Below are 57671 nucleotides of genomic sequence, written 5' to 3' on the forward strand. Positions count from 1 at the left end.
AGCATAGCTGCCGGAGCGAAACCATCTCCGAGCATGTTGCTCATGTAAGCAGCGGTGTATTCGTGGCCGGATATCCCAGGATCGCTGCCAATCTTGGCGATCCCAGCAAATTGTTGTCCCAGCCCGGCCAAATTGGTCAGGACCATACACGCATCTTCGAGCCCAAAAAGTGACACTTATTTCCTCACAAATTATTGATCGACGTGAAATTAGGGGTGCCCGCACCCGCAGTCCCGCGTGATTCTGGGATCAGTATCCCGCGGCAGCAGGTAGGTGAACCCCACCACTTCAGACCACGCGGGACTATTCTTCGCGCACACCCTACTAGATCAGAGCGGTCAGATCGAATCGGTCGACGAATCGCTACGACCTTGCTTCGGCCCCGATCGATCGCTGGGGGTCTCGATTGGCGAGTACGGGCAACCTAGAGTCGGCAGCTGCAAGGCGGCCCTACCTGGCAAGGCAGACTTGGGCACGTTGCCTGGATCAACGCCGGCCGTAGAGAGCAGATGGCCAAGTCCTGTTGACGGTGATTTGGCCTGCGCGACCCCGTCGCGCCTGCGGCACATTCGCGCCTTGACAACGCTGGTCCGAAGGCGCGAGAACCAGCACCACTTCATGCAAATTTTGCCGCAGTTGCTGCCCCTGAACGTCTATTACGCTGATAGACATGATGTCCCGCAATGGTTTGGCTTGCCGACGTGCCTCGGGTCGTCGGCGTTGGGGCGGTAGCAGTGAGGACCAGAACAAGAGCGATCGAGCCCGGCGCCAAGACATTACGAATCGCGGACCTGGTGTCGGCACCTGCAACGAGCGGAGCTTGCGATCAGAGCGCAGCAGCATGTTCGGTGCTGCGGCGCACCCGGAGACTGCGACCCAGGCGCAGGCTGAAATCTTGAGGTGGAGATGGTGATGGGTGTGACGAAGCCGGCGGGCCAGTATGTTGTGCAGATGCTCGACCCAGGCGGATGGCCGCAGGTCGACGAGGACACCTTCTATGACAGGGCGCAGGACTTCGCCCAGGTTTTGCGGCAGGTCACCGAGATTTTGGAAAGCTGTCAGCGGCAGCAAGCGCAGGTGTTCGACGATGGAGTCTGGTCGGGCGGGGCGGCGGATGCCGCTCATGGCGAACTCGGCGGCAACATCAGCCAGTTGGTGGCGCTGCAACAGAACCTTGCCGGTGTGATCACTTGGCACAAGTATGTCGCAGGCACAATTGTGCAAGCTAAGTCGGCCATCGGTGACAACGTGGAAAGCGCTCACCGAGGGATCAGTGCCCTCGAGAATGACCACAACCTGGACGCTGCGGAGCGAAGCGCTGAGATCACGACGTTGCTCGGCGCCACCTATGCAGCGAATGTCGCCGTGGTCGCCGAAACCGCTGAACAGATTCTGGCAAGTAAGGCATGGAAGCCGCCGACAAATGCGCTGAACGATCTGCTCGACCAGAGAATGCCTCCCCCCCTTGCACTTCCGGAGGACCAAGATCAACCGGCCACCGGTCCGAGGCACGCGGTGCCGGTTGCTCCTGCGCCAGTACCGGAGGGCCGGTCTCCGTCACCGCACCCAGCGCCTGCGCCAGGCGTAACACCCGTCCCGGCTTCAGGGATGCCTTCATTTCCTGGGCAGTCACCTGCAACACTTAGGCAGCCTTCTAACTTGCCCAGTCCGTCGGTGCCGGCCGCCGCGGTGAGCAGCCCATCGGCGCCCGTCCCCGGCGGTGGGCTCGCGGCTCCGATAATCCCGGCGGCGTCGACGCAGCCACCCGGTTCGGGTGGGCGTGGTAGGGGTGTCGCTCCTGCAGCGGTGCTGTCGCCCTCGCGGCCCTCGGGGTCTGTGCGGCCGGAGGATCCATCACCCGTGGTTGCGGCGGCCCAGACTGGGTTGCCACCACAGCCGGCGGGTGCGATGGCCGGTGCCGCCGCGGGTTCGGGCGGCAAGTCGGGCCTCGCGGGCGGGCAGCGGCCATCGGGTCTGGCGCCAGTTCGCCCGGCGTCAGCGACCTCCCAACCATCAGTGCGGAACAGGCGCGTCGTGGACGCGGAAGTTAAGGATCGCGGGGATGCCGCGGTCGCCCCGCTGCTGGCTCCGATCCCGGTTTCAGCGACCAGGGCCGAACGGGACGCGATCGCCGAGGCTTCCACTGCTGATGCAGCACGCCGCCGCGGCACCGATGTGCTGCGGTTGGCGCGGCGTATCGCTGCTGCGTTGAATGCCCCTGGTAGCGGCGGTGAGGGCGACTTCGGGTTCTACTGGGTGACAGCGGTGACCACCGACGGCCACATCGTCGTGGCAAATAGCTATGGGCTGGCTTACATCCCGGATGGAGTGCGGTTGCCGGAGCCGGTGCACATGGCCAGCGCCGACGAGGCGGTCCCGGCCGCTGAGCGGGCGCGGTGGGCCACTTATCCGATGTTGGCGGTGCAAGGCTGGGCGGCGCATCACAACACCAAGCTACGGGCGGTAATCGCGACGGAGGAGCAGTTCGCGAATTCCGATCCCGGTGCGGCCAAAATCATTCTCACGCCAGACGACATTCCGTCAAACGGCGATATGGCCGGCCGATCCAGGTTGGAGATCGTCGACCCGCACGCGGCAACGCGGCTGGCGGGTACGAGTGATCAGCGTTTGGTCGAATTGCTGCCGCCGGCGCCGGCAAAGGCGGAGCGACAGGCTGACCACAATCCCGCGTCGGAGATGGTCGTTGCGGAGAATGCGCAGGATGCACCGCCGCCGTCTGATCCGCGACCAATGTTGTGGTTCGGAGTCCTGAAGCCGCTGACAAGCACCGCCACCGGCCGTGAGGCCGCACACCTGCGCGCGTTCCGCATCTACGCAGCGCACATGCAGGACGTCGTTCTCAACGAGGTTCATGTGGCAGTGGACACTGCCGATCAGCGCGCCGCAGTGGCTGATTGGCTTTACTGGAATCGTCTCTGCGGCCTACTCGACGAAGCACAGGTCGACGCCTCTTGATCTTGGGCAAGTCCTGCCAGGGTTGCAGCCCAGGAACGCACCATTGAGCTCGCTGCTCGCGCAGTGCCGCCCGGTGCCTGGCACTAGTCCGCCTTCGGGAACGCTTGCGAGACTTTGTCCCAACGCGGGAATTGTGCGGGCCAGAGGGTTCCAGCACTGAAATGCGTCCAACAGCACCTTCAGGAGCACATTCGCTCGACCAGCGACCACCGAGATCAATGCTCGAGCCCCAGGGCCTACCGGAGGGTCCGGGTCATTGCGTCCGTTTCTGTGCGGGACGGGCCGGCGTGTGGTGTGGTGGATTTTCGCTGTCAACGCCCGCAATCCCGGTCGGGGGTCGTCGGCCGTACTTAATCGGAGCGTCCGCTACGAGGGCCTCGATATCATCACCGACGGTGGTGTTCACAGGCGCGACGGCGGCTTTGTGTTCGTCCGCGGGGCTGGTCGGCCGGTCCGAGGAATCCGCCGGTTTTGCTGACTGCCCCGGCCGTTGGGGCGCCTGAGCAAACCTAGGTACCAGGAGCACCCGCCCGGTCAGCTCGGATTCCTCTTGCGTGTGCTCCGGGACGACGAGGCTGGATCCCACCCGTGGTGCGGCGCCCTCGTGAGCGTTTGCGCCAGGGTGGGGATGGTCGGCAGGCATGCCGCCCGGACTCGCCGTCAAGGCGGAAACCGCAGATTCCGATGCTACCGGCGCATCGATCAACGTTGATGGGCTCGGTGAACCCAGACCCGCGAGGGCCTCGCCGTACTTGCTCGCCAACCCATTAGCCTCGGACTTGTGCTTGAACGAATCGAACAGCAACTTACCAAGCATGCCCACAGCAACGGCAAGTCCAAGCCCGCAAACTGCACCTGCGAAGCGCCGCGCTGCCACCACCCCGCCTGGCTGGACCACGAGGGAAAGCTCAATAGCAATTGCCGCGACAAGTAAGCCTTTGAGGATCCCGAAACCCAAGCGGATGTGAGTGACTTGCTCTGCCTGAGCATTCACGACGGCGGCGAGCTTGATGTCTAAATCGGCGATAGTTTTGGCGCCACGATCACGCAACGCGGCGTTGCTCTCTGCGTACTTTTCCGACGCAGTACCCCGCCATCTGTCGTCCGGAAACGCGGACGCCAGAAATTCGTACATCGCGTCGAATTTCTCCGCACCAGCCTTGAGATCATCCCCCTCGGTCGGCGGAAAGAATCCAGTCGTCTGCTCTAGCAGTTCGACGAGCGTAAGAACATAAGGAATCATTGGCTGGAAATTGTTCACGTCGCTAACAGCTTGAAGATGACGAACCATCGCATCGACCTGCTCGCCCACATCCGACTTGGTCATGCCAATAGTTGGGACCGACCTCTTCGTCAATTCTGGATCAAGGAGGTCAGACCCTGCGCGCAAGAACCAGCGCTCAAGGGCGGGGCTTAAAACAGCCCCGCCGTCGCCAAAAACGCTGGTAGCGGTCGCTGAGGCGTACTCAGTGTCGAATTGCGAGCCGAAATCCGGGCCAATGACGGAGCCCGTAATCTGCTGCCCAAGACAGCCCAAGGCAAGTATCACCCTGGCTGCTTCCCCAAGTACTGACATTATCGCTTCACCGCCAAATAAACACCGTTACAACGGATTTCCGAAGATCCATCCTTAAGATTCGATTCTAGTCTGCTGAGGCCCGAGGACGCGCGCCAGTTGTATCAGGCGCAGCAATCTCAACGGGTACGGCGCTCTTCGCGCGGACTGCGCGGTCACTGCCCGCAGGAGCGGTCGCGGTCTTGACGTTTCCGGCCGACGACCGCACGCGAGGTCCGAACGGTGCAGTAGTTGGAGCGGGCCATTCCCGTCCCTTCTAGTGACTAGGAATTAGCCGGAGTTGCTCATGCTCGGTCGGCTCGGGTGCGTCTCGGAGTTGAGTGAGGCGGTGGGTGTCTGCTGGTGTGGGCGGCTGTCGAGCCGTTGGCGGGTGAGTGTGGATAGGAGGGGCTAGCGAGGTGGTGCGGGGGAATCGGGTCTTGCATCGGAGTGGCAGTGACGGTTGCGCTTAAGGCATCACACGAGACGAGGATGAATTAGTGGCAATAAAACGTGGATTGTGTTCTCTCGCAACAGCTTTACCGTCGTCTTCGGGCCCCGGCGCGACACTGTCGATGGCGTCGGCGAACGCCACCCCCTCGGCGTTTGTCCCGGCGGCGGCGGCGCCGGGACGATCGAGCTGTTCTGGCAATGGGTCCATTTCGTGTATCTGTTGGACTCGGCGAAACTTGGCCAGGTGGGAGTCGGTTAGTGACGGCTCTTTCCGTGCCGCGGGGTTAGCCGACCTCGGCATCGCCGGCGCTGCCGTCGACGAGGTTCCCAGCGCGCTTGCCCCTGCCCAGTCGTCCCAATCGGATTGTTCAACGGCCAATTTCGAGGTCTGGTCATGACCGAGACCGGTGTCCATAGTCGCCTGCACTATCTCCGGCACAGGCCTATCGCAACCAGACATCGTGGATGCTCCCGTAGCTCGAGTCTGGTTAGAGGACACCACCACCTCGTCGGACCCCGGGAATGCGTCAGCGTACGTGCCAGCCTGTTTGTTCCCCTCGGTCGCTGCGTCTACGGACGACGCCAGCAGCGTGCTGATCATGGCGATGGCAGCGAGGACTCCGAGTGAAGCGACCATTCTCGCGAACCAGTCCGCTACGGTGAGGTTCGTTGGGAAAGGCAACTCCCAGATTAGTGCTGCCTCCTCAATAAGCGCCGCACCTAACAATATCTTGTCTATACCGAATCCAAGGCGAATGGCTGTAATCGAATCCGCCTGGTTCTTTACGGCTGAGGCCATAGTGCGGTCCGCAGCTCCCAGGGTGCGCGCAAGCTCTAGCACTTCCTGGGTTTGATCGGCGTAAGATCGCGACGCCGTACCTGGCCACCGTTCATCTGGAAGGGCAGAGGAAAGCTGCTTTTCAAGTGCACTGAATCGATCGGAGCCAGTAATGAATTCGTCGCCTTCAGTGGGCGGCCCGAAGCCTGCCAGCTGTTCCAGCACTTCGGTGACAATAAGCGCCCAAAGGATTATGCTGGATCCTTGCTTCCATGCCTGCGTTCGAAAAGTCTTCTCCTCAAGTCGCGCAATCTCGCGTTCGATCCTACTTTTCGCCTCGCTGATTTTATCTGGCGAGTAGATCTGGCGCATATTGCTGGGCCCGCGTTCACGGCCCCACGCACGGATGCTCTTTTCTTTAGCAGCGGGAAAGCGGTCTCGGAGTAATTTCATGCGTGTCTGATAGTCAGCTTCGGGCGGAAATTCGATGTCCCTGGGCGAAACCAGGGCGAAGCTTTGCTTCCTCATCGATTCGACTCGCCTTTGGATCGTGTCGATCGCTTTATTCCCCGGTGCCGCAACCGCGAAGCCAGCCACCAAAGCAAAAGCGGAACCGGCCATATTGGTTTTCGCGGCTTCCGCGTAGTCACCACTGAATCGTGAGCTATCTAAACCCTTAAACTGTTCTCCCAAACCCACAAAAGCGGCAATGATCCGAATTGCTTCGGTGAGGTCCATGTGCGCGCTCCCTTGCAAAAATTAAAGACACCACTGGACAGCGCGCCTGTGAACGCTCCATGATGATACGCCGACACTGTGGGTCAACATGCAAAGCTTGGGCCGACGCAGTGGCATGCACTTGAACGCGGGACACAGTCCAACCCGTTGCCCCTCAGGATTGATCAGAGGGGCCCACCTAGAGTATCCCCTCGGTTGTGTTGAATTTTGTTGGCGCAGTGAGCCATACCTTACGCGGTACAATCCGCGGCACTCGACAGCCTGTGCGCCTGTACGGTGATCGCGGGCGTCGTGGCTGCATCGAAAGCTGTTGACTCTAATAGCCGTCCCGAGTTCGTCCAGATCAAAAGGCCTAAAGCTGCCTGCCGATGTAACTGACCCGCTGGCGATGCCACGTCTGAAACTTCCCTGAGATGTGCACGCCTCCATGTTAGGGCCGCGAAAGTGCTGCAGGAGCCAGCCTCATGAGCTGGTACCGTCAATTGGCGACGGAGAAGGGGGATACGATGTTGATCTTGGCTCAAGCTGCTGCCATTGTTAATGGTCTACTTGGACTGGGTGGAAACACCACCGGCCTGTATATGGATATCGATCGGGGAGTCCGACCCACTCGCGAGAATACCGCCTCTGCGGCAATGGGTTTGATCGGAAACGGGGCCAGTATTACCGCCGGGGCCGCCGCGGGCGGCGTGGGTGACTTGATGTCGATCCACTTAAAAAATACGCAATTCATGCACGGTCTTGCGTCACAGAATCTTCGAACCTACGGCGTGTTAGCTAATCGCGCCGACGAGAAATATCGTGAACTCCAACGGCAAATCGGTTCGACATTGCAACAGCCAGACTCGCTGTTGGAAGGAACGACTGGTAATCGTCTCCAGGAAGCGCATAAGGCGTGGCTCGCTAACCCCAACGAGGACAACGATCGGGCTCTTAAGTCAGCGACAGCAGAAAACAATGCTACCAAACTTCGGGCCCAAAAAGCTTCCGAGGATTGGTCGAAAGCGGTCGATTCGGAAATCGAGGCGCGAGCACGCGTCGCTCAGGTGGAAAATCAGATTGAAGCCCACAAGCAGGGCGAAGCGAGTTTGAGCTTGCTTTTATATGCACAATCGGTGGTCGAGTTATTGGAGTTGACGGTGGGGTTTGAGGCGCCTTTCGACGGGCAGTGCTTGGAGGTGGCAGCGGCGGGCTTCGCGGGCATTAGAGAGGTACTGGCAAACGGTGTGGCCGGTCAGCGTTGGGAGGGTGTGGCTGCCGGCGGCTATGGCGGGCAAGCCACCTCGCAGCGGAAGCAGGCAGCGGCGATGGTGCAGGCGGATCAGTCGTTGGTGGAGATCGTTCAGAATCAGGCTTTGTGGGTGGACCATGCCCGGCTGGTGCTAGGGGCTGATGCGACGCTGCTCGGGATTGCGGTCGCCGTGGAGGCGGCCCTATGTGCATCGCCGGACGGCGGGCCGGTGTGGGCAAAATGGTTTGCTCACACAGCGGCCGGACTCGGAGTGGCGGCTGCAGTCGGCGCAATCTCAACGGTATTGGCGTTTTCGATGCGAAACGCGCAGAAGGCAAACGCGATAGCCGGCGATTATGACGAGCTTGGTGCAGGTACGGCGGCAGCGGGCCGTCCGCTCGCGGCGGGAGTTGGCGGATCCAACGCAACGACGGTCACGCGGGCGACAGCAGTTGCGACTACCAAGGCTGACACGGACACCGGTGCGGCCGCAGGCGCCACCGCTACAGCAACCGCTGATCAGCGCGAAGCCTCCCCCGCAGGCGTTGCCGACGTTGTCGGGGCTGGTACTCGCTCGCTGGTATCGACCGGCCCGATGTCCCCGGCGCCGGGGGGGTGCAAGGCAATGTCCGCAGAACCTACCGTGGCTCAGCTGTTTCGCCTGTCGGACCCAGTGGCCACTGCCTTCGGCCACAGTGGCCCCAATTCGGCACACCGACCGAAATCTCCACGGGGCCCTGTTCCGCTTCGGCCCCGGACCTATGGCCGAGACGTCGGCGTGACCGAGCCGCCCGCGGCGCTGGCGGACTCCGATCACCCCGCCAACGCCGGCGCAGCCCCAACGGCAGGTAGTGGCCGGCGTGCACCCGCGCGCCCCACCGTGACCAACACCGAGGACGTCCCGACACCCGCCCTACTGTTCGTAGGGGTATAGCCGACCCCCCGACTCGCACTGCGCTGCAGTCGGTTTGGAGGAGTGAGGGCTTCGGCTCAATGAATTGATCGTCATCCAAGCGTCATTGACGCGTCGTGGGATTGCTGAGAGGTCATGCTTTCGATCAACTCGCGCAACATCTTTCGCGGCTGAGCCCTCGGTTCCTGGGGCACGGCCAAGCAAATACCATCCGCGAGGCGCCCGCCGCGGCCGCGCTTGTCCGGTGCGTCTATTGCGTCATCGGCCTCAAACCGGATGCGACGATAAGTGGAGGCGGCGTTCCTTCGTGTGGATCGGCGTAGGTCTTGTAAAACGGTGGCAGAGTGGAACCCTCACCCTGGAAGGGCACGCTGTATTCAGCGTCGAATGTTACGTGGTACCACTGAATGCCGAGTGATGCGGAAATGTCCGGATCTTCGCTACGCGCATCGACAACGGTCGTAACCCTCACGCATCGCACATGCTGACGCATCATCGACGCAAAGCTCAATAGCCCGTTCGCATCCTGATCGGACGATGCGGCACCGTAGACGCCACGCATCTTTCGCCCCAGGTACTTCCACGCGGCGGGGTAGTCCTTCTCGTTGAGCGCCTTAAAGTAGTCGACAAGAGACTGCTGACCCTTGCCGATTGGGCTAGCGTCGGCTTGTCCGTTCGCGCAGCCGAGGTCTGCAACAGCGTGTGTCGAAAGCCCCAGGTTGATTGCTACCGCCACCACCAGGGCCATCAATCCCACGCTGAAGCGGACCCGAAATCGCGCCGACCGCATGACGGTCCGTCCAAGGCCACCGGTTCGAAGTTCGCGGAATTCACCCATAGCGGCTCAGTCTCGCACACAAATTGTCGTAATCAGTTGCGCCACTTAGCCGTACGACTGCATGTTGTGCGCCGATTGAAGCTTCATGGTGTATATCATCGAGCCACCTGCGCCGCTGCGTGAATGTGATTTCTGGATGGGTCGGTTGCGCAACCGCTGCCACCGTTGAAATTTGGTGCGGGCTAGGGCCGCAGCGGGTGGGACAATTGATCGATGGCAAGGAATCACTGGTTGGATGCGTGCGAGGCGCACCCCTGGGAGATCCAGGTCGGCGACATCATCGCTACACCGGCGCCCGCGTTCGAGCCCTACACCGTCACGGAAATTGAGATCCCGAGAGGTTTCGGCGCACAGAGGCATTGGACCTTCTGGGGCGACGACGAGGTCGGTAGGTGCTACGCCTGCAGCTTCCGCAGGGATGTTATGGTTGTCCGCTTCGCCGAGGCCAGGGCCCGCTGACCGGCCGTCGCCCTGGGCTGCGTCGCCGCCAAGCGGTGTGGTGGTGAACCGGAGGGCAGAGCCGGTTGCCGGGGGCGCGAACGCTCCCGCCGGCTTCTGCGCGGCGGTGATGTCCTGAAAGCCTGCCACCCTGGTCTGGGCGCCTCAACGTCGGGAGCCCATCGCGGCTTCATCGCACCCTGACCTGCGGCGATTGCGCGGTAGTCACGGGTTACGTGATCGATCTCGTTGGCACATTGCTTGGAGAAGACGCCCAGCGTGGTCAGTATGCCTGCCCCGATTGCGAACCCCATGCCCGCCGCCGCAACAGCGAATCGGTCGGCCACCACTGGTGTGGCTTCAATTCGCAATGTCAACTCCACCGCAAACGCTTCAATCAGCAGTCGGGACTGCCCCGAGTTCAGTTGACTCGCGGGGTGTGAATTTCAGGCCGCGGTTGCGACTGGTGTGTGGAGCAGTTCGAACTCTATCGGGGTGAGCTTGCCGAGGGCGCGTTGCCGGCGTCGTCGGTGGTAGGTGCGCTCGATCCAGGTCACGATCGCCAGGCGTAGTTCGGCGCGGGTGGCCCACCGTTGTCGGTCGAGCGCGTTGCGTTGCAGAAGGGCGAAGAACGACTCCATGGCGGTGTGGTCCCCGCACGCCCCGACTCGGCCCATCGAGCCATGTAATCCATTGTGCGACAGCGCTTGCACAAACTTTCGTGACCGAAATTGGCTGCCCCAGTCGGAGTGAACGATCGTGGAGACCGGTGAGGGTAATGCCACGGCATGTTCTAGGGCGGCCACCGCAAGCAAAGACTTCATCCGCGAATCGATCGAGTAGCCCACAATCGGAGTTGGAATATACGTCTTTGATGGCGCAGAGTTAGAGCTTGCCCTCCTCGGTTGGGTGCTCGGTGATGTCGGCCAGCCAGACCTGGTTGGCATTCTGGGCGCTGAACTGGCGCTGCACGAGGTCGTCATGGACCGGTGGGCCGGATCGATGGTTCGGTCCACGCTTCTTGGCGAAGGCCGACCAGATGCGCTCCTGTAAGCACAACCGTGCAACACGATTCTTCCCAGCAACGATCCCACGAGAGGGCAGTTCATCGGCAATGAAGCGGTATTCGAACGCAGGGTCATCGGCGTGAATGTCACGGGCGGCGTTGATCAGGTGTGCATCGTCCCAATTACGCTGCGTCACCGGTGCTTTGCGCCACTTGTAAAACGCCTGGGTGGAAAATCCCAGGACCCGGCAGGTTACCGTGACAGGTACCCGGTCACCGGCAAGGTCAAGGACCAGCGGGTAGGTCATTCTGGGTTGGCGTCCCGCGAAGCTCAAAGCGTTAATGTGCCGCCTCAAACTGGGCCAGCTGCTCGGGTCCTTGCCCGAGCGGCTGGCACTCGCCTGCACCAATCGGTTACCGCTTCACGACTTCCCAGAACTACTCTTCACCGATGAATTCGCCCGCCGCGACCGCTAATCCGGCGCGTGACGCGCCAAGGCCGCCCACCTTGATCCCCCCGTGCAGCTGCAGGCCTGGGGTGACTTCCACTGCGGTGGCATTCGATCAACAACTCTGGGCCGAGCTGACCTCACTGCGATTCCTCGCCGATGCCCTACAACGTGCTCATCACGGGACCCCGGTCGGTGTGGGAAAGGTGTTCTTAGCCAACGTATTACGACATATCGCTGACTACAAACCCCACAGCGAGGTAGATCCAATTACTACCGGAAGTGGGCAGCGATGAGTCCGCCGGGCTCGTGAATTGGTGCGAATGCCTGGTGGCGGGCGGTGTTACGGTTTGTTGAGGTGTGAAAAGGGTGTGACGGGTTGTCTAGCGGTGGCGAATTGGCTGCTGCTGCAAGCGGTGTCAATTGCCGGAGAATCGCCTTGATGTTTGTGTCCAACGACCGTGCAGGTTGGCGCACAGCTGCAATGGATGCGTTGAGGTGTCGACCAGATCGCGGGTGAGTGATGTCTGTTTTTGCGGAAGCGACCGCGATCATTAATGGTTTGCTGGGGCTCGGGGGCAATACCGCCGGTCTTTATATGGATATCACTGGGCAGCAGCCGGCGACATCGGAACACACCGCATCGGCGGCCCTGGGCTTGACCAGTAACGCAGCGGGCACCGTTGGCGGCTCAGCGGTCGGTGTAACCAGCGTCGCTCAACGCCTGGCAGTACGCCAAGCTGCGCAAAACCTGACAGATGCCACGGCCTCGCTCGGTCGCGCAAGTCGCCTCAAGGCCGAGGCGTGCGTTGAATATCGCCTTGCGGAGGCGAGTTATAACGCGATACGTGATGGCACGGACCCCGACTACGCCGAAGCATTGAACTTCCATCGGCGCAACTGGCGGAACAAAGCAACCGAGCGTCTAGCCAGGGAGGCTTACGAAGAAGCCGAGATGATGGATGACGTTGCCACCGCCAGGTATCGCCAGGCCCGCGACGCCAGATGGGATGCGCTGGATCGGGAGAATGTTGCTGCGGAAATTGCTGAGGACAGAGAGCGCGAGCACAAGCAAGCGCAGCGAATGCAGGAGCGGACCGATCAGCGCCTGAGTGTGATTTTGTGGGCGTTGTCGGTGGTGCAGTCGTTGGAGTGGACGTTAGGGTTTGGGGCCCCGATGGACGGCCAGTGTTTCCAGGAGGGTGCGGTGGCTTTTGCTGGGGTGGGTGAGGTGTGGGCGGCCGGGTTTGCCGGTCAGCGTTGGGAAAGTGGTGGCGCTCAGGGGTATAACCGGCTCAACGGTGTGCAGGGTGAGCAGGCTGCCGCGGTGGTGCAGGCGGATCGAGTGTTGGCTTAGATTGCTGCGAATCAGGGTGTGTGGGTTGATCACGGCCGGCTGGTGTTGGGCGCTGATGCCACGCTGCTGGGAGTAGCGCTCGCGGTGGAAATGGCGCTGTTGGTGTCACCGCAGGGCGGTCCGGTGGCGGCGAAGTGGTTCGCCAATATCGTGGCCAGTCTCGGGGTGGCGGCCGCGGCCGCGATGGTGGCCACGGTGTTGGCGTTTTCGTTCCAGAATGCGCACGCGGCTAACGACTTGGCCCGCGGGTATGACGGGCTCAGTGCGGGTCGGGCAGGTGCGGGTGGCGGCGATATGGCAGCGGCCGGCGCCGGGGGGTCCACGACGGTCGCACGGGTGCCGGCGGTGGCTGCTACCACCCTAGAGTCGTCCACCGACGCACCCCGGGCAGCCGCCGCCGCGGGCGCCGGTCACCGTCCAGTACCCGCCCCCACCGGCTTTGAAGTCGAGAAATCTCTGCATCTGAACCCTTACCCGCAAAGCTAGGCTGATGTCGGCGCGGCGCCCGTTTCCGCGTGGTCACGCCGGAACTTTGGGAGGAATCGGGATATGCCTGCGTTCGGCGGTCCTTTCGCGATTATTGCCAGCATGATTAGCCTGGGCGGGGATTTTGCCGGCGACAGGATAAATTCTGCTGGTGAAGTTGCTAACGAATTTAGTGACGAATATAGATCGGCGAGGGCGACCAGCATGATCGCGGCCGCCGCGACTGTCACGGTTGCAGGTCACGTGATGGCTTATGCTTGGGGCTTAAACAAGCGAGCGGAGAAGGCCATTCAACTCCAGCAGTTCGCAGATGACATGGGTTTTACGCGAGACAGAAGTTTACAGGAAGACATTGATCGCGCAGAACTCGTCAAGTCGGCGAGGAATAGTCCTATTTTGTGGGCTCTTTCTCTGGTGGATGGGTTGGAGTTAACGTTGGGTTTTGGGTCGTCGTCTGAGGGGGATGATTTCAGGGCGGGGGCGGAGCTGTTCGGCAGCGTGGGCGTCCAGTTGGGGTTGGCCGATGCCGATCGGAGCCGGTGGGGTGGTGCGGCGGCGGAAGCCTACTGCGCAGAGGATGGCCTGTTGCGGGGCTATGCGCGCAGGCTCGCGTGGCTAGATAGCGAGTTGGCGGCAGTGGTGAAGGATCAAGCCGAGTGGAATACCCATATGCGGTTAGGTTTTGCGTTGCTGAAGGGTCTGCTTGTGCAGGCGTATTTGTGTGAGGTGGCGATGAGGACGATCGCGGCATCCGCTGGGGCGGCGTATGCGTTTGCGCGTGCGGCGGCGGGCACAGGGACCGCTGTGGCGGTGACGATGTCGACGTATTTAGCGGCTGAGATTTCGCGGCGCAACGGCGTAAAGGCGAACAGCTTGGGTGCTGGGTATGACTTGGTGGCGGCGGGTGCGCTGTCTTCGGGTGGGCCCGATCTCGGTGTGGCAGTGAGCGCGCGGGACTGCGCGGTGGCGTCGGTCAGTGGCGGTAGTGACCACGAGGCGTGCGGCGCGGGCGGCGTTGAGAGTGACGCGGTGGCTGGGGGTTATTCGGAGGCGATGTCGGCGCAGGATAATTTGACTTCAGCGAAGCCTTCATTGGCTCGGTTAGCAGAAATGTCTGGCCATTCTATTGATTGGGCAGAGGGCGTCGATCAGGCGTCGGTATACGTGCGGAATGTTTCGACCGGTCAGCGAGGTGCGCCGGCGGCTCCCGCCATAAGACAGCAGCCGCCGCGGGCGCAAGTGTTGGCTGCGGGACCCCATAACGACGCGATCGGTGACGGTGAAAGTGCGGGTGCGGAGCAGGGTGGGTTGCGCGTGCCGATCGGGGTGGCGGTCGACCCCGCGGCACGGGGGCGGTGCAGGTGAGGTACCAGCCCGCCGTCATCGAGTCGACAGCGCGATCAGGTCAGCGTTCCGCGAAGATTCCTCGTAGTTAGGGCCGGGCGGCAGCCCTCCTGAAAAGCTCGCCCGTTCGCTGGACCATCAGCGTGGTCGACGCGGTCAGCACGCTGTGGGCATTAAGTTTCCTGCCGAGGACGACGAGTTCACGTGCAGGCGCCCAGCAATTCGCCGCGTTCGCAAATGAATTGGGTTTCGGCGGTGCCGGACGATCGTTGGCAGGGCGAGGCGGCGCCATCGTTGAGCCCAGGCAGCTAGCCGGTGTCGATGAGCTCCTGTTTGCGCCAGGCGTAGATCGTCTGGTCACTAATATTCAGGTCAGCGGCGATCTGCGCGATCGGGCGTCCGGCGGCGACAAGATCGAGCACCTTTCGACGGAACTCTTCGGGATAACGCTTGGTGATCTGTATAGGTTCAGGACATCTTTGACCGTTCGTCATCGGGACATAGTTGACGGGCAACCTATGGCTGCAACGGTTTGGGGTGCCTAGCCCAGAGTTTCCTGAGTCAGATTCCGATGTTGCAGCGCGCGTCACTGTCGAGATCCGACTGCGCGCTGTCACTGAAGTCAACGACGGCGCTCCCGTTGGTGAGGTAGCCGAACGCTACGGCGTCACGCGTCAGACGGTCACGGCGTGGCGTAAACGCTACGAGGCCAGCGGCCTGGACGCTCTGGCTGATCAGTCGCGCCGCCCGCATTTCAGCCCGGGCCGGATTGCCCCGGACGTCGAAGCGTTGATCTGCGAAATGCGCCGACACCATCGACGCTGGGGTGCCCGACGAATCGCTCACGAGCTGAAGCGCGAAATCGGCAACCAGGCTCCGTCTCGATCCACGACCCACCGCGTTCTGGTGCGCAATGGGCTGGTGAATAGCCAAGAGCAGCAACATAAACGAGTCTACAAGCGGTGGGCGCGGGAAGCGCCGATGCACCTGTGGCAGCTCGACATCGTTGGCGGGGTGTTCCTGATCAACGGGCGCGAACACAAGGTGCTCACCGCCATCGACGACCATTCCCGGTTTGTCGTCGCTGCCACCGTGTTGCCGCTGCCGTCAGGTCCTGCGGTGTGTGATGCGTTCCTGGCGGCGATCACCCGCTGGGGTGCACCATTTGAGGTGCTCACCGACAACGGCAAACAATTCACCGGCAAGTTCACCAGGCCCCTACCGGTCGAGGTCCTCTTCGAGCGGATCTGCCGCGAGCACGGCATCACGGCCCGATTGACAAAACGTCGCTCACCGACGACCACCGGCAAGATTGAACGGTTTCACCGAACCCTGCGACGCGAATTACTTGATGAGACAGGCGCATTCGAATCGATCGAGGCCGCCCAGGCAGCGATCGACGAATGGGTACACGCCTACAACACCGTGCGGCCCCACCAATCGCTGAACATGGCCACCCCAGCGAGCCTGTTCCGTAGCCGGGCCACCGAACCGGCCGCAGAGCCAGCTGCCGACGCCGTCCGCCCCGACAAGCCGACCACTTCCATCTCGCTCATGGCGCCGCCGGCCGTCAACATAGCGCCGCAGCCCATCGAAATCGACGCCCGCGTGCCACCGTCGGGCGTCGTAGTCATCGCCGGTCTGCAGCAACTCTGGGTCGGCAAGAACTACGCCGGACTGACATTGACACTGTGGATCGACCTGACCAGCATCCACATCCTGCTCGCCGATGACGTCATCAAGACCGTCCCGTCGCGGGTGACCACCGCCGACCTCGAACGCCTGTCCCTGCGCGGAGTGCGAACCGGGCGACCCGACCCCGCGGACCCCGCGCCTACCGGTGTCAGCGTGAGCCGACGCCCGACGCCGATCGAAATCGACCGCACCGCCAATCGCGATGGCATTGTCGTTGTCCGTGGCCAGGAGTTGGCGTTGGGTGCTGGTATCGCAGGGACCAGGGTAACGCTGCGATTCGACGTGGGCCTCATCCACGCCATAGCAGGCAACATGCTACTCAAGACACTCTTAAACCCATTCTCTATCAATGAAACTCGGCTGATACGAGGCGCCCGACCCGCGGCGTCGGAGCTTCCCTCACCGCCGCCAGCTGGGCCACAGAGTGTGCAGCGGCGAGTTCCTAGAGATGGTGTCGTGATGGTCGCCGGGCAGCGACTACGTGTCGGGCGAACGCATGCCGACACCATCGTCACCATCGTGGTCGAAGATCACCACTTCCGAGTGCTCGACGGCATCAAAGAACTTTCACTGCACGCGCGGACTTCAACCCAACCCATCCGCAACTTCAACGCCCACCGTCGCCGTGAACGGTAACCATGTCCCGGTAACGATGGGTCACCTATGTCCTGGGACCACACAGGTCATTGGGCATGGACACGGCTCCTTCGTGGATGTCGCAACCAAAAGTCAAGCAAACCGACTCCATGCAACCCAGGGCACATCACAACAACACGGGTACAGATCGGTTGGACTCATTCAGCGGGAACACGCCAGGCGCCCCGAGCAAGTGGGCGGTCGGCGAAACGAAAGTGTTTGCTCAGCACGTGACTTTGGCGCAGGGGCGGTGGTTCTGGCGATGTTAAAGTGGCAGCTTGCGGGCGTGTGCCCACATCCCTGGTCAGTGCTGAGGTGGTTTTCTATGTCGTTCGTTGATGCGGGCCGGGTGTTGTTCGCGTTGGGCAATGTGGGTTCGCAGTTCGCTCACCTAGGTTCAGGCCCCAAATTTTCGGGAACGTACATCGCGGCATGTGCCACTAACACGGGGATCGTCGGCGCGGTACCGGTGAGCTATCTCGCCATCCGGTGCGGAGTCGACAGCACGGTCAACTCAGCGTCAACGTTCGCCCAATATCCACTCGAGTTTGTGGGTGGCGTTCCTTCCGAAAACCTCATCAGCGCAGTAGAAGCGAAGGTCTCAAAACCGGTAAGTATTATTTTGTGGACCATCAGCGTCGTTGACGCGGTCAGCACGATGTGGGGTTTCATGGCTCCTGCCGAGGGCGACGAGTTCACGGGAGGTGCCGAACAGTTCACCGCGTTATCCGAGACGCTGAAGTCGGCGGTCCCCGATAACCGTTGGCAGGGTGCGGCGGCGCAATCATACGCAGCGTCCGACGCCGCACTGCAAAGAATGGCGCACGCCTTGAGTGAGCTCGACGTGAAGCTGGCAGCCGAAGTGAAAAGTCACGCCAACTTTATCGCCGCCGCGCGTGTCGTTTTCGGGACACTTAAGGATCTGCTGGTCGCAGCGATCCCCATCGCCGTAGCTGTAGAAGTAAGCGGCTCACCTTGGGGCTATGTTTTCGCGATTGCCGCCGCTATTTCCGTGGGTGTAGCTGTTGCAGCGGCGATAGCTGTTTCTGTTACGTGGTCGTCCGTGAAATCGTGGTCGATCAATGAATTGGCAGATGAGTACCGTACGTCTGCGGGATTGGCAGCGGGGGGTCCGCCGGTAGGTGCTTCTGCGGTCGCACGCTCCGGTGATGTGCGCGGTCCTGCGATGGATGGGGTTGAGGGCAGCACCCAGGCCGTCGGCGTGGTCGAGCCGCCGTGGGTGGCTGTGGCCAGCGCGGGTGACGATGGCGGGACCGGCCTCGACACTATTGCTGAAGACGCGGCAGTGGCCCCGCCCTCCGGGGCGTGGTCGGGGCCGATCTGGTCGCGAGATGCCGGCCCAAGCATGCGCGTCGCACGGCCGGGCGGCGCCGCGCGAAGGAAGTCGGCAGATTTGGAAGCTGCCGAGGCGCAGCCCGTCTACCTCGACACTGCCCAACAGGGCACGGTGTTCGCCGGCGCCCAGCGTGCCCCCATCGCGTCGGTCACCGCCCAGTCGCATCCCGTGTCCGTGCTGCACAGCGCTTGAGCCGGCCCATTGTCCATATTCTAAATCGTTGTCGAAGTGGGGATTTGAGACCGCTGGTGGTTAATGAGGTGTCATTGTGACGTGTCGTCGCGGCTGGGGCGTGCCTCCAAATCCATCTGCATGTCCGCAAGCAGTTCGCGCAGCGAGGCACTGCGGGCTGGCCGGCATAGCGTTCCAGCCATGCGTGGACATGGTGTGCAGAATCGCGTCGAGGGGTAGCTCTAAGCCGCAATAGTGGTGATCAGAACATCGATGGCGTCGCATGTAATACGCTTCGACATGGCTTAATCCTTCAAGGAACGAACCGGCATTAAACCGGAGAGGGTTCAAGCACGCGGTGGGCAGTTCCTCCGGGTGAGGGGACTTCTAGGCCTCTGAGTTCAGTGGTGCCGGTGGTACCGCGGACGTGGCGCCGCTGGTCTGGGCGGGTGCACGGCGGGATGTCGGTGTGGCGCCGCGGCTAGTCGGGCGGGGTCGGGGTCGGTCAGCGGCACCGGTGGTGGCGTGTGGTCACGGTTTCGGGCGAGGTTTGCAGATCCAGCAGCGGTAGCCTTCGGCGGGGATGTCTTCGTTCGCTGTGGGAGGGTCGAGTCGGGGCGCCGCAGGGGTCTAGTCGGCACACCCCTGCGTTGAGCCCGCGCGCCGGAGGGGGTTATCCGCTGGGCCCGCCTCGATTCTGCAGATTGTGCCCCGATCAGCCCCGACGTCGGGGATACCGGGCCGCTCGATTCCGGCGCGGCGCCCCCAGCAGCGACCAGACCGGCGGGGCTGGGGGTGGCAGGTTCATGGTGATCGGCGGTGGCAGCTGCAGCAGCGTCCACCGCCGCAGCGTGGCCCGGCTCCGCAGTGGTGATCGGGAACGAGCCCGCACCCCCGACCGTCGTCGCGCCGCGAACCCCGACCCCTGCCACACCTGGGCCACCCCTTGATGCAACACTGGCACCCAGCTTGGCGTAGTCGGCGGCTAATGCGTTAACCGCCTGAGCGTTCTGGCTCGAAAACACCAACACGGTGGTCACGATGCCCACCGCAGCCGCCACCCCCAAGCCGGCCGCAACGTAAGCGAACAACTGCGACGACACCGGCCCGGCCAGCGGAGACAGCGCCAGCGCCACCTTTACGGCATGGAATGGGTCGATTGGTACAACAACCGCCGGCTGCACAGCCTCTTGGACTACGCCACGTGCTGACCTGGGTGGGGTTCGTCTACGTGGCGTTGGTGATCGACAGCTTTTCCCGGGCGCGGCGGGGCAAACGGGTGCGCACGACCAAACCCGATCCCGGCCACGCCGGCCCAGGTCGGCACAAACGTCAGATCGGTCACCCAAAGTTGTTTGGGGGCAATGGCGGTGAAGTCGCGGCCCACCAGATCGTGATGCCGTGGCGCGACCCCGGCGATCTCGGCTTCGCGCATCAACCTGGCGACCTGGTCACGGCCGATGTCGTGGCCGCACGCCGTGCTGCTTTCCACAGTTTGCGAGCCCCATAGACCCGGTAGTTGTTCTCCCATAACCGCGTGAGCACCGGTGTCATCACCCCGTCCCGGGGGGCCCGCGACGATGGAGTTCGGGTTTTGGCCGCGTAATAGGTGCTCGGGGCCATCGACACCCCTGCGCTACGCAGGACGGTGCAGATGGGCTCGACCCCGAACTCGTCTCGGTGGGCGTCGATGAACGCGACTACTTCTTGTGTTGGCGGTCGAGCTCCGCCCCGAAGAAACTGGCCGCTCGCTTCAGAATTTCGGTGGCACGCTTGAGTTCTCGGTTCTCCAGTTCGAGATCCTTGATCCGCTGGGACTCCGTTGTAGAAACCCCGGGCGCGTATCCGTCATCGATATCGGCCTGGCGGACCCAGGAGCGCACCGACCCGATCCCGTACCCGAGTTGGCGTGCGACCCGATGCACCGTTCCGTGCTCGGTACCCAACTCGGCACGCAACGCCCGCACCATCCGCACCGCCGCGGCCTTCTCCTCCGGGCTATACCGACGCGACGTCGGCTTTCCGGCCACCTGTTCTTTCGGCATGACTCCATCCTCGTTTCCAAGGTCTGGAGTGATGTGCACCAAACCCGGGGCGGTTCAGGGTGCCTTCGAGGGACCCCCTGGCTCGCGGTATAGGGCGCAGTCCCATCCGCAGCGGTCTCCTCGGCGGTCACTGCGGCCGACGCAGTGCCTCGGCGTTGTTTCAGGTTGTCTCTCAACGGTATTAACTGACCCGCATCGTCAATTCCACCCACCGTGGGATCGGGGGTGGGGTGAGATCTGAGACCGGAAGTAGGCTGGGCCGCCTAGTTTGGTGCCGGTTTCTCAGTTTCCGCGAGGAGTTTCGTCGTCGTGCGGGTGGGTCCACGCGAAGCCGTAGGCATGCCTGACGGGGTGCGGAGGGGGCGGTCGGTGTCAGGGCGCGCGAGCGCGCGTGCGGTGCCAGCGCCATCAGGGATGGGTGCTCGCGCGCGAAAGGGGACGGAGCTAGCTGGAGGCGTGGACCGGTGCACTGGGTCGGTGCGGCTGGGCGGCGTGGTCGAGGGGTTGGACAGCCTGACCAACTGGGACAACGTCGGTTGTGCCGCGGCGGCGGTGACCGGGACCACGGCGGGGGGCGCCCCCGGCCCCGCGAGCGGTTTTCCGGGACCAAAGGCTTCAGCTGCAACTGCCGCGACGGCGGGTGTTTTCTGATCGGAGGCCGTCACCCCGACCTCATCGGCGGGCAAACCGGTGTTTGGGTCCGCGGTAGTGGCGGATCCCTTCGCTACTGCTGCGACTGATGTCTGGCTGGGTATGTCGACTGTCGCAGTGTCGAAAGCGCCCGCGCCGGCCGTACCGGTGCCCAGTCGATGGTATTGATCGGCCAATGGATCGGCTGCGTGGGCGTTCGTAAACGATAAACCCAGCACGGTAGCGAGGATGCCGACCGCGGCCGCCACCCCCAGGCCGGCCACCGTTAAGGCGAACCACTGACTCCACACCTCTCCCGCTATGGGCGACACCGACAGGGCAGCCTCCACTGCAAGGGCCATTCCCAGCAGCGTGGAATCGGTGCCCAACACAAGGCGTGCGTGATCGACCCACAAACCTTGCTCAAGGGCGATCTGCGCCAATGACCGATCGGCGTGCACCATCGCCTGGGCTCGCTGGCGCTGCGAGCTGTTCTGGTCGAAGAAGTTATCCGCAGCTCCACTCGCCCAATAATCGCTTGTCGAGCCAGCTGCCAATACCCCATCGACACCCACAAATGCCGCCGCACCAGCGTCTAAGCACTCACCCTCGGATGGTGAGCCGAACCCTGCCGTCCACTCCAGCGACTGCACCACAGATAGGGCGTACAGAATCACCCTCCAATTCGTACGCTCAGACCAACCTTGCTGAGCCTGTCTCTTCTCGCTCGCTTGGTTTTGTTCGTAGTCCCTCTTCGCGGAGTTCCACTCCGCGTCCGCAGCAGCGTACTTTTTTTGGGCTAATGATGCTTCATAACTGTCCACTCCGAAAGAACGCTTGACATCAGGAATGTCATCCCGGGCGTGCTCTCTCGGCCATATCGCGGCCTCTAGACGATGTGGCGCCGCTGCACGCTTTTCGGTCATTCTTAGAAACGCAGTGCCACTGTTTATACTAGCGGCGTTTCCGATAAAGCCCATTGCGCCGGCGGCAGTATTTTCGTGGGTAGGGGCGACGCCTCCGCTGACGTCGAGATATATGCCAGCGGTGTTCCCGCCGAGCCCCAGCAGGCCATTGATAATTGCGCCCGCTTCAGCGAGGACTGACATCGCTTCACTCTCCCTATGTTGGTTCGTTCCAGTCTAAAGGCCTGCAAGTCTACTGCTCCGCACGATTTGAGACTCCCGCCAAGCTATCCTCCCCGAGATCAGCTCACGGCCATGCGGGTCGGGCCCGAGCGCAATACCGAAATAGGTATTTGCGAGTGACATCGCGGTATTGTCGCCTTCGCGGTGGTGGTGACACCTCGACGAGTTGTGGTGCGGCTGTCGCAGATTGTGCGCCCGTGCCTGCTGCGATGCGAATCGGTGAATGCAGAGCGACGAGTGCGCTGAACGCGGAACCAGTTTCGAATGTTCAGCCGCGGCTAATGGTGCGGTGCCTCGGTCGGCGGGAAAATCCGCAGAATTTCGAGGTGAGGGCTAGAAATTGCGGTGATGCAGGTCAATTCTCGGTAGCCGATGGAGGTGGGGTTCATCGGTTGGCTGGGTGTGCTCGCTGTTGGATATGGGTGCGTGCTCAGCAATGGCTTCGCCGGTGCACTCGTCGGTGTCTGTCGGTGGGGTGGCCCTGGCTGGGCGTGCCGAGGCGGCAGCTGGGCTTAACTGTTCGCGCATCGGTACCAGGCGGTGCGCCGGCGGTAGCGGCACGGGTGGGGGTGTAGCTGTAAGTGTGGCTTGTACGCGGCCGTCTGAGGCGCGGGTCGCGGAGCAGGGTGTGTGACCCCGAACGCGGATCGCCGTGGTGGGTGTCGATGGGGCCGGTGTGCTGGTAGTCCTCGAGGCAAAGGAAGAAACAGGGCAGCGGGCACCGCGGGCAATGGTTGTGGCGATGTGACCGGTGTCGGTGCTGGTCGGCCCGCGGTGGTAGCGGGGGATCAATGCATCGACTGCCTGAGCGTTGTCGGTCGATTCGGAGATCACTATCCCGTACATCGTTGCGGCGGCGAGACTTCCGAATCCGGCTGCCATGATCTCGAAGCCGCGCGCCAAGTTGGTGCCCACGGGATAGGGAGCGAGCCAGTTCAAGGCTTCCCGGACGGCCAGGGCAGCCATCAGCAACCCTTTATCGATTCCCAGACCTAGATGCAGCCGGGTGACCCACTCGGCCTGGCCCTGCACAACGGCTGCCAAGGCGGTGTCCACAGCGGCCATCTCGGCAGCAAGTTCCGTCAGCTGCGTGTTCTGGATGACGTAGTCATGCGACGCAGCACCTTGCCACCCTTCTGCGGGGACCGCCGATCCCAACTGATCACCGACAGCAGAGATGCGCTCAGACCCGGTCTCGAGATCGTTGCCCTCGTAGGGGGCCCGAACCCGATGGTGAGTTCCAGGGCCTCAATGATGGTGATCGTCCAGTAGATAATGCTCCCGCTATGCGCCCGATCCGCCGCCTTGTCCTGCGCGGATTTCGCCGCTGTTTTGGCGTCGGCCTCGGCGCGCTTCACCTTTGCCCGCCATTCACTTTGAATCGGGCGGTTCAAATCTGCAACACGGTTCTCCTCAGCTGCTACCGCTCGAGCGTAAGCCTTATCAATCATGCTTGAATTTTTACAATGCAGATCCCATGCTTTTTATCCGTGGCACCTTTTCTATTCAGCATCAAATTTAATCTTGCATTTGTTCTGATATTTTCAATTTCTTCAATACGACTGACGGCCTGCTTCGGAGGCGGAACTTCGGAATAAAAATCGTGCCAATCTGGTGATGTAGAAAGATTGGCTAATGCAGTTTTCCTAGTCAGTATGGTTAACGCTGCCGTACTATCCACGGAAGCGTTAGTAACTAGCGGAGCCGTATATTCGTCGCTCAACCCCATCCCGCCTACCCCAACAAACTCTTTGCTCAAGCCCCCCAAAGCGGCCAGGATATTAATCGCCTCTGAAATAGGGTCCACCGTGCCCACCTCTCCCGCGCAACCCCCTCGGCGGGCGCGTCCATTCCGATAATTTTAACAGGGGCGCACAGTAGCGGAATGCGGCAAAAACTAGGTCAAAAAGTCGGGTTCGGATCCAACGTGCCCCTGCAACCCAGGGGTTGGCGGGGCAGTGGGGTCTCTACGCTCATTGGGTCACGTTTAAGTTAGCCGATCTAATCGGTAGGGTTGTGTGTCAGAGCAACTGGATGATCGCCTCAGCACGACGACTGTTAGTCGCTAGCGGAGGGACGGAGCAATCGCTAACTTGTGCGCCCAATGCTTTGATCGCCCCCGTATTCGCGCTATCCGGCGCATTCGCATCGGCTGCGGTCTCCTCGGCGGTTCGTGCGGCCAACGCGTACGTGTGTGCTGACGAGGCTTCATATCGGCGCCCTGCAATCTCGCTGACCCCATCTCGCTGCTGAGACGCATAGTTTGTGCGATCCGTACCACGCTCGCGCCGGTGTTGAGCTATCGCGGTCAAAGCGGGCATGGTCAGCAGCGGACGGTCCTGCGTCCCTGGTTCCGCGGGTTCCGCGGCCGTGCCATCCGGTCCCAGCTCGCCAGTGCTCGACAGTGCGGTCGGCGTACGTTCGTCCGCCGCAGCGCTGGATGCGCCAGCCATTGTGGGCGCGGTCGATGTCAGGTCTTCCGCGGGAGTGTCGTAGTTGGCGTCGAAGCTGTCGACGCTCCGCTGCGTGCCAGCGCCTACCGGTGGCTGGGCCGGTGTGCCTGCTGAGTCCATTCTTGCCGACACTTCGACGTACCCGGGCACCAACAAGTCCGCCTTCTCTGCGTTCAGGACGGAGTAAGTCAGGAGCATGCTGAGCATGGCTGTCGCCGCGCTGAGGCCGAGCGTACAAACAGCGATGGCGAATATCCGCGCCGGGATCGGGCCCGCCGGAGGAGGCAGGAACAGAACCGCCACGTCAAGGACGTAAGCGGTAGCTAGCAGGTCTTTCACCGCCCCCAGGCCTGACCTGCTGTGAATCACCCACTCAGCCTGATTCTTCGCGATAGCCGCCAGCTCGGCGTTTATCATCAACAACTTTTGCGTGCAGTCGTTTAAATCCAAGGCGCGCGCTGAGTGGGCTTCTGCCGCGACGCCTTCCCAGCGTTGGTTTAAAGTAGCGGACCTCAACTGCCCGCATAACTCGGCGACTCGATCCTTTCCACCTTCAAAATTCTCGCCCTCGACTGGGAACCCAAAGCCGGTTGTCAACTCCATGAGGTCAACGACGGTGATTGCCCAGAGAATAAAATGGGCGCTCTGTATGGCAGCAGTACCATTTGGCGATTTGAGGCGCATCGATACTCTAGTGATTTGGTTAGAGCTAAAATACTTCGTCATCAGACGCGGGACGGCCCGCCTGAGATAAATGGAATTAACCGGCGCCACCACATCACCGGCCATGCTGGACGCACTCGCACCGGCGAATTCAGTGTTGGTGCGGAAATCTCGAACCCCGACAAATTGCTGAGCCAGGCCGGACAAGTTCGCAATTATCCTCGCGGCGTCCGCTGCCCAATGCATTCGTTGTGAACCCCCGCTTGTGTAAGAGCCTGCTGCTGAAGTGCTCGAGGTAACGTGCCTCGACGCAAATACTTTATCAGCGTCTGGACCGCTTTGGCACGCGCAAATGGGTGCGCCGACCTCGCGGCACGATCGGCGGATTCTCTGACACAACCGCGGCGCACTGGCCGTAGCGGCCTAGTGACGATGTCATGACATGCTCGCCGCGTGTGGATCTGATCACGGAGCGGTTCAACCCATAGAGGGCTTCGCTGGCCGCTGCTGTGCATGGAGCCTCTTGGCGGACCTCATCCACAAATCCCCTGGTAGTGGCCGAGACGCATCGCAAACTCTGCTGGAGGCGGTGACGTCAAACCGAGAAAATGATTTTGCTGACGGACATCTACCGAAGAAGCGATCCCCCACAAAACTACTGCGTTAAGGCTGTTCGGCTGGTGTTAGGCTCGAAAGAGTGTCTGGGCGGTTTCTCCGTCGGGCAAATTGGCTTAGTGCTGAAGCGAGGAAACTCAAATGTCTGTATTTACTGACGCGGCGCAGGTCCTCACGACCTTGGCAGCTCTAGGCGCTGCTGGCGGCAGCTTTGGCGTGGACCTTGCTGGTCTCGGCGATGGCGACTACGGCGCCGAGTACATTGCCTCACGGGCGACGAACATGGCTGGTGACTCCTTCGCTGTTGGTGCGTCTATTTACCAGGGTTACAAATTTTTCGACTTACGCCGTAAAGTGGCTGACTTAGGCGCGGACAACTACCCGGCCCTTAATAAAAAGATACAAAAGCGGCTCAACGCCAAAATTGAAGAAGTGACGAGTCCGATCCTGCATGCTTTGACAGTTGTTGAACTACTGGAACTTGCAACGGGATACGGAACGCCGAATGATGGCGATGCGTTCACGCGTGGATCTGAGCAGTTCGCCGCATTCGCGGTGCAAGTAGAGGCTACGTTCCCGGATCAGCGTTGGCAGGGCAAAGCGTCGGAGGCCTATCTAACGAAAGATGCAATGCTGCGCGACAGCGGACGAATTACAGCTGATTTGGACGGCAGTCTTGCAGCCATTGTCGCCGCTCAGGCAAGTTGGATTCACCACACTCGCTTGGGTCTCGGCGTGGATAAAGATCTTCTGGCCACCGCTTACGTTATTGAGCAAGTCATGAGGAAAATGGCCAGGCCTGAGACAGCGTACGCATTCGCGGGCATGGCCGCGCTGCTTGGGGTGGCAGCAGCCGGGACCCTGGTAGCCATTCTGACGAGCATGTCGGGCATGCAGGCCATCGACGCGAATGCCCTGGCAGATCGTTATCGTAGCCTGACCCCGGCCGACGGTAAGTCAGACGCGTTCGTGCCTGCCGGGCCGTCCGTCGAATCAGAGTCCGCAGTGTCAAGCTTCGAGGTTGCGCCCAGCATGCTGCGGGGGGCCGGGGCAACGACGCAGGCCAGCGGTGCGGCTCACGGACCTGCGTCGGGAGCAGAAACTGCCGACCAGAAACAAAATGCGGGGGCAGGCGCGATCGCTGAGTCGACAACGCCGGCTGCCGCTGGGGCAGCGGTGCCGTCACTAGCTCAGGTGACGCAGTGGTCGGGGCAGGTGGCGAAAGCCTCCGGGTATGCCTCGCAACCCCTGAACATGACCAACCAGGCGTCCAGTCAGCTGCAACAGATCATCTCTATGGGTCAGCGAGGGCCGGGCAGCGCAACGCCGGCCGATGATGCTGCCGCCAAGGACGCCCCGCCGACCGGACCCGACGCAGCGGACACGGATGCAACGAGCGACTTCGCCGAAGGCGCTGGCCGGCACGCGGGTAGTGGGTCTGCGATACCCGCGGGCCTAGCGCAGGGCAGCTCCGATCGGTCGCAGGAAGAGCCGGGGTCCGTGCGACGGTCACAGTGACGAGCTCTCCTGCACGGTTCCTAGAGAGTAATCTCCAACGGTCTCGCCCGCCGCGTCGTTTAGGGCAGATGCACATGCTTGACCACGCGTCCACCGCGCTGCGACCCGGGTCGGGGTTGGCCGGCGCGCATACCGCATCGACAAATTGAGTCAGTTATCCATGCTGTCGCTAAGGCTCCGCAAATTGCAATCGGGATAGCCTTACACGGGCTTAGGTTCGCCGATTTTTAGCTAGGTCGGTGGCATTCAACCGGCTATCCGTCTGACGCCATGTCCCGACTCTGGCGCACCACCTACCGTCGTGTGCTCCCCGGAGTCGGACTTGACGATCGCGCCGGTCGCACCGACCCAAGCATTTCCGTGTGGGCAGCACCGACGCCAAGTCGACGTTCAGGCCATTCTCAACACTCGCGCCGCGGCCATCATCTCAGAGGCCATCGGGACCTCCCACGATGCAAACGGCGTCGAAAATTGCCGCAGGGGGTACACCGTGACCGATGTTAGGCTTAATCCCGTACGTTCAGCTCCATGTGGGTGGCGCAAATCAGCTATTTTTGGGGACTTACCAATGTGTAATGCGGGAGGCGTTGCCAACAGCGCGGCGCCTCTCCTTAGGGCTCAGCGGTTACCAGCTCTTAGTCGATCCTCATTTGTGCCGTTCTTTAACTAAATGAAGCTGAATGTTTAGGCAGTAAACACAGCGTCAGCGCAATCACCAATGAAGGAGACAACATGTCTGATTTGAATGTCGACCCGCAGTACTTGGAAGAACTGGCCAAGAAGCAGGATGAGGCCGCGCGGATGGCTGGCGTTGCGGCGGCGGCGGCTGACGACATCAAAACCTCCCTCTGGGTAACTCACGGCGTGGTCAGTGGCCCCTCCAATGTGGCGATCACGAATGCCGCGGAGGCTCGCAAAGCCGCAGGCGAGCGGATGAAAAAGAAGTCAGAAGAGCTCGCCGCAGATTTGCGTAAGGCCGCGAAGGCTTATGAGGGAACCGATGAACAGTCCGGCGAAAACATCGACAATCAGGTGGTTGATCGCTGATTGCACCATCCAGAAATCCGTAGGGCAAGTCCGGTAGGCGTAAGGTGACGCCGGTCTACCGTGTGCGCGAATGCGGGCCGCGACTCAGCCATTAGATCGCAGAACCTGATCGATTAAATTGCTGTGGCGGTGTGCCGTGGCGACCGTCCCACACGTAGGTATGCGCCTGATGTCGTACGCGCAATTGAGGAATGCCCAGGCGTCGAATGCACGACCAAGTGCAGTACAAGCAACGGTCAGATTCGGCGCACGGGTGTTCTAATTTGCATGCTAGTTCGCGATCATCTAGTCGGACTGAACAAAAGCGTGGGCAGAAACATCGGCGATGACGTCACGGGGTCTAGCGATCCGGAAATAGCGTCTGAGCGGCCCACACGCTTGACCCGGGAATTGCAACGACAAACCACCGCTATTGAATGCGCACCCATGCGGCAACACCGCCGAGAGTCCAGCGCGAGCAGCGAAACCCGGCCGATGGTCCGAGTCGCGTTCGCCAGCTTCTTCGGCACCGCTATTGAATATTACGATTTCCTCGTATATAGCACTGCCGCGGCGTTGGTTTTTCCGAAGGTGTTCTTTCCGAGCCAGTCGCCTAGTGTCGCGACACTATTCGCGCTCGGGATGTTCGCGGCGGCGTTCATCTCACGCCCGCTTGGTGCTGCCTTCTTCGGGCATTTCGGCGACCTGATCGGGCGCAAAAAGACTCTGGTGGCCACTCTGCTGATCATGGGTGTCTCGACCGTTGCTGTGGGTCTGGTGCCGTCAGCCGGTTCGATCGGGATTGCGGCGCCTCTGCTTCTGGTCGTGATGAGGCTGCTCCAGGGATTTGCGGTGGGCGGTGAATGGGCTGGTGCGGCACTGCTGAGCGCCGAGTGTGCCCCTGTCGGCCGGCGGGGTAGATACGGGATGTTCACCCAGCTCGGAATCGGCGCCGGTACAGTCCTTGGCAATGCCGTATTCTTCATGATTGCCGCAGAAGGGGACGGCCGGTCAAATTTCCTGGCTTGGGAGTGGCGCCTGCCTTTCTTATTTTCCGCCGTGCTGGTGGCGGTCGCGTTGTACGTGCGGTGCAACATAGTCGAAACACCGGCATTCCTTGCGGAAAAGCGACGCAACACTGATCGTGCGGGGCGGGCTCCACTGAGGGATTTAATAGGGAACGAGCGGCGGCACGTCATTCTCGCCTCCGCCGTTATGTTCGCCCCATATGCACTGGGATTCACAGCAGGCACCTATTTGATGTCGTACGCACATACCGTGCTCGGCCATCCCCGCATACTTCTTTTTGCAGCGGGTATTCTTGGCGGACTGGCGCTGATGGTGTTCACCGCTGTGTCGGCCAGCGTCTGCGACGGACTAGGGCGGCGGTGCGTGATTATCTGCGGACTCGTCTTGGCGTTCCCTTGGTCATTTGCGCTGATGCCCCTGCTCAATACGGGTGCGCCCGCCTTGTTTGCGGTCGGCATCGCCGGCACCTACGCTATCCTTGGCATAATCTATGGACCTCTGAGCACATTCCTTCCGGAAATTTTCCCCACCCGTTACCGCTATACCGGCGCAGGTCTTGCCTACAATCTTGGCGGTATAGTGGGCGGCGCACTTCCGCCATTAGTGGCGAATATTCTGTTCGTGGCATTCGGAAGTTGGCCGATCGGTCTGATGCTGGCAATCCTCGTACTGATAAGCCTGATGTCGACGTATCTTTTACCTGAAACGAAAGACGGTGATCTCTCGTAACGCACTGGGTTTCTCCTGAGAGGAGCCCGGGTTCGACGGATGGATGTATTCGAACCTGTGCTTGACGCACGCAGGGGGGCGGGGATACTGGCTGTGCGTATGTCGTACACCTCGCCGAAAACGGTGAATCGCTGCCGCCGCATGGGGCGCGAACGCCGCGTCGTGCATCTTCAGGATGATGCGAACAACCTGGTCCCCGGAGAATCAACGTTCGCAACCGCATCAAAGGTGGGGCGCTTTAATTTGGCGGCCGATGCGAATCATCGATTCGAAAAGTCCTCATTGCCGCATGATGGATTCGGAGAGCCGGTGTTGCGGGTTGACCTGCATAACAATCCAGCCAGGTTCCGACGGTAGCCGCTAACGCTGTGCTGACCGGGATTCGCTTGAGTGCAATAGTTGTTACGAGCGTATCGATAGCCTCAAATGTCTCACCAATGCCGATAGCAATATGGAGCCGATGCATCTCGATTTTGCTGACGTATGGCCGTGCTGCGGCGGTGAGGTTCCATGCCAACGTGGTGTCGTCCGGTGCCTTCTTTGGTGCTACGTGTGAGTGGAGCGAGTCAGGACTCATCGCGGGTTGCGACCCTAAGTTGCTGAAAAATTTCGGTGGCGTTCGCATTTATCCCCCTCTGCACTCCATTTATCCTCGGGTCGGTGTTGTTCGTGCAGTCCTTTAGCGATCTGCTGCCCTGCTAAGCGTATCTCAGCGTATCGACAGGTAGATGCAGGAATTTTGGGGGACGTTCGGTCACTGACAGATAAGAGTTCGGCTATTCGTTAGTCGCCAGCAGCGAAGCCGAGGGTTCGACGAATTATTGCCCGCCGAGGGATAGGGTATATTTCCTGCTGGCTACTCCACCGCTGACGCGGGGCGATTGGAGTCAGCTAAAATCGATTTCCAGCGTGGCCCGGCCCGCCTGTCCGTCAGGCTTTCTCTGGCCAGTAGTCCACCAGCTGTTCAACGCATGCAGTCGACCTGGTGTTGTGTGATTGCGCCTGCGGCCGCCGTGGCAACTTCCGCACACATTTCTGCGGCCGCAAACAGCCAGGAATGGACGATTCGGTATTCGTATAAACTGCTAAAACGCTTACGCTCTTAAGGTCGACTCTATGGGCGAGCTAAGGACTGAATCCCATGGTTGACCAGTATTAGCGATGCTAATGCGTCAACCATTAGCTGCTAGAACCTGCGAATCCGCCAGCTCTAGAACCTAGACAATTTAATTAGCCCAGAAGTGGGCTGGATCAACGCGATCGGCTGGCGACCTTTGCCGCTCGCTACCATAGATCGGCAAACTCGGTGCCATCCACGGGCGATTATTGCACCGACCCTGCAATAGCTGCGATGGCGCCAATCCGCCGGTTGAATATACATACATCCGCTACGGCCACTCGTCTTCGTCGCTCTGCGCTGAACGAATCGTTCCAACTCTAACATGGGTCAAATCGCCTCCGTGCAGCAGTTTTTCGCGTTCGGCCGGGCACGCTGCACGGCCTCGCGGTTTGAAGCTCCGCAATCCCGCGGGGTGCCAGCGCCTGAACCGAATCACTGCGACGAGCCGCAAAGCAGCAGACGCGGGCGATTGGAGGAGAAAGAGGCGGAAATGGATGAACGCCGGGGCTTCACGCGCGCGTGGAGGAGGGGAAGAAATTGGTGCGATCGCAGCCTCGGCAGCGTACTTATACTTAGCTGCCGAAGCGTTCGCTTTGCCGAGAGACCCTCGATTAAGCAGTTGACGAGCGTGGCTGTGCTGATGATGAGGAGAGCGTGATCTTGACGCGGATTGAACGTGAAAACGGGCCGTCGATTGGGCCGTCGGTGGCTCAGATCCTGTCCTGGCATGCGGACGGCAGCGGGTCGCCGGTCCAGACTGCGGCGCGGGTCGCCGACGCAATTGCGGCCTGCGGAGACGATGGCACGTGGATTTCAACGGTGCCGAAGGATCAGTTATTGGAGGCCGCCGCGGCACTCGAAAACCGTCGCAACGCAACGAATTTGCCGCTCTATGGGGTGCCATTTGGAGTCAAGGACAGCATCGACGTGGCAGGCGTTCCTACTACGCTGTCGTGTCCCGATTACTCCTACGAGGCGACGCGCACCGCGCCCGTAATCCGCCGACTCCTTTCAGCAGGCGCGCTGTATGTCGGGAAAACCAACCTCGATCAGTTCGCCACCGGGTTGACCGGTACTCGGACGCCTTATTCAGTTCCGCAAAGCGTCTATGGCGGCGGAATGATTTCCGGTGGATCCAGCTCGGGCTCGGCGCGCGCGGTGGCACTGGGTCAGGTTCCGTTCGCTGTAGCCACCGACACAGCCGGTTCTGGCCGAGTTCCTGCAGCACTCAATGGAGTGATCGGTTTCAAGCCATCGCGGGGCCTATTCAGCACAGTGGGCTTGGTGCCGGCGTGTAAATCGTTAGACTGCATCAGCGTCATGGCGGGCTGCATCGATGACGTCGATCGCGTATTCAACGCAATGGCCCTCCGAGACCCAGATGATCCCTGGTCGCGGGAGCGCGGCCCGACCTTTCATGGTGCCGGTATCCGGGTGGGTTTGCCCCCAATTACCGAGCTTGAGTTCTTCGGCGACGCCAGCATGCGCCGGGCGCATTTAGAGTTCCGCGACCGGCTAGTCATGCAGAACGAGATTGTCGATGTGTCCTTGGAGCCATTTCTGGCCGCCGGATCATTGCTCTACCAGGGCCCGTGGGTAGCTGAGCGATTGGTGGAGTTCGGCGATTTTCTTGACGCACAACCAAATTCAATCCATCCGGTGGTACGCGATATTCTTGCGGGCGGGCACAAGTATTCGGCGGTCGACGCGTTTGCCGCGCTCCAACAACTTCAACACCTCAAAGCAATGGTTTCTCAGCTGTGGCAGCGGATGGACGTGCTGGTGGTGCCGACGGTGGGTACCACGTTCACCATCGACCAGGTGCTTGCCCAGCCTGTAGAAACCAACACGATGCTGGGGCACTACACCCACTTCGGAAATCTGTTGGACTTGGTGGGCGTGGCGGTGCCGGTTGGCATGACCGACGATGCACGCCCCTGCAGTGCCATGTTCCTGGGTGGAGCGCTCAGCGACGACACCGTGCTCGAACTGGCTGCCCAGACCTTGGGTGAAACCCGTGGTGCCCAAAACGGTCGACGCCTCAGCGCCGTGTCTGAGGAGCCGGCATGAGGACGCCGGTCACCCTGGCGGCCGAACCCTCCCCGTTCCGGCTAGTGGCCGGCGAGACTGCACTCCTAGTGATCGATATGCAACGGGATTTCCTTCTGCCGGGTGGATTCGGCGAGAGTCTGGGCAATAAAGTGAATGAGCTGTCAGAGGTAGTGGCCCCCCTGTCGGTGCTTATCGACGCAGCTCGATCGGCAGGAATGTTAGTGGTCCACACCCGCGAAGGCCATCAGCCGGACCTGTCAGATTGTCCACCAGCCAAGCTCAATCGCGGGGCGCCGACCAAACGCATTGGCGACGTCGGAAAGTACGGACGCATTCTGATCAGGGGCGAGTACGGGCACGACATCATCGACCAACTTGCGCCGATCGACGGTGAAGTTGTGATCGACAAACCTGGCAAGGGTGCGTTTTACGCAACTGAATTAGAAGGCATTCTGCGGCTCGGCGGTATCAGCCAATTGTTGATCACCGGAGTGACTACTGAAGTGTGCGTCCACGCCACCACCCGAGAGGCCAATGACCGGGGTTTTGAGTGCCTCGTCGTCTCCGACTGCGTCGGCTCCTACTCCCGAAATTTTCACCGAATCGGCCTTGAAATGATTACCGCCCAGGGTGGAATTCTGGGCTGGGTGAGCGATTCCGCGGCGGTAATCGAGGCGATCCAGACATTGCCCTAGGGTGCAGCGATGAAAGCACTCGACATTGGCGCACGGCAAGTAATTCTGGCGATGTTTAAAGTGGCACTCAGGCGCTGGGGCCCGCAGTCCGCTATCTCGAACGGGGTTTTTGATGTCGTTGTTAGTCGATGCCGGCCGTATTTTGTTTGCCCTCGGCAACGTGGGTTCTCAGTTTGGCTATACGGGGTCGGAGCCTAAATTCTCCGGTGAGTATTCTGCGGCATGCGGCACTAACGCAGGGATTCTGTTTGCCGTACCAGTGGGCCACTTGGCCCGCCGGTATACGGAGAAGTCCGCGGAAGCCAGCGCGGTGACCTTTGTCGGGGAGCGGCGGTTTAGGAAAGAATTTGTTGGAGGCGTTCCTACCCCCGAGTTTGTGGACGAGGTAGCAGAATTCAGGCGCAATTCAGTTGAAATTGTCCTGTGGGCCATTAGCGTCGTTGATGCGTGTAGCACGTCGTGGGGCTTCCTGATTCCCGCGGAGGGCGACGAGTTCACGGCGGGTGCTGCACAGTTCACCGCGTTGTCTCGTCAACTTGGTTCAGCGGTTCCCGATGACCGTTGGCAGGGCGCTGCGGCGCAAGCTTATAAGTTGTCGGATGCGGCGCTGCAGAAGCAGGTGGAAGCCGTAGCTGCACTTGACAAAAAGCTGGCAACTCTGATGCAGTCTCAAGCCCAGGATGTCACCCAAAAGCGCCTGGCCCTCGGGATACTCAAGGATCTGCTGGTCGCCGCCATCCCCATCGCAGCAGCCTTCGAAGCAACCGCCTGCATTGAGTTGGGCCGCTGGTTCGCTGCTATCGCGGCTTGTCTGAGTGCTGCGGCTGTGGTTTTCATCGCAGCGGAATCAGTCTGGGCGTCGCATCAAACAGCCGTAAACGTCAACCAACTTGCGGAGGAGTACCGGACGTCTGCAGCTGCGGTGATATCGGCTCCAGCTGGTGTTGGAGCGGTAGCGGAGTCTGCAGTTGCGGGCTCAAGGGATGGGCACTGCCGCGCGGCGGATGACGTTGCGGGCAGCGGCGAGGCCGGTGGTGTGGTCGAGCCGCCCACGATGGTTGACGCGGTGAGCGCGCGCGATTACGGCTGTTCCGGCCAGGACGTGACCACAGGAGGCTTGGTGGTGACCGAACCGGCTGAGGCGCGGGCAGGCGCGATCATCTGGCAGCGAGATGCCGGAACACGCGTCGACGCGGCGGCTGGGCGCGCCGGGCGGCGGCAGATGCCAGATTCGGAAGCCGTTGAGCCGCAGCCGCTTGAGGTCGACGCGGCTCACGAAGGCACGGTGTTGGCAGGTGGGCAGCGCGTTCCCATCGAAGCAATCACCCGATGGGCGCAGCCCTCTCCTGAGTCCGCGGGGACAAAGCACCCAACGCTTGTCGCGGCGGGTTAAGAAGACCGTCGTTCGGATTGGTTCCACCCGTAGGTGTCGCGCCTCTAGGGAGACGAGGTCGATCGCTGCCATACCGCAATCATCAGCGCGCGGAATATAGCGGCAGACGACCAAAATAAAACGACCGGAAACGCGTCACTCAACGTTGGAAAGTGCCAACGAGTCGCGCATCTCCGGAACCGCGGACGTAACGGCCCAGGGTGCGGCGTCGCCACGCGAAGGAGTCCCTGCTGCCCGGGCCACCCCGGCGCCCTTGGTGTCGCCGCCCGACGTTGCTCTCTTTGTTTCACCTGCTGCCGGCTCGACGGGGCTGGGGATCGATGCGAACGCGTGTTGCTGTCCCTGGATCTGATCAGCGCGAAAAGCCCTGTTGGTGAAAAGCCGCTCCAGGTTTGCGACTTGCCCGGAGGGCGCCACGCCGAGTGGACTGGGCACCATGAGCGCCCAAGGGAGGGTGGATGGCGTCGGCCCGTTCGGGTAGGGCTCGTGAGGCCCATCTCTGCCATCTGTTGCGCTGGCGCCGTCGCGTTGGTCAGTGGAACTGCCAGCTAAAACGGCGATACTTGGAGAATTTGGCGGGGCCGAGACATCTGACACAAAGCGGATCGGCGCATCCTCTACGGTCAGGCTGATCGGTGCGACAGCAGCTGAATCGCGCTGGCTCGGCTGGGCCGCAGGCGCGGCTTGTGCACCCAACGGTCGATATTCGGCCGTCACAGCGTCGACCTTCTCCGCATAACCGCCAGAGCAGGTGCCAACCAGGCCAGTAATCGCTGCAGCGACGGTAATGCCAAGGGAGGCAACGATTACTGCGAAAGCACCCGCTGTCCAACCGGGACTCAGGCAAGTAGCCGGGTCGCACGGTATCATAGACAATTCGAGGATGTAGGCTGCGGCAAGCAAGTCTTTCAATATTCCCATGGCGAATCGGAATTGTAGTAAGTGATCTGCGTGCTTCTCGACGCATTCCGCCAGCCTAGAATCTAACAAGGCCATGTTCTGCGATTGTGATCGGAGCTGCTGGACGGCATCGGTATAGGCTTGAGCGGCGTCACTTTGCCACCGAGCATCGGGAACAGCCGACGCCAATTCTTCGTACATGGCGATAAACTGATCGTGGCCCGTTTTGACTTTATCACCTGCGTCGGGCTGGCCAAATCCCATTGTTAGCTGCAACTCGTCAACGATGTACAGAGCATACAAAATGATACTCGCACCGGAGAATGCCATACTCTCGTCGTCGCCCAAGTTGGCAAGAAGCTGATCGTTTCGGCAAGAACCGGTTGGATCAAGACGATTGGTTATGAACACCCCACCGCTAGCCAAGACGGTCGCTCCGTCCCCGCTGATGGATGTTGCGCTCGGTAGGAGATATTTCGAATCGGCAAATTCGGCGTCGCGAAAGCCGACAAATTGCTGCGCCATACCTGCGAGAGCCGCGATAATGCCAGCTCCGGCCGAAAATGCATAGACCACGCGATTCCTTCACCATTCTTGCTCGAGATTGAACGCAATGACCAAACTTTAACACGGATTATATCGACCTTTGCGCACCGATAGCGTGTACTCGTCAACGCATTCGATGCGGGGACACGTGCTCAGTTGCCGTGGTTGGAGAGTGGAAGGTATAGGCACGAACGCTGCGGGTGCTGCAGGTTGAAAACGGCGAACATAGTCCCGTAACCGCGCTTCGCCATGCAGTTCGTTCAGTGCATCAAAATCGAGCTAGTACAGGGCTCGGTTTAATTTAAGACGTTAGGTCTGGTGGCGCGCAAACCGCTACTTAATGCTCGGAAAGTGCCAGCGAGTCATGGCGCATCTCCGGACTCGCGAACGTAATTGCCCACGGCGCGGAGTCGCCGGGCGCGCCAGTCCCTGCGTGCCAGCCGGCTGCGACGTAGTCGCTGGCCGAGGCAGCTCTCTTTGCTTCATCTGGCGCCTCTTGGGCGGCGCCGCGGACCGAGGCAGACCCGTGTGGCTGTCGCTGGGGCTGATCAGCGCGAAACGCCCGCTTGTTCGAATGCCGGTCCAGGTCTGCGACTTGCCCGGCGGACACTACCTCAACTGGTCCATACGCCACTAGTGGCTCAGGGGGCGTGCACATCGCCGAGACGTGAGCGTCTGGCTCGTGATGCCCACCCCCGCCCTCTGTTGCGCGGGTGCCGGCGCGCTTGTCAGCGGGACTACTGGCTGAAACGGCGATACTTGCAGAATTTGGCGGTGTCGAGGCATCTGAAATGAAGTGGACCGGCACATCCTCAATAGAAAGGCTGATCGGTATGACACCAGCTGAATCAAAGTTGCCCGGTTCGGCCGGATGCGCGTCGGCTTCTCCACTCAGCAGTCGATACTCGGCGGCCAAAGCGTCGGCCTTTTTTCCGCATAAGTCAGAGAAGGATAAGAGGCCAGCGGTAGCACACAGCACGATGGTCATGGCGAGCAAAACGACCATGATTGCGAAACTGCCACCCGGCCACGCCCCCATCGTGGAAAGCTCGATAATGTAAGCGGCGGCAAGTAAATCTTTCAGTATTCCCATGGCGAATCGGAAATGAATTAGTTGATCCGCGTGGTTCTCGACGCATGCCGCCAACTTGGAATCTAGCAAGGCCATTTCCTGCGACCATATCTGTAGCCTCTTGACGGCGTCGGCGTATGCCAGAGCGGCGTCACCGCGCCACCGGGCATCGGGAAAAGTCGACGCTAATTCCTCGTGAATGGCGGCAAACTGATCGTGACCTGATTTGAAATCATCGCCGGCGTTGGGCTGGCCGAATCCCATTGTTAATTCTACTCCATCAACAATGGTTAGTGCCCGCAGAATGATGCTGGGTCCTGCGAATGCTCCATTATTCTCATCGGATAATTCGGCAAGAAGTCGACCGTCTCGACAAAAACCTTTTGGGTCAACGCGATTGGCTGCGAACACGCCACTGGTAGCCAAGACAGCTGCACCATCTCCGCTGATGGAGGTTGCGCTGGGTAGCAGATATCGCGATTCAGCAAATTCGGCATCGCGAAAGCCAACAAATTGCTGCACCATGCCTGTCAGAGCGGCGATAATGCCAACCCCGGCTGAATATGCGTATACCATGCGATTCCTAACTATAATCGTCGCTCTGCAATGAACGCATTGCCCACACCCTAACACGGGCAATATCGGCCTCTGCGCAGCAATTTTGCGCAATCGGCAACGCATTCGATCCACTTAGCGGGACGGGAACGTCGGCTGTCCCAACCGGGGTCTGTTGTTGCCTAAGGGGATCGCCGGAAAGGACTCACGCCTGCGGCGGGTGTAGCGAGATGTGCCAATTTCTATGGTTAACGGGTGCAAGCCGCCGGTGTGAACGCTCACATGCGGGGTGTTGGATGCGGCGAAACTAGCGCGATCCATGCCGCGGTGGCGTCCTCTAACTAGCTCTGCATTCTATTTGCAAGTGCCCGGCTGCCGAAGGAGACAGCCCCGAGTTCAGCTGACACTCGCGATGTGACTCTCAGGCCGCGATTGCGAGAGTTGTACGGAGCGGCTCCAACTTCAGTTGGGTGAGCCTGCCGAGTGTGCCTTGGCTGCGCCGTCGGTGTCAGGTGCGCTCGGATGGTGCGTGGCATTGTCGGGCTGCGCTCTGTGATACGACCCAAAACTGTTGCGGCTCAGAGGCATCGGCGAGCACAGGGCGGGATGGCTTACGCCTCGGCGGGCAGTGATGCGGGTGCCGCAGATTCTCCGCTGGCGGCCGCGGGGGTGTGGGTAGGTGCTCGCAAGGTAGAAGTGGTGCCGGCGGTGGCGCCCGTATTGGAGGCGCGGCTGGTTTCGGCCAGCGCAGCCGGTGACGCCGTGTCGCTGACAGACGTCCGGGCCTTCGGGGTGACGGAAATTGATGCGCCACTGGGTCTCAGTGCCGCAGGTGCGGTGGTCCGAAGAATCGAGCCGTCCTCGTCCAGTGGGACCGACGCTAATTCTGCAGCCGCTGCGATGAACCCGACCTGCGCCGGAAACGCCGGGCCGGTAGATACCCGAGACGTTGCACCATCGCCGGCGGCGGGTGCCGAGGTGGGTTTCGGGGCAAAGTAGGGATCGGAGGCTGCCGCTGCGACGGGGCCTCGGGGTGAGGCGGATTGAAAATCCGGGGTGGTGATGGGCACCTCCGACGCAGGCGCGACCGTCGTAGATCCAGCAACACCCAGCGCTGCAACGTCCGTACTACCCGCAGTGGCCCCGCCGGCACCCAGCCGGTCGTAGCCACTGGCCAACGCGTCAACAGCTTGAGCATTTTGGAACGAGAACGCCAACACCGCGGCCACCATCGCCGACGCAGCCGCCACCCCAAGACCGGCCACGCTACGCGCGAACCATTTCGCCACCACCGGTCCGGCCTCCGGCGACACCGACAGCGCCATTTCCACAGCGAGGGCAATTCCCAACAGCGTCGCATCTACGCCCAACACCAGCCGGCCATGATCCACCCACACCCCCTGATTAGCGGCAATCTGAGCCAACGACCGATCCGTCTGCGCCGCCGCATCAGCGTCGTTGCGCTGCGAACTGTTCTGCCCGTCGTAGCCATCAGCAGCAACACTTTCCCACTGCTGAGCAGCAAACCCGGCCGCCGTCACCTCACCCACTCGCACAAATCCCGCTGCACCAGCCTCAAAACACTGCCCATCGAACGGAGCCCCACAACCCAACGTCCACTCCAACGACTGCACCACCGACAACGCCCACAAAATCACACTTAAATTTTGATCAGCCCGCTCGCGTTGGGCTCGTTGGGCTTGTTGGGCTTGTTTGGCGTGTTCGTAGTTACCCTCGTGCTTATTGAACTCGTTAGTCGCCTGCTTAAGTGTGTCGTTCTTGCGGTTGAGTTCGTTCGTCGTTTCACGAATGGCTGCTTTGGTCCGATCCGGTAAATCTTCGAATTGCCACTTTGCGTTCCCCGTGGTTGGGTTCTGCCACCGGCGAAATTCCTGCTGCGTGTGCATATCACGCACGTCCGCTTTTGCGACCTTAAACTTTTCCGACGCGAATCCTTGGTCGAATTGCGCGCGGTCGAGCGTCAAAGAAGCGGCATCCAGCCTTTGCCGAGCGGTATTTGTGGCTGTTTCGCATGCTTTTTCTGCAGCCAAGAGCGCAGGCAGGCTTCTGGCGCTCAAAATGCCCACTGTTGATCCGCCGATGGTGCCAGCTGCATTGCTAGTCAAACCAAAGGCCGAAGCTGCGGTGTGGTCAGCGGTGGCTGGCTGCTGCCCGTTTATGTCCATGTACAGGCCAGCGGTATTGCCCCCGAGCCCCAACAATCCGCTGATAATCGCGGTCGCCTCAGCTAGAATAGACATCGCTTAATCTCCATAAATACAGTGTGAAAATCCATGTACCACCATCCCAGGTGCCTAACTTTGCAATTCGCTCGTTTCTGCCCGCAAGAATGCTGACCGGCAACTCAGTGGGGTCGGAACGGCGAAATCATCACCGCTCAACAGCACGTAGTGGCCGTTGCAAAGCGTCTCAAAAAACCGTAGCACCACCCACTGCCGGGCATCCGCACTATTTTGGCCGTGCGCTGGGGTGGGTGGCGCACCTAAGGACCCAACGTCGCATGCCCGACGAATCGATCGATCAAGCCCGCGAACGATGAAGGGTGAGTGGGATATCGGCGTCGGCGGTGTGCGCGGCGGGCAGGCGACGCGCACCGGGTACTCCCGGGCTGGCATCGCGGACGGCACCCAGTGCTTCTTGTGATGCGGTGTCTTCGGTTGGCGGTTGGGCGGACGCCGGTGATCGATGAGTGGCCGGTGTCGCCGAGGACGTGGGGCGGTGCGCGGTGTCGATGGGGTCGGGGTGAGCGGCAGCGGTGGCCGGGGGGTTTGTCAATCGCATCAGCTGGGCCGGTGTCGGTGCTGCCAATGGTGCGCTGAGCGGCACCGGAGCTGGGGAGAGCGGGCTGGTCGTTACCGGCGGGACCGCGCGAACAGCAGCCGTGGGCTCCGCAGTTTCCCGGTGATCGGCGCCCGCCGACACTGCGGTCGCCGACGGCGCGCCGGTGTTTGGGTCTGCGGTGGTGGTCGAGACTTCCGTCGCGCGCCTGACGCTCGTGCGGCTGGCTGCGCCAACCTGTGCCCTGTCCGGATCGGGGGCGCTGCTTCTACCGGCGCCGAGCTGGGCGTAGTAGCCGGCCAACGCGTCGGCTTGTTGACCGTTTTGAACCGAGAACGCCAAGACGGTACTAACGATGCCGACCGCGGCCGCCACCCCCAGGCCCGCTGCGGTGTAGGCGAACCACCTGCTACACACCGGCCCCGCCTCCGGCGACACATACAGCGCCACCTCGACAGCCAGTGCAATCCCCAGCAGGGTCGCATCAGCCCCCAGTACTACTTGAGCATGGTCCACCCAGGAGCCCTGATTGCGGGCGATCGCCGCCAGCGACTGATCCGCCTGCGCCATCGCAGTTGCCCGGTTGCGATGCCACGTGTTCTGTCGGCTGTAGCTGTCCGAGGCGACACCTTCCCAGCGCTGACCGGCCGACCCGGCCGCCAACACCTGATCCATCTCAACGAATTCCGCCGCACCAGCCTCAAAGCACTGCCCATCAAACGGCGTGCCAAAACCCACCGTCAACTCCAAAAACTCCACCACCGACAACGCCGCCAAAATAACACTCAAACCGAATTCAGCAGGAGAGGGACTTTCGTCTAACCTCTTCAACTTTTTCTTCGCTTTTCTTTGCGTCTCAAGCATATCGTCGTGCTGCGTTTGCTTCTGGACGTATTCCTGCCGGGCGTCAAACATTTCTTGGTTTGCTGCAGCAGACCTTTGGCCGGCATCGCTCACGTTGGCTCGAAGATCATCTGATGAGGAGTTCGCCAGCCATTTTTGCGTCGTCTCGGTATAGGAGCCTCCGGCCGCACTAGCGGCCAATTCCTTACTTCGGAAGTTATCAAACGCTTGCTTCAATGCCGCGTCACTTGCCTCGAGCTGGCCTGCTCGGGCGACGCATTCATTTGCTAGTCGGTTCTTGTACACGCCAGTGGCAGTTCTGCTCATAATCCCGAAAGCTGCACCGCCGCTCACGCTGGCCGCGTTGCCGGACATACCGATTGCGGTGGCCGCGGACTGTTCAGCGGTGGGATGAGGGCCGCCGTCAGCTTTAATAAATGGGCTGGCGCCGTTTCCGCCAAGCCCGAGCAGGCCGTTGACGATGGCGGCAGCTTGAGCGAAGACTGACAATTTCTCCCCTTGGCTAGGTTTCGATGCTAACAACCTCCGAGGCCCGCCCTCGGCACCAATTTCGCGGGCCCTACCTGCGCCGCCTGAACTCGGGTAATCGCTGCGCTTGGACCAGGTGGCTCACCGTTTCCGCGAGGGCATCGTCGAGCCATCGCCTGCCCGCGACGCAGCTACCGTGCATACGGTGGTCGCTAGCACCGTGACTGAGGTGGCGCCCATAGTCGACGCGCCAGTATCGGTGGTATCGAACACTTCTTGTGACGCGGTGTCTTCGGTTGGCGGTTGGGCGGACGCCGGTGATCGATGAGTGGCCGGTGTCGCCGAGGACGTGGGGCGGGGCGCGGTGTTGATGGGGTCGGAGTGAGCGGTGGCCGGGGGGTTTGTCAATCGCATCAGCTGGGTCAGTGGCGGTGCTGCCAATGGAGCGCTGGACGGCACCGGAGCTGGGGAGAGCGAGCTGGTCGTTACCGGCGGGACCGCGCGAACAGCAGCCGTGGGCGCTGAAGTTTCCCGGTGATCGGCGCTCGCCACCGTCGCGGTCTCCGACGGCGCGCCGGTGTTTGGGTCTGCGGTGGTGGTCGGGACTTCCGTCGCGCGCGTGACGCTCGTGCGGCTGGCTGCGCCAACCTGTGCCGTGTCCGGATTGGGGGCGCTGCTTCTACCGGTGCCGAGTTGGGCGTAGTAGCCGGCCAACGCGTCGGCTTGTTGACCGTTTTGAACCGAGAACGCCAAGACGGTACTAACGATGCCGACCGCGGCCGCCACCCCCAGGCCCGCTGCGGTGTAGGCGAACCACCTGCTACACACCGGCCCCGCCTCCGGCGACACATACAGCGCCACCTCGACAGCCAGTGCCATCCCCAGCAGGGTCGCATCAGCCCCCAGTACTACTTGAGCATGGTCCACCCAGGAGCCCTGATTGCGGGCGATCGCCGCCAGCGACTGATCCGCCTGCGCCATCGCAGTTGCCCGGTTGCGATGCCACGTGTTCTGTCGGCTGTAGCAGTCCGAGGCGACACCTTCCCAGCGCTGACCGGCCGACCCGGCCGCCAACACCTGATCCATCTCAACGAATTCCGCCGCACCAGCCTCAAAGCACTGCCCATCAAACGGCGTGCCAAAACCCACCGTCAACTCCAAAAACTCCACCACCGACAACGCCGCCAAAATAACACTCAAGCCAAATTCAGCAGCAGATTCGTTTTTCAAACTCGCCATTTCGTCGTCCACTATGCGTTGCGCGGAACGAGTCGCGTCTACGGTTTTTGCTTTTTGGCCGTACTCGGTCCAAGCGGCGTACTGCTCATTTGCCGAGGTTAGGCATTGTCTGCGGGCTACCTCTGTCTCCCGCGCCAACCGATCCGACGCCGGATTAGCACGCCAGTCATCGTACATAGCCGCGGCGGCTTCGTGGAAATTGTCACGAGTCTGCGATTTGCTGCAAAATGTATAATTCGCAGCATTGAACGCTTCTGTATCTAGCTTCAGCTGTTTCTTTAGGGCTGTGCTCTGAGCGGTCAGTCGGGCTCTGTCAGCGTTCAAAGCAGTTCTGGTCATCATCCCACCAGCGGCGCCGCCGCTTACGCTGGCCGCGTTGCCGGTCATTCCGATTGTGGTGGCGGCGAGTTGTTCGGGAGCGGGATGAGGGTCGCCATCAGATTCAATGAATGGGCCAGCGCCGTTCCCACCAAGCCCGAGCAGGCCGTTGACGATCGCGGCAGCTTGAGCGAAGGTTGACAATTGTTCCTCCCACATAGCTAGGTTTCGATGTTAACAACCGTCACGGCCCAACCTCCGCACCAATTTCGCGGGTCGGCTAGAGGCGGCTGGGAAGGCTTTCCTGCGGGCGAAGGCCTAAATAGACGCCCTTACTTTATCCAGGGGCAAAGGCGGTAGGAGCATTCTTGCTGGGATACGGCAATTTACTCGCTGAATGTCCATCACCGGGAAGGCCGGCATCCGGTCAGGCTTGTCGAGGCCTACCGCGAATTGATCAACTGTGCCGAGTAGCCTCCTGGGCTAATTGAACGCGGGAGTTCAGCTCGAGCTTGGCGTACACGTGGGTGAGGTGCGTCTGCACCGTGCGGGGCGATACGAATAGCTGGGCAGCGATGTCCTTATTCGACAGGCCGTCGCCGACCAAACTCACCACTTCTCGTTCAGCCGGCGTGAGTGACTCCCAGCCACTCGTAGCTCTTCTGCGCTCTCCCAGACCGCTTTGAGCGTGGTTGATGGCTTCCTTGGTGGATAGAGCGGCGCCAGCGGCCCACATGCCGTCGTATTCTTCGTCGCTCATTGCGGCACGCAGCGCAGTCGTCGACTCCTGATAGCTCGAGTCATGCACTTTGAACCGAGTCGCCCCCATGCGGTGAAGCTTTGCCTCTGCCGCACCGAACAGACGGGCCGCCTCGCGGTAGCTGCGTTGCTCTACGGCGAGGCGAGCGAGGCAATCCAGGATGTCCGGAATACAGTGGTGCGCTTCCTCATCGACCGCGCATCTCAGCGCTTCATGAGCGTCCCGCCAGGCCTGGTCCAGGTCGCCCTCTGACGTGGCGACGCGGGCACGAGTGGTGAGTGCCAGCGCAAGGTGCCACCCTGTCAGCACCGAGACGGCCTCGTCGGCGTAGCGACGCGCTTCACTGAGATCTCCTCTCGCCAAAGAAATCTGCGCCTCGGTGGAGCGCCAATAGTCCGGCATCTCGTTGTCAAAACTTAGCTCGCGACAAACCGTCCTACTGGCTTCTTGCGCGGATTCAACGTCACCATCGGCCAGCGCTACTACCACCAAAGTCGCATAACCAAGGCCCAAGAAGTATTCGCTGATTTCGCGGGCACCCTCGACGGCAGCCTCTCCCGCGGCTCGAGCGGCGCTAACCTCCCCCTGGTAGGCAAGAGCATCACCCAGTCCTTTTAGGCAAAGCGGCTTAAGGACCCCACCCTTGGCGCCCTGTGCCCTTTCCACCAACTCACCGAATTGCGTAACAGCGGTAGCCGTATTTCCGTGCCACAACTGCGCAAACGCCAGGCTCAAACGGCACTGACTCGAGCCGGCACGATCCCCGATCTCGTCCGCGAGGTCGCGTCCCTCACTGCCCGCGATACGGGCTTTCGCCGTGTCGCCCAGCATGACAGCGGCAGTGCTCTGCCAGCTAAGTATTTGGCTCAGTAGCCTTTGCTGGTCTAGTGTCCTGGCGATGTCGGTCGCCTCGGTGAAATACCGACCAGCCGCATCGATCTGATAGCTGAAACCGGCAATCAAACCGCAGGTGCTCAGCACTTGGCTTAACAGCGCAGGGTCTCCGACGTGGCGTGCGAGCGCTAAAGCTTCTTGCGCCTGATCCAGACTTCCTCTCTCACCTGCAAATAGGTCGAGCACGGCCTTATGGGCCATGGCGCGGGTGCGGATTGGCGCGGCCAGCTGGACATGGTCGGAGGTTGGGTTACTCAGGACAGAATCGAACCAGGTGCGACCCTCGTGAATGCCCCCCTGGCCGAGCCACAGCGGCTGGAGCGACGAGGTCAGAATTAGTGCCGACTCGAAATCGGCGTTTTCGTGGCAGCGCTTAAATACTGCGCGCAGATTCTCGGTATCGAATTCGACCTGTTCGAGGATCTGTTGATAGTCAGCGGTTCCGGGAGAGTCGAGCCGAGCGGCAAGTGCCAGGTAGTAGTCGCGGAAGCGATCACGGATAGTCTCGGTCTCGCCCGCCTCTTTGAGCTTCTCCATCGCGTACTGACCCACTCCCTCGAGCCGCCGGTACCGCGTGCGGCCCTGTGAGCTATCGGCGAGCACGAGCGACTTATCCACCAGATGGGTTAGCTCGTTCAGCACCTGGGCCGGGGGCAAGTCACCGGTGCCTGCCACATTCTGGACCGCGGGAAGATCGAACCCGCCGACGAACACCCCAAGGCGGCGAAACAGAATTCGCTCGTGTTCGCTCAATAAACTGTGCGACCAGTCAAGCGAGGCCCGGAGCGTCCGATGGCGGCGCAGCGCCGTGCGCTCACCGCCCGTCAGGAGGCGAATTTTATCATCGAGCCCCGCCATGATCTCGGACAATGACAGCGACCGCACTCGTGCTGCGGCCAGGCCAATCGCCAGCGGAATGCCGTCCAGCCGTCGGCAGAGCTGGCGCACAATTGCACGGTTGCCTTCGTCAACCGAGAAGTCCGGCTGCGCAAGACGAGTCCGATCGACAAATAGCGCCATCGCATCTCCCGCCGACAGCGATGGCACCGGCATCGTCACCTCGCCCGCCACCTTTCCGGGTTCCCGGCTGGTAGCAAGGACTGTCACGCGGGGACAACTGCTCAACAGGGCATTGATTTGTGACGCGCCACCGTCGAGTAGGTGCTCGCAATTGTCCGCAACGATAAGCATTTCCCGCTCAGAGAGGTACCGCAACAACGTATTTGCCGTCGAGGAACCTGGCTTATCCGGCAGGCCTAGTTCGCGAGCTATCAATGTCGGCACGACATCAGCATCGGTTGCCGACTCCAGGTCGACATAACACAGGCCGTCAGCAAAGTGCGAAGCCAGTCGCCCAGCGGCTTCAACGGCAAGCCTGCTCTTGCCGACGCCGCCTGTGCCGATCAGCGTTACCAGGCGGTTCTCGGTGACGAGCCTGATTACCTGTGCTAACTCCTGCGCGCGGCCCACGAAGTTTGCGAGCTGGACCGGCAGATTATTTGCTCCACACTGGTTGGCTTGGCGAAACGGCGGAAAATCGCAACCAACCGCAGGGTGGCACAGCTGCGCTACCCGTTCCGGGCGCCGAAGACCGCGTAAGGGCTGAGATCCGCAGTCGACCAACCAGGCATCCGGCGGAAGCTGGTCAATGACGATATTGCTGGTAGTGGCTGACAGCAACGTTTGTCCGCCGTGGGCAAGTTCGCGCAGGCGCGCGCTACGGCAGACGGTCGGGCCGGTGTACTGATTCTCGTCTCCCAGCTGTACGTCACCGGTGTGGATGCCTATGCATAGCCGAATCGGCGCAAGCAATGCCTGCTGCAACTCCAGCGCGCACGACACTGCGCCCGCCGCGGATGCGAATGCGACAACGAAGCTGTCGTTCTCCTCCTGAAGGACCGGCCCCACCCCACCATGAGCTACGACGGCATCTGCGAGTGCGCGGTCGAGTCGCGCGATAGCTTCAGCTGTCCGTCCGAACTGCCTGTGCCGCAGCCGTGCCGCCCCCTCTATGTCTGCCATCAGCAGCGTCACGGTGCCAGTAGGCAGCAACTTGCTCACGCTCCAGTTCCGGCCACATGGTTGGCTCGCCTCCGTTCAATCTGCTCATGTTAGCCAGCTCCGACCCGGCGTTGCCCGAAACTTCAGCCAAAGTGCGTACGACGTCGAGTCGTATCAGCAAAATCTACGACCCCAGCGGGGCGAATTTACGCTCTCCGGCCGATGTCAGCGGCTGCTCGAGATAGCACAGTCGGGGCATACCTTTCGAGCAAAGTCAGGAGAGAAGCTAATGGTGGGGGCGAAACGCCGTGGTGAGACCAATTCGAACCGCGGTTCCCAGGACGCGAAGAATGCGCCGGACCGTCGGAGCAGTCCGCAGTCACATCTCGGGATCCCGAAGCGTTACTCGTTCCTCGAGGAATCTTGCATAGCCCGCACAATGGATCGGTACTGACCCACGTGGGTGCTATCCAGGTGCGCAGCGGTCGATCCGAGCCGGGACTGGCGTTGCTGGGAAAGCTTGGATCCAGCTGCGACTCTCGCGGCGCTGCCCGCAATGACGGGATTGCGCGTTTGATTGCTCGGCTATCGCGGCGCAAATTGCGGTCGCAGCTGGCTGCACTCCCGTGAGCGCCGTACGAACTCACCGACTGAGTTGCGTTGAGGCCCTCCGGCCCCAGCGGGCCGGCAGGCACGGGCGCAGCAAGTTGGTCGCGGGTCGTCGATGGAGCCGCACATATGTGCGGCCCCGCACCTGCTCCAGATCGGCCTGCAACTAGCCAGCAGGCTGCGGCGACACGCTTAGCGCAACGGTTTGTGCAACGGTTTGGCTGACTCTTGGTGCTTCGGTCGGAGGTGGATCGGCTCCAAGTGCTTCAGTTTTTCGCCCGTCGAATCCTAAGGGAAAGTGGTCGATTTCCTTAAAATCCCAGCTCATCTCTGTACGGTTGCGTAAGAGCAACTGAAGATTCCCTGTGAACTGCAGCGAACTGTCCCCGAATCGATACACTTCGGGAAGTGCAAACAACAGTTGTAGAACGCAGAACCGTTGCGACGCCACGGCGAGCGATCTACCGTAACAGATAGCGAACGCGACAGCTGCAACGCTTCAGTAGGGATGAGAACCATGACCGCAACAGTTCAGCAGGGATTTTTTCAGGGCGCTTGCACGCAAGACCCCGATCGTTGGACGACAGCACCCGATGAGGGGGCGAAGGCGCTATGCCGGGCCTGCCCGCGCCGTTGGGCGTGCGCAAAGGAGGCTGCCGAAGCGCCTGGTGCTGAAGGGCTTTGGGCCGGCGTGGTCATCCCCGAATCCGGACGTGCGCGGGCTTTCGCGCTGAATCAGTTGCGCTCGCTGGCCGAGCGCAACGGTTACTCGGTGCGGGAGAGGATCAACGCCCAGTCGGCATGACCGGCGACTCCACCATCGACAGCGCGAGAGACTCGGTGATCTCTCGCGCTGTCGCGGTTAGTGCCGGGAACGGTCGCCGCACTAGCGTGCCACCGTTAAGCGGCCGCCGACAGATATGAGCGGTGGCGCCACGGTTATTCGCAGTCGATCAGTTCGCCGTCCCGGCGCCATCAGCGCTGCGGCTGTTGTGGGTCAACGACGGTGCGCGGCCGGTGGTCACCAATTTGCTGCGCGGCCTCGGAGCGGGATCAGAGGGCAGCTGGCAAATCGGTTATAGGGTTCCCGCACCAGGTCCGCTTACAGGGGCCGATCCGCCCAGGGGTGCATTCCGCGTACTGGCAGATACGGTTCGCCGTCGATTTGATAGCTTTAGGTTTGTTAAGCGTCCGCAATGGATACTTTGGGGACCATCATGCCTGCACAGATCGACTGGGACCGTGTCGTGGGTAACGCCGACGATGTCCGACGTGTGTTTGACCGCATGCCGACCATTGCCGCGGCATTCCGTGGGCCGGAGCACCGGTTCATCGCGATGAACGAGTACTGTCGTGCGCTTTTCCCGAAGTTGAAGACGATCGGGCAACCCTGTCGAGAGGCCTTTCCTGAAGTTCTCGGCCAATACATTTTTGAGATGTTCGACCGAGTCTTCGAGACCGGTGAGCAACACGAGGTACGGGAGTGGCGCGTCGAGTTGGACCTGGACGGCTCGGGAGGTGTGCATGAGATGTTCGTCGACGCGATCGTCACCGCCCGCCACGACGACAACGGCGAGATCGACGGCATTCAGGCTCTCTTTCAAGATGCGACCGAGCGGGTACGGGCGCGCACGGATGCCGAGGCCCGTACTGAAGAGATGTCGGAGCGCTATGAGCAGGTGCGTACGTCGGCGACGGTGATGCAGCAGGCGTTGCTGGCATCGTCGGTCCCGGTGCTGCCCGGGTTCGATGTCGCAGCCGAGTATCTGGTGGCTGCTGAGGACACTGCCGCCGGCGGTGACTGGTTCGATGCGATCGCCACCGATGACGGGGCGCTGTTTCTGGTGGTGGGTGACGTGGTCGGTCACGGGGTCGAGGCCGCCGCGGTGATGGCGCAGTTGCGAACCGCCACCCGGCTGCAAGTGCTTTCCGGCAAGTCCGTCACCGAAACCATGGATGTGGTCGAAGGTTTCTGCAAGCACGTGCGCGGTGCCCGATCGGCCACCATGTGCATGGGGCGCCTCGACAGCGAGACCGGTGTCTTCGAGTACTGCACCGCTGGTCACCCACCCCCGCTGCTGATCAGCGCCGGAGAGCCACGGTATGCCGAGCCTTCCGGCGGCGGGCCGCTGGGCAGCGGAATCCCGCACGTCGCCAAGACCGAACTTCTCAAGGTGGGCGATGCCGTGCTGTTCTATACCGACGGCTTGATCGAGCGACCGCAACGGCAATTGGCCAGCAGCATCGCGGAGTTCGCCGACGTCGCTACCCGCATTCTGGCCGGCGGAGGATTTCGCAGCCGTGGTCCAGCGCGTCCGATCGACCGGCTATGTAGTCAGACGCTGGAGGTGCTGTTGCGCGACGGCGGCTATAGCGACGATGTCACGTTGGTTGCCGCGCAACGCACTTCGGCTACCGAGCCGCTGAATATGACGGTCGACGCGGATGTGGACGCGACGTACCGGGTGCGAGCCCGGCTACGCGATTGGTTAGCCGAGCTTGGCGCCGACGCCGCAGACGTGATCGTTGTCGAGCACGCCGCGTCGGAGTACATCGATAACGCCGTGGAGCACGCCTATGCAGGCGGCGGTGGTCCGGTCACTATCGAGGCGGCACTGGACCGGGATGCGACATTGCGCTTATCGGTGGTCGATAAAGGTGAGTGGAGATTGCCAGATGAGGGTCGCTCGGGTTGTGGCCTGTCCATGGCGAGTTCCCTCGTCGAGAGAGCGCGGGTTATCCATGGCGACGACGGCACCCGGGCAGAGATGTCGTATCCGCTCAGTAGGCCCGCGCGGCTTGTGACCGACCCGATGATCGGTAACTCCGGCCAGCAAACTTCACACGGCACGGAATTCGACGTTCATATCGAGCCCGACGGCCTGATGATCATTGGCGGAGATGTCGACGCGCTGCACGCGCCGTTGCTATCCGGGCGCATCACCGGTGAAAGCCAAGCCGGGACGATCCCCCTCGATATCGACTTGAGTCTGGTGACCCATTTCGGTTCCGCGGCGGTCCGCGTCCTCACTGATGCCCATGCACTCGCGAGCGCTCAAGGGGCCCGGTTGACCCTGATCGCCCCGCCGGGCTCGACAGCCCACCATATCCTCACCATGGTCGGACTGCCGACCAGCCATTAGTGGGATAGCGACGCGTTGGCCATAGTCCTGGGACCTGGGGTTTGCCGCGTGATTTGCACCTTGATTTACGTCGACGACAAATTACGCTGAGGACGATAATGCCTTCACCTATGGACTGGGACAGATTGGTCGGCCGCGCCGACGACGTCCGGCGGGTCTTCGACAGCCTGCCCACTATGACGGTTGCTTTTCGGGGGCCTGAGCACCGAATCATTGCCGTCAACGCGACTTCCCGGGCAGTCTTCCCGAAACTGGGGTTTATAGGACAACCCGTTCGAGACGTGTTCCCGGAAGTAGTGCTCGGGCAGTTCACCTTCGAGATGTTGGATCGCGTCTTCGCGACCGGTGAGCAGCAGGAGAAGCGAGACTGGCGCGTCGAGTTGGACTTCGACGGGTCGGGGACGGTGCACGAGTTTTTTGTTGATGCGATTGTGACCCCTCGCCGCAATGACGACGGAATGATCGATGGCATCCAAGCCCTTTTTCAGGAGGTCGGCGACCGGGTGCGGGAAAGGGCGGCCGCGAATGCCCGTGCCTCCGAGATGTCGCAACGCTATGAGCAGGTGCGCACGTCGGCGACGGTGATGCAGCAGGCGTTGCTGGCGCCGTCTGTGCCGGTGCTGCCCGGGTTCGACATCGCCGCGGAGTACTTGGTGGCTGCTGAGGACAGCGCGGCCGGCGGAGATTGGTTCGATGCGATCGCCACCGATGACGGCGCGCTGTTTCTAGTAGTGGGTGATGTGGTCGGTCATGGGGTCGACGCCGCCGCTGTGATGGCGCAGTTGCGTACCGCCACCCGGCTGCAAGTGCTGTCCGGCAAGTCCGTCGCTGAAACCATGAACGTTGTCGAGGGGTTCAGCAAACACGTGCGCGGTGCCCGATCGGCCACCATATGCATCGGCCGTCTAGACAGCGAGACCGGTGTCTTCGAGTACTGCACCGCCGGTCACCCGCCGCCGCTGATGGTCAGCGACGGTGAACCGCGATATGCCGAGCCTTCCGGTGGCGGGCCGTTGGGCAGCGGCATCCCGCATGTCGCCAAGGCCGATCTTCTCGAGGTTGGCGATACGGTTTTGTTCTATACCGATGGCTTGATCGAGCGACCGCAACGGCAGTTGACCGAGAGTATTGCCGAGTTCGCCGACGTCGCTGCCGGCATCTTGGCCGGCGGGGGATTTCGGACCGGCATTGCCCAACGTCCGGTCGATCGGCTGTGCAGCCAGGCGTTGGAACTATTGCTACGCGACGGCGGCTATGGCGACGACGTCACTCTGCTTGCGGCCCAACGTACTTCGGCTGCCCAGCCGCTGCACCTGTCCTTGCCCGCGAATCCAACGGCGACGTCGCAGGTGCGGACTCGACTGCGCGATTGGTTGGCCGACTTGGGCGCTGACGCGGCGGATGTGATCGTGATCGAACACGCAGTATCTGAGTACGTCGACAACGCGGTAGACCACGCCTATGCGGGCGGCAGCGGATCGGTGACTGTCGAGGCGGTACTGGACCGGGATGCGACGCTGCGCATTTCCGTCGCCGATCGGGGCGAGTGGAAACCTCCGAATGCGAATCGCCACAGTCGGGGACTGTCCATGGCGAGGACTCTGATCGAGGGCGCGCGGGTGATCCGAGGTAGCGACGGCACCCGAGCAGAAATTGCGTATCCGCTGAGTAGGCCTGCTCGCCTTGTCACCGACCCGATGATCGGGCTCCCCGGGCAGCAGCCATCGCGCGCCAACAACTTCGATCTCCATACCGAGCCCGACGGGCTGGTGATCATCGGAGGGGATGTCGATGCGCTGCACGCACCGTTGCTGGCCGGACGCATCGCTGGCGAAAGCCAGTCCGGGACGCGTCCCCTGGACATCGACCTGAGTCTGGTCACCCACCTCGGTTCGGCAGCGGTCCGCGTCCTCGCAGACGCCTATGCTTTGGCGCAAAATCAGGGCGTCGCGCTGGGCTTGATCGCCCCACCAGGCTCGACAGCCCACCACATCCTCACCCTGGTCGGGCTACCCACGAGCCACTAGCGCGGGGATCGGTCACCGTCTTGGCGGCGCGGAGCCTCGGCGGGTCGCGACGCAAAAAATCCGGTGATCGTGGCAGCGATCTGCAGGAACTTGAGCCGCGTCGCCGGAGCCATCTCCCGGGTCACGTCGATCACTCCGCCGGGTCGCAGGTGTGGGTCGAACGGCACCTCGACGACTGATTGCCCGTGATCGACGAATTCGCGCGCCAACAGTGCGCGGGTGCGCTTATCGGCGTGGCCGTCGGAGTCGTTGAGCACCACGACGCTGCGTTGCAGCAGATCACCGAGATCGTGGTCAGACAACCACTCGACGGTCTTGGCAGCGGCGGCTGCGCCATCGGCCCACGGCGAGGACACCACGATGAGCGCATCCAGGTCGCGCAGCACTTCCTGGGTGACCCCCGCGTCCATCGTGGAACCGCAGTCGATGACCGAGATCGCGAAGTGCCGGTCCAGCCGTAACGCGGCTTCCCGGTAGATCGCCGGGTCGAGAACCTTGCGCGGACCCGACGCCGGCTCACCGCCCAGGACGTAGAGGCCGGCTGAGTTGCTGCCGACGCGAGAGGTCACGTCGGCGAACGATTGCAGGTTCTTGTCGGCGGTGAGCGCCCAGAACGATCCGGTGGCTTGTGGATCGATCCTGCTGCTCAGCCGACCGAACGCGGTGTCCGCGTCGATGGCGACGACGCGGTCCTGCTGGCGTAACTCGGCGAGGATCGAGCCGACGCTGGCGGATACGGACGTCTTCCCGACACCACCTTTGCCGAGCACACCGACCTTATGGTTGCCGTGTAGGGCGGTGCGTATCGCTGCCTCGAACTGGGCGGCATCGCGTTGCGCGGCGGACGGGCCGGGGTTGACCAGTCCGAAAGTGGCTGCCCGCACCATGCGTCGCCAACCGCGATCGGTGGGTTGCCCTCCGGGGCGTACGTTCGCCGGAGCCGAAGTCCAGGAACCCGGCGCCGGCGGGGCATCGGCCCGTGGCGGTGCGGGGGTCATCGGAGCTGGTGGGAAGTGAGAGGGCGGGGTCATCGGGTACGGGCGCGGTGCTGGCGGCAGATGCGGCGGCACGTTTGCACGGGGTTCCACCTCGGCGCCGGCCGGTGGGAGAGGCGGGGTTGGCGGGGGCGGCCCCGGGTGCGGTGATGCCTGAACCGGTGGTGGCGGAGGTGGTGGTTTGAAAACGGGTGGTGGTGCTGGCTTGTAAACGGGTGGTGGCGGCGCGTGCACCGGCGGGGGCGGCGGTGCTTCAGCACGAGGCGGTGGTGGCGTTTCCGCGCGAGGTGGGGGTGCTTCCGCGCGCGGCGGCGGCGCGGGACGTGGCGGGTGACCCGCGGGCCCCGGTGGAGGACCCGGCGGCGTGGGACGTGCAGGCGGTGCAGGCGGCGCGCCGCCGGGCGGTTGGGCTGCGGGCCGTGGGTCGGGCGAACGCGGGGCCGCCGGACGCGGCTGATCGGGGCGCACCCGGTTCCGCAGGAATTCTTGGGGCTCGTTCATGGGCTCCTCGGATCCAAAAGGCGACTCGACTGACACGACTGCGGCCGACTGCGCGTAACCCGGGGTGATGAACCCCACGATTTGTCGACCGACACCGGACGCTGTTGTCCAGTATCGGTCACCGGTTCATCTACTCGGACGGGGTTCGATGCGTCGCCGAGCGGGACCCGGGCAGTTTTAGAGTCTCTTTAGAATTGTGCAAACTAACGCGTGCGACCGGTGCGGTGCCATCCGTGACAGCGCGAGCGCGCCGGCCGTCGATTCCGGCGGCTGTGCTGCCACGCATTATTCCGGCCTAAGTTGTCAGCGTGGCCGACACCGCGGGCTCGGAATGCGTTGCGGAGCGCAGCTTGATCTGCGGCTTCAGCAAATTTCTCCGATTCCGGATCCGGGCCGTCTTCCTCGGATTCTGCGCCGATACGCTGGCAAAATCGCCCGCGACGCTACGCCATGTCTCACGGCCGTCAATCGCTAGTAACAGCGAATTTACGACGGTGCCAGTTCGCGGGTTAGTATTAGTAAGTTGGCATGTCAGGCGGGTTTTGTCATATCGTTTTATGACTTGTCGGAACCAGGTTCAGGGCTACCGTTCAATGCTGCACGGACGAACCCCTGGCCGGATTATCTCCGCTTGGCGGACAGCCTATCGACGAGACCGAAGGGGCACAGCCCGCAACCTCCGGGTGCGGCCTCGTCGATCCGCAAAGTCGATCCGCAAAGCGGCCGTGCAGAAAGTCTGCTGAAGGGTTAGGTGGGTATGGCGCCCGAGCGCGTTGGGCTGTATAACCCCGCATACGAACATGATTCGTGCGGGGTTGCCATGGTCGTCGATATGCACGGCCGGCGGAGCCGCGACATTGTGGACAAGGCGATCACCGCACTGGTCAACCTCGAGCATCGAGGTGCGGCCGGCGCCGAACCTCGCAGCGGTGACGGCGCGGGCATTCTGATCCAGGTCCCTGATGCGTTCCTGCGTGAGGTGGTGGACTTCGAGCTGCCCGAGGCGGGTAGCTACGCCACCGGCATCGCATTCCTGCCGCAGTCGGCCAAGGACGCCGCCGCGGCGTGTGCCGCGGTGGAGAAGATCGCTGAGTCCGAGGGTCTGCAGGTGCTCGGTTGGCGCAATGTCCCCACCGACGACTCGTCACTGGGCGCGTTGTCCCGTGACGCGATGCCAACCTTCCGCCAGGTGTTCATCGCTGGCGCATCCGGCATGACGCTGGAACGCCGCGCATACATCGTCCGCAAGCGGGCGGAGCACGAGCTCGGCACCAAGGGCCCGGGCCAAGATGGGCCGGGGCGCGAGACCGTCTACTTCCCGAGCCTGTCCGGCCAGACCTTCGTCTACAAGGGCATGTTGACCACGCCGCAGCTCAAGGCTTTCTACCTCGATCTGCAGGACAACCGGCTGGCCAGCGCACTGGGTATCGTGCACTCGCGGTTCTCCACCAACACCTTTCCGTCCTGGCCATTGGCGCACCCGTTCCGCCGAGTTGCGCACAACGGCGAGATCAACACGGTTACCGGCAACGAGAACTGGATGCGGGCTCGCGAGGCCTTGATCAAGACCGACGTCTTCGGTTCGGAAGACGACGTGGAGAAGCTCTTTCCGATCTGCACCCCGGGCGCTTCTGACACGGCGCGCTTCGACGAAGTAGTCGAACTGTTGCACCTCGGCGGCCGCAGTCTGCCGCACGCGGTGCTGATGATGATTCCCGAGGCGTGGGAACGCAACGAAACAATGGACCCCGCGCAGCGGGCGTTTTACCAGTACCACTCGTCGTTGATGGAGCCATGGGACGGCCCGGCCTCGATCACGTTCACTGACGGCACCATCGTCGGAGCCGTGCTCGACCGAAACGGCTTGCGCCCGTCTCGGATCTGGGTCACCGAGGACGGCTTGGTCGTGATGGCGTCCGAGGCCGGTGTGCTCGACCTCGACCCGTCCACGGTGGTCAAGCGGATGCGATTGCAGCCCGGCCGGATGTTTCTGGTGGACACCACGCAGGGTCGCATCGTCGCCGACGAGGAGATCAAGGCGGATCTGGCTGCCGAGCACCCCTATCAGGAGTGGCTCGACAACGGGTTGGTGCCGATCGACAAGCTGCCGGCCAACAAGTACACCCGGATGCCGCACCACCGGCTCGTCACCCGGCAGCTGACGTTCGGCTACACCTATGAGGAACTCAACCTGCTGGTCGCCCCGATGGTGCGCACCGGCGCCGAGGCACTCGGGTCGATGGGCACCGATACTCCGATCGCCGTGCTGTCGAAGCGTCCGAGGATCCTCTTCGACTACTTCCAGCAACTGTTCGCTCAGGTGACCAACCCGCCCCTGGACGCCATCCGCGAGGAGGTGGTGACCAGCTTGCAGGGCACCACTGGTGGCGAGCGTGACCTGCTCACGCCGGACGAGACCTCTTGCCACCAGATCACGTTGTTG

Annotated in this window: 35 protein-coding genes, 3 pseudogenes and 1 other annotated feature (1 of these 39 running past the window's edge); of the genes and pseudogenes, 19 read left to right on the top strand and 19 right to left on the bottom strand. The window is 61.7% G+C overall.

The annotated features are described in order from the left end of the window. Nucleotides 1-912: 912 nt before the first annotated feature. Complete coding sequence (locus ACZY1I_RS26240) at nt 913-2976, top strand: hypothetical protein (protein WP_463759341.1); 2064 nt, start codon at nt 913-915, stop codon at nt 2974-2976. A gap of 253 nt (nt 2977-3229) precedes the next feature. Here the strand turns inward: ACZY1I_RS26240 and ACZY1I_RS26245 are convergent, their stop codons facing one another. Together ACZY1I_RS26245 and ACZY1I_RS26250 are read right to left on the bottom strand one after the other, a co-directional pair. Then, nucleotides 3230-4303: an EspA/EspE family type VII secretion system effector gene (locus ACZY1I_RS26245; protein WP_463759343.1), complete on the bottom strand. Its 1074-nt coding sequence runs from the start codon at nt 4301-4303 to the stop codon at nt 3230-3232. 697 nt (nt 4304-5000) lie between these two features. After that, nucleotides 5001-6500, bottom strand: coding sequence for an EspA/EspE family type VII secretion system effector (locus tag ACZY1I_RS26250; protein ID WP_463759346.1), 1500 nt, complete (start codon nt 6498-6500; stop codon nt 5001-5003). Between the two features lie 1115 nt (nt 6501-7615). Between ACZY1I_RS26250 and ACZY1I_RS26255 the strand changes: the two genes are divergently transcribed. Then, nucleotides 7616-8665, top strand: coding sequence for an EspA/EspE family type VII secretion system effector (locus tag ACZY1I_RS26255; protein WP_463759349.1), 1050 nt, complete (start codon nt 7616-7618; stop codon nt 8663-8665). 229 nt (nt 8666-8894) lie between these two features. Here the strand turns inward: ACZY1I_RS26255 and ACZY1I_RS26260 are convergent, their stop codons facing one another. Beyond that, nucleotides 8895-9392 (bottom strand): hypothetical protein, encoded by a 498-nt coding sequence (locus ACZY1I_RS26260; protein WP_463759352.1) that lies wholly within the window; start codon nt 9390-9392, stop codon nt 8895-8897. 303 nt (nt 9393-9695) lie between these two features. Here ACZY1I_RS26260 and ACZY1I_RS26265 point away from each other — a divergent pair, with 303 nt between their 5' ends. After that, nucleotides 9696-9941, top strand: coding sequence for a hypothetical protein (locus ACZY1I_RS26265; protein ID WP_463759355.1), 246 nt, complete (start codon nt 9696-9698; stop codon nt 9939-9941). Nucleotides 9942-10366: 425 nt separating this feature from the next. Here the strand turns inward: ACZY1I_RS26265 and ACZY1I_RS26270 are convergent. Further along, nucleotides 10367-11240: pseudogene (locus ACZY1I_RS26270) on the bottom strand (IS3 family transposase); the annotation flags it as partial. A gap of 28 nt (nt 11241-11268) precedes the next feature. On the opposite strand from ACZY1I_RS26270, the pseudogene ACZY1I_RS26275 reads away from it, so the two are divergent. The 4 genes and pseudogenes from ACZY1I_RS26275 to ACZY1I_RS26290 all read left to right on the top strand — a co-directional run. Beyond that, nucleotides 11269-11632 (top strand): annotated as a pseudogene (locus ACZY1I_RS26275) (ATP-binding protein); the annotation flags it as partial. 266 nt (nt 11633-11898) lie between these two features. Then, nucleotides 11899-12732 carry an EspA/EspE family type VII secretion system effector gene (locus ACZY1I_RS26280; RefSeq protein WP_463759358.1) on the top strand — a complete coding sequence of 278 codons (834 nt, stop codon included), beginning with the start codon at nt 11899-11901 and terminating at the stop codon, nt 12730-12732. Nucleotides 12733-12750: 18 nt separating this feature from the next. Further along, the gene (locus tag ACZY1I_RS26285; protein WP_463759360.1) at nt 12751-13218 is read left to right on the top strand and encodes a hypothetical protein; all 468 of its coding nucleotides are present in this window, start codon (nt 12751-12753) and stop codon (nt 13216-13218) included. Nucleotides 13219-13281: 63 nt separating this feature from the next. Next, nucleotides 13282-14583: an EspA/EspE family type VII secretion system effector gene (locus ACZY1I_RS26290; protein WP_463759362.1), complete on the top strand. Its 1302-nt coding sequence runs from the start codon at nt 13282-13284 to the stop codon at nt 14581-14583. Between the two features lie 287 nt (nt 14584-14870). Here ACZY1I_RS26290 and ACZY1I_RS26295 read toward each other — a convergent pair whose 3' ends face one another. Then, nucleotides 14871-15056, bottom strand: coding sequence for a transposase (locus ACZY1I_RS26295; RefSeq protein ID WP_463759364.1), 186 nt, complete (start codon nt 15054-15056; stop codon nt 14871-14873). A 43-nt stretch (nt 15057-15099) separates the two neighbouring features. Here ACZY1I_RS26295 and ACZY1I_RS26300 point away from each other — a divergent pair, with 43 nt between their 5' ends. After that, nucleotides 15100-16893 carry an IS481 family transposase gene (locus ACZY1I_RS26300; protein WP_463759367.1) on the top strand — a complete coding sequence of 598 codons (1794 nt, stop codon included), beginning with the start codon at nt 15100-15102 and terminating at the stop codon, nt 16891-16893. Between the two features lie 325 nt (nt 16894-17218). Next, entirely contained in the window at nt 17219-18442 is a 1224-nt protein-coding gene (locus ACZY1I_RS26305) for an EspA/EspE family type VII secretion system effector (RefSeq protein WP_463759369.1), read from the top strand. A 380-nt stretch (nt 18443-18822) separates the two neighbouring features. Here ACZY1I_RS26305 and ACZY1I_RS26310 read toward each other — a convergent pair whose 3' ends face one another. The 7 genes and pseudogenes from ACZY1I_RS26310 to ACZY1I_RS26340 all read right to left on the bottom strand — a co-directional run bounded on the left by ACZY1I_RS26310 (nt 18823) and on the right by ACZY1I_RS26340 (nt 25567). Further along, nucleotides 18823-19557, bottom strand: a complete 735-nt coding sequence (locus tag ACZY1I_RS26310) for a hypothetical protein (RefSeq protein WP_463759371.1) — start codon at nt 19555-19557, stop codon at nt 18823-18825. A gap of 155 nt (nt 19558-19712) precedes the next feature. Continuing rightward, nucleotides 19713-20466: pseudogene (locus ACZY1I_RS26315) on the bottom strand (IS3 family transposase); the annotation flags it as partial. Continuing rightward, nucleotides 20036-20167 (bottom strand) — a sequence feature (AL1L pseudoknot). (Overlaps the previous pseudogene by 132 nt.) Nucleotides 20467-20729: 263 nt before the next feature. Beyond that, the gene (locus ACZY1I_RS26320; protein ID WP_463759374.1) at nt 20730-21773 is read right to left on the bottom strand and encodes an EspA/EspE family type VII secretion system effector; all 1044 of its coding nucleotides are present in this window, start codon (nt 21771-21773) and stop codon (nt 20730-20732) included. 804 nt (nt 21774-22577) lie between these two features. After that, a complete protein-coding gene (locus tag ACZY1I_RS26325) occupies nt 22578-23423 on the bottom strand; it encodes an EspA/EspE family type VII secretion system effector (protein WP_463759893.1) in 846 nt (281 codons plus the stop codon). Beyond that, on the bottom strand, nt 23327-23695 hold the full coding sequence (locus tag ACZY1I_RS26330) for a hypothetical protein (RefSeq protein WP_463759377.1): 369 nt from the start codon (nt 23693-23695) through the stop codon (nt 23327-23329). The genes ACZY1I_RS26325 and ACZY1I_RS26330 overlap by 97 nt, the downstream gene beginning before the upstream one ends. Continuing rightward, nucleotides 23692-24051, bottom strand: coding sequence for a hypothetical protein (locus tag ACZY1I_RS26335; RefSeq protein WP_463759379.1), 360 nt, complete (start codon nt 24049-24051; stop codon nt 23692-23694). The genes ACZY1I_RS26330 and ACZY1I_RS26335 overlap by 4 nt, the downstream gene beginning before the upstream one ends. 214 nt (nt 24052-24265) lie before the next feature. Further along, nucleotides 24266-25567 (bottom strand): EspA/EspE family type VII secretion system effector, encoded by a 1302-nt coding sequence (locus tag ACZY1I_RS26340; RefSeq protein WP_463759381.1) that lies wholly within the window; start codon nt 25565-25567, stop codon nt 24266-24268. Between the two features lie 549 nt (nt 25568-26116). Between ACZY1I_RS26340 and ACZY1I_RS26345 the strand changes: the two genes are divergently transcribed. The 6 genes from ACZY1I_RS26345 to ACZY1I_RS26370 all read left to right on the top strand — a co-directional run bounded on the left by ACZY1I_RS26345 (nt 26117) and on the right by ACZY1I_RS26370 (nt 35537). Then, nucleotides 26117-27493 (top strand): EspA/EspE family type VII secretion system effector, encoded by a 1377-nt coding sequence (locus ACZY1I_RS26345; RefSeq protein WP_463759383.1) that lies wholly within the window; start codon nt 26117-26119, stop codon nt 27491-27493. A gap of 732 nt (nt 27494-28225) precedes the next feature. After that, the gene (locus ACZY1I_RS26350) at nt 28226-28540 is read left to right on the top strand and encodes an ESX-1 secretion-associated protein (RefSeq protein ID WP_463759385.1); all 315 of its coding nucleotides are present in this window, start codon (nt 28226-28228) and stop codon (nt 28538-28540) included. A gap of 474 nt (nt 28541-29014) precedes the next feature. Beyond that, nucleotides 29015-30277, top strand: a complete 1263-nt coding sequence (locus ACZY1I_RS26355; RefSeq protein WP_463759387.1) for an MFS transporter — start codon at nt 29015-29017, stop codon at nt 30275-30277. A 1789-nt stretch (nt 30278-32066) separates the two neighbouring features. Next, nucleotides 32067-33467 (top strand): allophanate hydrolase, encoded by a 1401-nt coding sequence (locus ACZY1I_RS26360; RefSeq protein WP_463759896.1) that lies wholly within the window; start codon nt 32067-32069, stop codon nt 33465-33467. Further along, the gene (locus ACZY1I_RS26365) at nt 33464-34144 is read left to right on the top strand and encodes a cysteine hydrolase family protein (RefSeq protein ID WP_463759389.1); all 681 of its coding nucleotides are present in this window, start codon (nt 33464-33466) and stop codon (nt 34142-34144) included. The genes ACZY1I_RS26360 and ACZY1I_RS26365 overlap by 4 nt, the downstream gene beginning before the upstream one ends. Before the next feature lie 112 nt (nt 34145-34256). After that, entirely contained in the window at nt 34257-35537 is a 1281-nt protein-coding gene (locus ACZY1I_RS26370; RefSeq protein ID WP_463759393.1) for an EspA/EspE family type VII secretion system effector, read from the top strand. A gap of 135 nt (nt 35538-35672) precedes the next feature. Here ACZY1I_RS26370 and ACZY1I_RS26375 read toward each other — a convergent pair whose 3' ends face one another. The 6 genes from ACZY1I_RS26375 to ACZY1I_RS26400 form a co-directional block, all read right to left on the bottom strand. Further along, on the bottom strand, nt 35673-37013 hold the full coding sequence (locus tag ACZY1I_RS26375; protein WP_463759396.1) for an EspA/EspE family type VII secretion system effector: 1341 nt from the start codon (nt 37011-37013) through the stop codon (nt 35673-35675). Between the two features lie 307 nt (nt 37014-37320). Then, nucleotides 37321-38631 carry an EspA/EspE family type VII secretion system effector gene (locus tag ACZY1I_RS26380; protein ID WP_463759399.1) on the bottom strand — a complete coding sequence of 437 codons (1311 nt, stop codon included), beginning with the start codon at nt 38629-38631 and terminating at the stop codon, nt 37321-37323. A gap of 590 nt (nt 38632-39221) precedes the next feature. Further along, nucleotides 39222-40268, bottom strand: a complete 1047-nt coding sequence (locus ACZY1I_RS26385) for an EspA/EspE family type VII secretion system effector (protein ID WP_463759402.1) — start codon at nt 40266-40268, stop codon at nt 39222-39224. Between the two features lie 883 nt (nt 40269-41151). Further along, nucleotides 41152-42198, bottom strand: coding sequence for an EspA/EspE family type VII secretion system effector (locus tag ACZY1I_RS26390; RefSeq protein WP_463759406.1), 1047 nt, complete (start codon nt 42196-42198; stop codon nt 41152-41154). A gap of 684 nt (nt 42199-42882) precedes the next feature. Continuing rightward, a complete protein-coding gene (locus ACZY1I_RS26395; protein WP_463759408.1) occupies nt 42883-43941 on the bottom strand; it encodes an EspA/EspE family type VII secretion system effector in 1059 nt (352 codons plus the stop codon). 814 nt (nt 43942-44755) lie between these two features. Further along, the gene (locus tag ACZY1I_RS26400) at nt 44756-48013 is read right to left on the bottom strand and encodes a helix-turn-helix transcriptional regulator (RefSeq protein ID WP_463759411.1); all 3258 of its coding nucleotides are present in this window, start codon (nt 48011-48013) and stop codon (nt 44756-44758) included. Between the two features lie 1066 nt (nt 48014-49079). On the opposite strand from ACZY1I_RS26400, the gene ACZY1I_RS26405 reads away from it, so the two are divergent. From ACZY1I_RS26405 to ACZY1I_RS26415, 3 genes are all read left to right on the top strand, one after another. Then, nucleotides 49080-49367 (top strand): WhiB family transcriptional regulator, encoded by a 288-nt coding sequence (locus tag ACZY1I_RS26405; RefSeq protein WP_463759413.1) that lies wholly within the window; start codon nt 49080-49082, stop codon nt 49365-49367. A gap of 412 nt (nt 49368-49779) precedes the next feature. Then, the gene (locus ACZY1I_RS26410) at nt 49780-51705 is read left to right on the top strand and encodes a SpoIIE family protein phosphatase (RefSeq protein WP_463759415.1); all 1926 of its coding nucleotides are present in this window, start codon (nt 49780-49782) and stop codon (nt 51703-51705) included. Between the two features lie 98 nt (nt 51706-51803). Continuing rightward, complete coding sequence (locus ACZY1I_RS26415) at nt 51804-53732, top strand: SpoIIE family protein phosphatase (protein ID WP_463759417.1); 1929 nt, start codon at nt 51804-51806, stop codon at nt 53730-53732. Here the strand turns inward: ACZY1I_RS26415 and ACZY1I_RS26420 are convergent. Beyond that, entirely contained in the window at nt 53729-54820 is a 1092-nt protein-coding gene (locus ACZY1I_RS26420; protein ID WP_463759421.1) for a MinD/ParA family ATP-binding protein, read from the bottom strand. The two genes, ACZY1I_RS26415 and ACZY1I_RS26420, sit on opposite strands and share 4 nt — an antisense overlap. Before the next feature lie 1165 nt (nt 54821-55985). Between ACZY1I_RS26420 and gltB the strand changes: the two genes are divergently transcribed. Continuing rightward, a protein-coding gene (gene gltB / locus ACZY1I_RS26425) for a glutamate synthase large subunit (protein ID WP_463759423.1) crosses the window boundary here: on the top strand, nt 55986-57671 show its 5' end (the start). 2898 nt of this gene lie beyond the right edge of the window; 1686 of the gene's 4584 nt are visible here — the first part of the coding sequence; its start codon is at nt 55986-55988; its stop codon lies off the right edge, out of view.

Source organism: Mycobacterium sp. IDUB_37, from assembly GCF_055419245.1.

What these genes read in the sequence shown, in the direction of transcription:
- ACZY1I_RS26330 (WP_463759377.1), bottom strand. Translation starts at nt 23,695, where the DNA reads ATGATTGATAAGGCTTACGCTCGAGCGGTAGCAGCTGAGGAGAACCGT.
- ACZY1I_RS26295 (WP_463759364.1), bottom strand. Translation starts at nt 15,056, where the DNA reads ATGACGAACGGTCAAAGATGTCCTGAACCTATACAGATCACCAAGCGT.
- ACZY1I_RS26240 (WP_463759341.1), top strand. Translation starts at nt 913, where the DNA reads ATGGGTGTGACGAAGCCGGCGGGCCAGTATGTTGTGCAGATGCTCGAC.
- ACZY1I_RS26350 (WP_463759385.1), top strand. Translation starts at nt 28,226, where the DNA reads ATGTCTGATTTGAATGTCGACCCGCAGTACTTGGAAGAACTGGCCAAG.
- ACZY1I_RS26305 (WP_463759369.1), top strand. Translation starts at nt 17,219, where the DNA reads ATGTCGTTCGTTGATGCGGGCCGGGTGTTGTTCGCGTTGGGCAATGTG.
- ACZY1I_RS26410 (WP_463759415.1), top strand. Translation starts at nt 49,780, where the DNA reads ATGCCTGCACAGATCGACTGGGACCGTGTCGTGGGTAACGCCGACGAT.
- ACZY1I_RS26415 (WP_463759417.1), top strand. Translation starts at nt 51,804, where the DNA reads ATGCCTTCACCTATGGACTGGGACAGATTGGTCGGCCGCGCCGACGAC.
- ACZY1I_RS26290 (WP_463759362.1), top strand. Translation starts at nt 13,282, where the DNA reads ATGCCTGCGTTCGGCGGTCCTTTCGCGATTATTGCCAGCATGATTAGC.
- ACZY1I_RS26365 (WP_463759389.1), top strand. Translation starts at nt 33,464, where the DNA reads ATGAGGACGCCGGTCACCCTGGCGGCCGAACCCTCCCCGTTCCGGCTA.
- ACZY1I_RS26405 (WP_463759413.1), top strand. Translation starts at nt 49,080, where the DNA reads ATGACCGCAACAGTTCAGCAGGGATTTTTTCAGGGCGCTTGCACGCAA.
- ACZY1I_RS26370 (WP_463759393.1), top strand. Translation starts at nt 34,257, where the DNA reads ATGTCGTTGTTAGTCGATGCCGGCCGTATTTTGTTTGCCCTCGGCAAC.
- ACZY1I_RS26355 (WP_463759387.1), top strand. Translation starts at nt 29,015, where the DNA reads ATGGTCCGAGTCGCGTTCGCCAGCTTCTTCGGCACCGCTATTGAATAT.
- ACZY1I_RS26280 (WP_463759358.1), top strand. Translation starts at nt 11,899, where the DNA reads ATGTCTGTTTTTGCGGAAGCGACCGCGATCATTAATGGTTTGCTGGGG.
- ACZY1I_RS26245 (WP_463759343.1), bottom strand. Translation starts at nt 4,303, where the DNA reads ATGACCAAGTCGGATGTGGGCGAGCAGGTCGATGCGATGGTTCGTCAT.
- ACZY1I_RS26380 (WP_463759399.1), bottom strand. Translation starts at nt 38,631, where the DNA reads ATGGTATACGCATATTCAGCCGGGGTTGGCATTATCGCCGCTCTGACA.
- ACZY1I_RS26345 (WP_463759383.1), top strand. Translation starts at nt 26,117, where the DNA reads ATGTCTGTATTTACTGACGCGGCGCAGGTCCTCACGACCTTGGCAGCT.
- ACZY1I_RS26265 (WP_463759355.1), top strand. Translation starts at nt 9,696, where the DNA reads ATGGCAAGGAATCACTGGTTGGATGCGTGCGAGGCGCACCCCTGGGAG.
- ACZY1I_RS26260 (WP_463759352.1), bottom strand. Translation starts at nt 9,392, where the DNA reads ATGGCCCTGGTGGTGGCGGTAGCAATCAACCTGGGGCTTTCGACACAC.
- ACZY1I_RS26250 (WP_463759346.1), bottom strand. Translation starts at nt 6,500, where the DNA reads ATGGACCTCACCGAAGCAATTCGGATCATTGCCGCTTTTGTGGGTTTG.